The organism is Collinsella aerofaciens (genome assembly GCF_015670745.1).
Taxonomy (GTDB): domain Bacteria; phylum Actinomycetota; class Coriobacteriia; order Coriobacteriales; family Coriobacteriaceae; genus Collinsella; species Collinsella aerofaciens_T.
Map to the genome: position 1 here is coordinate 57,672 of NZ_JADPCH010000004.1, position 57,671 is coordinate 115,342.

The 57,671-nt window shown below is 60.4% G+C and carries 42 protein-coding genes, 1 tRNA gene and 1 other RNA gene (2 of these 44 cut by a window edge); 12 read left to right on the forward strand and 32 right to left on the reverse strand.

Annotated features, from left to right (window positions below):
* Together I4W07_RS02540 and I4W07_RS02545 are read right to left on the reverse strand one after the other, a co-directional pair.
* Positions 1-477, reverse strand: the 5' portion of a protein-coding gene (locus tag I4W07_RS02540) for a transaldolase (protein ID WP_196025514.1). It extends 228 nt beyond the left edge of the window; 477 of the gene's 705 nt are visible here — the first part of the coding sequence; it begins with the start codon at positions 475-477; the stop codon falls past the left edge of the window.
* Between the two features lie 193 nt (positions 478-670).
* Positions 671-1,498: an HAD-IIB family hydrolase gene (locus I4W07_RS02545; RefSeq protein WP_196025515.1), complete on the reverse strand. Its 828-nt coding sequence runs from the start codon at positions 1,496-1,498 to the stop codon at positions 671-673.
* A 75-nt stretch (positions 1,499-1,573) separates the two neighbouring features.
* On the opposite strand from I4W07_RS02545, the gene rlmKL reads away from it, so the two are divergent.
* Positions 1,574-4,141: a bifunctional 23S rRNA (guanine(2069)-N(7))-methyltransferase RlmK/23S rRNA (guanine(2445)-N(2))-methyltransferase RlmL gene (gene rlmKL, locus I4W07_RS02550; RefSeq protein WP_196025516.1), complete on the forward strand. Its 2,568-nt coding sequence runs from the start codon at positions 1,574-1,576 to the stop codon at positions 4,139-4,141.
* Positions 4,142-4,235: 94 nt separating this feature from the next.
* On the opposite strand, the gene I4W07_RS02555 is transcribed toward rlmKL, so the two are convergent.
* The 5 genes from I4W07_RS02555 to I4W07_RS02575 form a co-directional block, all read right to left on the reverse strand.
* Positions 4,236-4,949, reverse strand: coding sequence for a response regulator (locus tag I4W07_RS02555; protein ID WP_117648427.1), 714 nt, complete (start codon positions 4,947-4,949; stop codon positions 4,236-4,238).
* 4 nt (positions 4,950-4,953) lie between these two features.
* Positions 4,954-6,579 carry an ATP-binding protein gene (locus tag I4W07_RS02560; protein ID WP_196025517.1) on the reverse strand — a complete coding sequence of 542 codons (1,626 nt, stop codon included), beginning with the start codon at positions 6,577-6,579 and terminating at the stop codon, positions 4,954-4,956.
* A gap of 111 nt (positions 6,580-6,690) precedes the next feature.
* Positions 6,691-6,915, reverse strand: a complete 225-nt coding sequence (locus tag I4W07_RS02565) for a hypothetical protein (RefSeq protein ID WP_196025518.1) — start codon at positions 6,913-6,915, stop codon at positions 6,691-6,693.
* 31 nt (positions 6,916-6,946) lie between these two features.
* Positions 6,947-8,974 (reverse strand): KUP/HAK/KT family potassium transporter, encoded by a 2,028-nt coding sequence (locus tag I4W07_RS02570; RefSeq protein ID WP_117840327.1) that lies wholly within the window; start codon positions 8,972-8,974, stop codon positions 6,947-6,949.
* A 159-nt stretch (positions 8,975-9,133) separates the two neighbouring features.
* Positions 9,134-9,982 carry a nitroreductase family protein gene (locus I4W07_RS02575; protein ID WP_196025519.1) on the reverse strand — a complete coding sequence of 283 codons (849 nt, stop codon included), beginning with the start codon at positions 9,980-9,982 and terminating at the stop codon, positions 9,134-9,136.
* Positions 9,983-10,195: 213 nt separating this feature from the next.
* Between I4W07_RS02575 and I4W07_RS02580 the strand changes: the two genes are divergently transcribed.
* Positions 10,196-12,496 carry an LTA synthase family protein gene (locus I4W07_RS02580; RefSeq protein ID WP_196025520.1) on the forward strand — a complete coding sequence of 767 codons (2,301 nt, stop codon included), beginning with the start codon at positions 10,196-10,198 and terminating at the stop codon, positions 12,494-12,496.
* A gap of 685 nt (positions 12,497-13,181) precedes the next feature.
* Here the strand turns inward: I4W07_RS02580 and I4W07_RS02585 are convergent.
* The 4 genes from I4W07_RS02585 to I4W07_RS02600 form a co-directional block, all read right to left on the reverse strand.
* Positions 13,182-17,270 carry a fibronectin type III domain-containing protein gene (locus I4W07_RS02585; protein ID WP_196025521.1) on the reverse strand — a complete coding sequence of 1,363 codons (4,089 nt, stop codon included), beginning with the start codon at positions 17,268-17,270 and terminating at the stop codon, positions 13,182-13,184.
* An 801-nt stretch (positions 17,271-18,071) separates the two neighbouring features.
* Entirely contained in the window at positions 18,072-18,623 is a 552-nt protein-coding gene (gene bilS, locus I4W07_RS02590; protein WP_196025522.1) for a flavodoxin family protein BilS, read from the reverse strand.
* Positions 18,624-18,946: 323 nt separating this feature from the next.
* Entirely contained in the window at positions 18,947-20,806 is a 1,860-nt protein-coding gene (locus tag I4W07_RS02595) for an ABC transporter ATP-binding protein (protein WP_196025523.1), read from the reverse strand.
* Positions 20,807-22,660, reverse strand: coding sequence for an ABC transporter ATP-binding protein (locus I4W07_RS02600; RefSeq protein WP_196025524.1), 1,854 nt, complete (start codon positions 22,658-22,660; stop codon positions 20,807-20,809).
* 215 nt (positions 22,661-22,875) lie between these two features.
* Here I4W07_RS02600 and I4W07_RS02605 point away from each other — a divergent pair, with 215 nt between their 5' ends.
* A complete protein-coding gene (locus I4W07_RS02605) occupies positions 22,876-23,943 on the forward strand; it encodes an LPXTG cell wall anchor domain-containing protein (protein ID WP_196025525.1) in 1,068 nt (355 codons plus the stop codon).
* Positions 23,944-24,294: 351 nt separating this feature from the next.
* Here I4W07_RS02605 and ffs read toward each other — a convergent pair.
* Both ffs and tadA read right to left on the reverse strand, forming a co-directional pair.
* An RNA gene (gene ffs, locus I4W07_RS02610) (signal recognition particle sRNA small type) lies at positions 24,295-24,390 on the reverse strand.
* 364 nt (positions 24,391-24,754) lie between these two features.
* A complete protein-coding gene (gene tadA / locus I4W07_RS02615; RefSeq protein ID WP_196025526.1) occupies positions 24,755-26,536 on the reverse strand; it encodes a tRNA adenosine(34) deaminase TadA in 1,782 nt (593 codons plus the stop codon).
* A gap of 51 nt (positions 26,537-26,587) precedes the next feature.
* Between tadA and I4W07_RS02620 the strand changes: the two genes are divergently transcribed.
* Positions 26,588-26,677 (forward strand) — tRNA-Ser (locus I4W07_RS02620).
* A 2-nt stretch (positions 26,678-26,679) separates the two neighbouring features.
* Here the strand turns inward: I4W07_RS02620 and I4W07_RS02625 are convergent.
* Entirely contained in the window at positions 26,680-27,264 is a 585-nt protein-coding gene (locus I4W07_RS02625) for a TetR/AcrR family transcriptional regulator (RefSeq protein WP_196025527.1), read from the reverse strand.
* 211 nt (positions 27,265-27,475) lie between these two features.
* Here I4W07_RS02625 and I4W07_RS02630 point away from each other — a divergent pair, with 211 nt between their 5' ends.
* Positions 27,476-28,027, forward strand: a complete 552-nt coding sequence (locus I4W07_RS02630) for a LemA family protein (protein ID WP_196025528.1) — start codon at positions 27,476-27,478, stop codon at positions 28,025-28,027.
* A 559-nt stretch (positions 28,028-28,586) separates the two neighbouring features.
* On the opposite strand, the gene I4W07_RS02635 is transcribed toward I4W07_RS02630, so the two are convergent.
* Entirely contained in the window at positions 28,587-29,639 is a 1,053-nt protein-coding gene (locus I4W07_RS02635; protein ID WP_089573513.1) for a branched-chain amino acid aminotransferase, read from the reverse strand.
* A 297-nt stretch (positions 29,640-29,936) separates the two neighbouring features.
* Complete coding sequence (locus I4W07_RS02640; protein WP_138113555.1) at positions 29,937-30,575, reverse strand: DedA family protein; 639 nt, start codon at positions 30,573-30,575, stop codon at positions 29,937-29,939.
* 223 nt (positions 30,576-30,798) lie between these two features.
* Here I4W07_RS02640 and cysE point away from each other — a divergent pair, with 223 nt between their 5' ends.
* Positions 30,799-31,503: a serine O-acetyltransferase gene (gene cysE, locus I4W07_RS02645; protein WP_195361461.1), complete on the forward strand. Its 705-nt coding sequence runs from the start codon at positions 30,799-30,801 to the stop codon at positions 31,501-31,503.
* Between the two features lie 112 nt (positions 31,504-31,615).
* On the opposite strand, the gene I4W07_RS02650 is transcribed toward cysE, so the two are convergent.
* The 4 genes from I4W07_RS02650 to I4W07_RS02665 all read right to left on the reverse strand — a co-directional run bounded on the left by I4W07_RS02650 (position 31,616) and on the right by I4W07_RS02665 (position 36,319).
* The gene (locus I4W07_RS02650; RefSeq protein ID WP_196025529.1) at positions 31,616-33,622 is read right to left on the reverse strand and encodes an ABC transporter ATP-binding protein; all 2,007 of its coding nucleotides are present in this window, start codon (positions 33,620-33,622) and stop codon (positions 31,616-31,618) included.
* 1 nt (position 33,623) lies between these two features.
* Complete coding sequence (locus tag I4W07_RS02655; RefSeq protein ID WP_196025530.1) at positions 33,624-35,360, reverse strand: ABC transporter ATP-binding protein; 1,737 nt, start codon at positions 35,358-35,360, stop codon at positions 33,624-33,626.
* Positions 35,348-35,848: a MarR family winged helix-turn-helix transcriptional regulator gene (locus tag I4W07_RS02660; protein WP_196025531.1), complete on the reverse strand. Its 501-nt coding sequence runs from the start codon at positions 35,846-35,848 to the stop codon at positions 35,348-35,350. The genes I4W07_RS02655 and I4W07_RS02660 overlap by 13 nt, the downstream gene beginning before the upstream one ends.
* A 180-nt stretch (positions 35,849-36,028) precedes the next feature.
* Complete coding sequence (locus tag I4W07_RS02665; RefSeq protein ID WP_006235631.1) at positions 36,029-36,319, reverse strand: hypothetical protein; 291 nt, start codon at positions 36,317-36,319, stop codon at positions 36,029-36,031.
* A gap of 295 nt (positions 36,320-36,614) precedes the next feature.
* On the opposite strand from I4W07_RS02665, the gene I4W07_RS02670 reads away from it, so the two are divergent.
* On the forward strand, positions 36,615-37,136 hold the full coding sequence (locus tag I4W07_RS02670; RefSeq protein ID WP_195503963.1) for a nitroreductase family protein: 522 nt from the start codon (positions 36,615-36,617) through the stop codon (positions 37,134-37,136).
* A 55-nt stretch (positions 37,137-37,191) separates the two neighbouring features.
* Here the strand turns inward: I4W07_RS02670 and I4W07_RS02675 are convergent, their stop codons facing one another.
* The 3 genes from I4W07_RS02675 to I4W07_RS02685 form a co-directional block, all read right to left on the reverse strand.
* Positions 37,192-37,698 (reverse strand): hypothetical protein, encoded by a 507-nt coding sequence (locus I4W07_RS02675; RefSeq protein WP_196025532.1) that lies wholly within the window; start codon positions 37,696-37,698, stop codon positions 37,192-37,194.
* A 153-nt stretch (positions 37,699-37,851) separates the two neighbouring features.
* Positions 37,852-39,069 (reverse strand): helix-turn-helix domain-containing protein, encoded by a 1,218-nt coding sequence (locus I4W07_RS02680; RefSeq protein WP_196025533.1) that lies wholly within the window; start codon positions 39,067-39,069, stop codon positions 37,852-37,854.
* A 269-nt stretch (positions 39,070-39,338) separates the two neighbouring features.
* Positions 39,339-40,373 (reverse strand): YeiH family protein, encoded by a 1,035-nt coding sequence (locus tag I4W07_RS02685; protein ID WP_196025534.1) that lies wholly within the window; start codon positions 40,371-40,373, stop codon positions 39,339-39,341.
* 193 nt (positions 40,374-40,566) lie between these two features.
* On the opposite strand from I4W07_RS02685, the gene I4W07_RS02690 reads away from it, so the two are divergent.
* Positions 40,567-41,268: a GntR family transcriptional regulator gene (locus I4W07_RS02690; protein WP_050766156.1), complete on the forward strand. Its 702-nt coding sequence runs from the start codon at positions 40,567-40,569 to the stop codon at positions 41,266-41,268.
* A gap of 111 nt (positions 41,269-41,379) precedes the next feature.
* On the opposite strand, the gene glmS is transcribed toward I4W07_RS02690, so the two are convergent.
* Positions 41,380-43,227, reverse strand: a complete 1,848-nt coding sequence (gene glmS, locus I4W07_RS02695) for a glutamine--fructose-6-phosphate transaminase (isomerizing) (protein ID WP_196025535.1) — start codon at positions 43,225-43,227, stop codon at positions 41,380-41,382.
* Between the two features lie 313 nt (positions 43,228-43,540).
* Between glmS and I4W07_RS02700 the strand changes: the two genes are divergently transcribed.
* Positions 43,541-44,650: a LacI family DNA-binding transcriptional regulator gene (locus I4W07_RS02700; protein ID WP_230317436.1), complete on the forward strand. Its 1,110-nt coding sequence runs from the start codon at positions 43,541-43,543 to the stop codon at positions 44,648-44,650.
* A 113-nt stretch (positions 44,651-44,763) separates the two neighbouring features.
* On the opposite strand, the gene I4W07_RS02705 is transcribed toward I4W07_RS02700, so the two are convergent.
* Entirely contained in the window at positions 44,764-45,414 is a 651-nt protein-coding gene (locus tag I4W07_RS02705) for an HAD family hydrolase (RefSeq protein WP_196025537.1), read from the reverse strand.
* A gap of 166 nt (positions 45,415-45,580) precedes the next feature.
* On the opposite strand from I4W07_RS02705, the gene larE reads away from it, so the two are divergent.
* Both larE and I4W07_RS02715 read left to right on the forward strand, forming a co-directional pair.
* Positions 45,581-46,459, forward strand: a complete 879-nt coding sequence (gene larE, locus I4W07_RS02710; protein WP_196025538.1) for an ATP-dependent sacrificial sulfur transferase LarE — start codon at positions 45,581-45,583, stop codon at positions 46,457-46,459.
* A 799-nt stretch (positions 46,460-47,258) separates the two neighbouring features.
* Positions 47,259-48,242 (forward strand): DNA/RNA non-specific endonuclease, encoded by a 984-nt coding sequence (locus tag I4W07_RS02715; protein ID WP_196025539.1) that lies wholly within the window; start codon positions 47,259-47,261, stop codon positions 48,240-48,242.
* 129 nt (positions 48,243-48,371) lie between these two features.
* Here I4W07_RS02715 and I4W07_RS02720 read toward each other — a convergent pair whose 3' ends face one another.
* The 4 genes from I4W07_RS02720 to I4W07_RS02735 all read right to left on the reverse strand — a co-directional run bounded on the left by I4W07_RS02720 (position 48,372) and on the right by I4W07_RS02735 (position 53,168).
* Positions 48,372-50,447 (reverse strand): elongation factor G, encoded by a 2,076-nt coding sequence (locus I4W07_RS02720; protein WP_196025540.1) that lies wholly within the window; start codon positions 50,445-50,447, stop codon positions 48,372-48,374.
* 310 nt (positions 50,448-50,757) lie between these two features.
* Complete coding sequence (locus I4W07_RS02725) at positions 50,758-51,522, reverse strand: amino acid ABC transporter ATP-binding protein (RefSeq protein WP_230317437.1); 765 nt, start codon at positions 51,520-51,522, stop codon at positions 50,758-50,760.
* Positions 51,515-52,153 carry an amino acid ABC transporter permease gene (locus I4W07_RS02730; protein ID WP_196025548.1) on the reverse strand — a complete coding sequence of 213 codons (639 nt, stop codon included), beginning with the start codon at positions 52,151-52,153 and terminating at the stop codon, positions 51,515-51,517. The genes I4W07_RS02725 and I4W07_RS02730 overlap by 8 nt, the downstream gene beginning before the upstream one ends.
* A gap of 154 nt (positions 52,154-52,307) precedes the next feature.
* Positions 52,308-53,168, reverse strand: coding sequence for a transporter substrate-binding domain-containing protein (locus I4W07_RS02735; RefSeq protein ID WP_196025541.1), 861 nt, complete (start codon positions 53,166-53,168; stop codon positions 52,308-52,310).
* A gap of 572 nt (positions 53,169-53,740) precedes the next feature.
* Here I4W07_RS02735 and rlmD point away from each other — a divergent pair.
* On the forward strand, positions 53,741-54,955 hold the full coding sequence (gene rlmD / locus I4W07_RS02740) for a 23S rRNA (uracil(1939)-C(5))-methyltransferase RlmD (protein ID WP_328291084.1): 1,215 nt from the start codon (positions 53,741-53,743) through the stop codon (positions 54,953-54,955).
* 78 nt (positions 54,956-55,033) lie between these two features.
* Here rlmD and I4W07_RS02745 read toward each other — a convergent pair whose 3' ends face one another.
* The 3 genes from I4W07_RS02745 to ftsH all read right to left on the reverse strand — a co-directional run.
* The gene (locus I4W07_RS02745; RefSeq protein ID WP_195920144.1) at positions 55,034-55,855 is read right to left on the reverse strand and encodes a phosphatase; all 822 of its coding nucleotides are present in this window, start codon (positions 55,853-55,855) and stop codon (positions 55,034-55,036) included.
* A gap of 165 nt (positions 55,856-56,020) precedes the next feature.
* Positions 56,021-57,205: a pyridoxal phosphate-dependent aminotransferase gene (locus I4W07_RS02750; protein WP_196025543.1), complete on the reverse strand. Its 1,185-nt coding sequence runs from the start codon at positions 57,203-57,205 to the stop codon at positions 56,021-56,023.
* A 189-nt stretch (positions 57,206-57,394) separates the two neighbouring features.
* Positions 57,395-57,671 carry the end of an ATP-dependent zinc metalloprotease FtsH gene (gene ftsH / locus I4W07_RS02755; protein ID WP_230317438.1) on the reverse strand. 1,799 nt of this gene lie beyond the right edge of the window, so 277 of the gene's 2,076 nt are visible here — the last part of the coding sequence; its start codon lies off the right edge, out of view — the gene reads right to left on this strand; it ends in the stop codon at positions 57,395-57,397.

Sequence of the window (57,671 nt, forward strand, 5' to 3'; positions counted from 1 at the left end):
CGACTCCGTCATAAACGGAATGGGGTCGACGCCGGTATCGGCGATGCGGCCGGCAAAGAGCGAGATGATGGACGGCGTCTCGGCGTCGACGGCCTCGACCATCTCATCAACCTGCGTAGGCGTAAAGATGGTGGTGACGTTGACCTTGATGCCGTCGGCCGAAAGCTTGCGCACCAGCTCGGCGGTGGACTCGCCCTTGGTGGTCACGCACGGAATCTTGACGTAGACGTTCTCGGCCCAGGTAGCGATCTCGCGCGCCTCGACCTCCATGGTCTCGACGTCGTCGGCAAAGACCTCAAACGAGACGGACACATCGGTGATGTGGGCCAGGACCTCCTTGGCAAACGCGCGGTAATCCGTCACGCCGCCCTTCTTCATAAGGGACGGGTTGGTCGTGAAACCCTGAACGTTGCCGTTCTCGTACATGTCGAGCATGCCCTCGAGGTTTGCACCGTCAGCGAACACCTTGATTGCCATCTGCCTGATTCCTTTCGCTTGCACATGGGCGTTAAACTGCTAAACACTTTACCTACGTTTATCAAGGCGTGAGCTGCGGTTTTTTATCTTCTCGGCGAACGGTATAAACACCTCAGTGTTTGGATTGATAAATCGATTGAGCATGCAAAAGCAAAGAGTCGCAGTTTGAGCAAACGTCAGAACGTGGGATTCATTAGATGAGGCCGAAATGCTGCATCGCTGTGACGGTGCCGTCGCGTGCGACATCATCAGTCACGTAGTCGGCGAGCGCCTTGACCTCGGGCATAGCGTTGCCCATGGCCACGGCCGTCTCGACAGCGGCGAGCATACCCAGATCGTTGCCGGAATCGCCAAAGCCAAAGGTGCGCGCGTTGCCGGTGCGACCCAGGTATTCCAGCGCTCGCGCCACGCCCACGCCCTTGTCAATGCCCTTGGGGCTCAGCTCGCGATTCTGGCCACCGGTGTTGCACAGCTCAAACTCGCGATCGATAAAGCCGTCATCGTTGGCCACGCGAGCCAAACTGGGCACACTGAGGCATACCTTGCCCACGCGCAGACTGCCGTCGACGCGCATTTCCTCGGTGCTGTGCACCACAGAAGTGCCGATCAGAGACGACTGCTCAACACCCGCGGGTTCCAGGGCAAAAGTAGCCACGTTGGTCTCGAAAAAGGCCTCAATCCCTGCCGCGGCCATACGGCGCGCAAGCTCCTCAATAACGTCCTCGTCAAAGCAGTCCTCATGCACCACGCGGCCCTCGACCTCGAGCGTCGCTCCCGCCATGGCAACGACACCCGCCGGGTTCAGCGCGCGCAGGCCATCGGCAATCAGCCACAAGGGACGACCCGTGCAGATAAATGCATGGTGTCCCGCGTCGCGCAGACGATGAAACGCCTCGACGACCGCCTGCGAGGGGTGAACCGCCGAAAAGTCCTTGTCGGTCATGTTGTCGGGATCGAACGACGTCAGCGTGCCGTCCACGTCAAAAAAGAGCACGGCGGAATCGGGGCACGCATCAATCATATGGGTTCCTTTCGGGGGCGAGAGTAAACGAAGTATCCATCATATAATGGAGCGACGCAACCAGAGAGGTCACCCATGGAATTTTACGCAAGCTGCCCCGAGGGCTTTGAGTCCGCACTCGCCGATGAGCTTAAACGCCTCGGGCTTTCGCATGTTCGCCGGCTGAAGGGCCGCGCTACATTTGAGGGCGAGCTCGAAGAAGGCTACCGCGCCTGTCTGTGGTCGCGCCTGGCGAGCCGTGTGTTCGTGGTACTCGGGCGCTTTGAGGCGCAGGATGCCGATGAACTGTACGATAGCGTTTACGACATCGCCTGGGAGACCATCATCCGCCCCGGCGCCACCATCGCCATCACCGCCCGCGGCGTGACCGAGCAGCTGCGCAACACACGCTTCTCGGCCCTGCGCGCCAAAGACGCGCTGTGCGACCGTCTGGCCGAGACCACGGGCCGTCGCGCCGACGTCGATGCTGCCGACCCCGATGTTCACCTGTTGCTTTCGCTGCGTCAGCGCCGCGCGAGCATCAGCCTGGACCTTTCGGGCGACCCGCTGTTCAAGCGTCTGCCGCCCGCTGCGACTCGTGCCGGCGAGGGCGCACACGTGTTGCGCCCCGACTACGCCGCCCTGGTGCTGGCGCAGGTCGGCTGGACCGCACTATGCGAGCGCGAGCTGACGGCCGACGATTACGAAAACGAAGCCCTTCCCACGCTGATCGATGCCTCGTGCGCCGGCGGCGGTCTGCTGCTGGAGGCCGTGAACATTCTGACCGACCGCGCCCCGGGCGCCGCACGCGAGCGCTGGGGCTTTGAGGGCTGGCAGCTGCACGACGCTGTCCTGTGGGAGCAGCTGCTTGCCGAGGCGCGCGAGCGCGAGGCGGCAGCGCGCGAGCGCCAGGCGCGCATCGTGGCCGTAGACATCGACCCCGCCGCCCGCAAGACTGCCGAGCGCATGGTCAAGTGCGCCGGCTACAAGCGTTTTGTCGACTTTTGTGCCGCCAAGCCCGCCACCGTGCTGGACCATGCGGGCGCCGTCGCCGGTGCCGCCCTGGTCGCGGACACGACCGAGACCCCGCTTTCGCTCATGCACGATGCCATGACGCTCATCGGCGAGCTGCGCCGCGCCCCCGAGCTCGCTTCGGCGCCGGTCGCCGCTCTCACCCGCGACGGCTTGCTGGCCCGCGCGCTCCACGCCGAGCCCGAGCGCTCGATCGCCGTCATGCCCAATAACGAGGAGGCGGCTCTTGAGGTTTGGCCCTCACTCGACCACGCCGCTGCAGCGTTTGAGGCTGCGACCAGCGCGGATACCGAGGCCGAGATTGCGGATGCCAACGAAGCCAACGACGAAGGCGCCGCCCCCGCCATGCCCGAACCTGCCGCCACGCTCGACCTGGGCGGCGGCAAGCCGCTGCCCGTGCTCATCCCCGGGTCCGAGCAGTTCGCCAACCGCCTGCGCAAGAACGCGCGCCTGCGCCGCAAGTGGGCCAAGCGCGAGGGCGTAAGCTGCTACCGCGTCTACGATGCCGACCTGCCCGACTACTCCGCCGCCATCGACCTGTACGAGGGTTGCCCGCAGACGCCGGGCCGCTGGCTCGTCATCGCCGAATACGCCGCGCCCAAGACCATCGACCCCGCGCTAGCCCAGGCCCGCATGCTCGACATTCTGGCCATCGCGCCGCGCATCCTTGATGTTCCGGCCGAGCATGTGCACGCCAAGGCCCGCATGCGTTCGCGCGGCGGCTCGCAGTACGGTAAGCAGGGCGCCGGCAAGGGCGGCTCGGGCGAGCGCGCCAATATCGCACGCCGTCGTCTGCCACTCATCGAAGAGGGCGGCCTTACCTTTGCCGTCAACTTTGACGACTATCTGGATGTGGGCATCTTCCTGGATCACCGCGTCACCCGCAACCTAGTGCGCGAGCACGCCAAGCAGGCGCGCCGCTTCCTCAACCTGTTTGCCTACACTGCCACTGCCACCTGCTACGCGGCCGATGGCGGCGTCGAGGAGACCGTGACGGTCGACCTTTCCAACACCTACCTGGACTGGGCCGAGCGCAATATGCGCCAGAACGGCTTTGTTGGTCCGCAGCATCATTTTGTGCGCGACGACGTGCTCGCCTGGATTCGCGACCAGCGCCAGACGCGCAACCGCTGGGACCTGATCTTTGTCGACCCGCCCACGTTTTCGAACTCGTCCAAGATGGGCCGCCGCACCTGGGATGTCCAGCGCGACCATGTTGAGCTTTTGGCCGGCGTATCGCGCCTGCTCGCACAGGGCGGCCACGCCATCTTTAGCTGCAACCTGCGCGGCTTCCGCCCCGAGACGCGCAAGCTCGCGCGCGCGGGTGTCGTGCTGGAGGACATTACGGCACAGACCATCCCCGAGGACTTCGCGCGCAACCAGAAGGTGCACCACTGCTATATCGTGCGCCGCCTGCCCATCGAGGACGCCATGGCCGAGGTCGGCTTTAGCGCCGAGGAGATTGCCGAGCGAACCGAGGAGCTGCGCAACCCCGAGGCGCGCAAGCCTCGTGCAGCAGCGCCCGCGCCCACGCAGGCCGGCAACGGCAAATCAAACTTTGCCGGCAAACCCTCCCCTGCCGGCAAGTCCAAAAAGAAGAAGTTCTACGCCAGCAAGCCCAAGGGCAAATAACAAAGTTGCGGTGGAATACGGACTGTTTTACCTGGAATTAGGCAAATATAGACCGTATTTCACCGCAACTCATAGTGGGATGGCGGACGCCGTCCTACCCTTGGGTGACCAGGCGGTAACCGATGCCCACGTGTGTTTGGATATAGCGCGGGTGCGCGGGGTCGGACTCGATCTTCTTGCGCAGCGTGCCCATAAAGACGCGCAGGCTCGCCAGGTCGCTCTTAGTTGCCGTACCCCAAATCTCGTGCAGGATAAACTGGTGCGTTAGTACCTTGTCGGCGTTATGTGCCAGCAGGCACAAGAGCTTGTACTCAATCGGCGTCAGATGCAGCTCCTCGCCATCCATCGTGGCAATGCCGGCATCAAAGTCGATATGCAGCTCACCGGTATCGAACGAGCCCTCGGAGGCAACACCACCCGTTTGCGCATACGAAAGGCGCCTGAGCGTCGTGCGAATGCGTGCAAGCAGTTCCTCGACCGAAAACGGCTTGGTCAGGTAGTCATCGGCGCCGGCATCGAGCGCGCGAATCTTGTCCGCGTCCTCGCTGCGCGCCGAGACCACGATGATCGGCATGCCCGACCATGCGCGCACCGACTCCACCACCTTGACGCCGTCCATATCGGGCAGGCCCAGATCGAGCAGCACGATGCTCGGTGCCTGCGATGAGGCGGCGGCGATGGCGGCATGGGCGGTCTCCACGGCCATATGACGCAAGCCGTGCGCCTCGAGCGCGGCAACAATAAGGTTGCGGACGGCGGGATCGTCCTCAACGACCAAGATGAGCGGTTTTACGGCAGAGTTCGGCACAGCGCTACTCCTTATCAAACGAAACGTCGGCGACGGGAAGCTCAATCGTAAAGACCGAGCCGTGCGGGTCCGCCGCGGCAACCTCTATGCTACCGCCATGCGCCAGCGCAATGGAGCGGCAGAGCGAAAGACCCAGGCCCACGCTGCGATGGCTGTCGGCAAGACCGTGGTTGGCGGTGTAGAACGACTCAAAGATTCGCTCGCGGTCCTCGGGCGCAATGCCCGGGCCGTCATCGGCCACCGAGCACGCCACGCGTCCATCGTCGACGCTAATCGAAATCATGATATGCGAGCCTGCGGGCGTATAGGTGATGGCGTTGTTCACCAGATTGACCACCAGCTGCACCATCAGGCGCGCATCGACGTTGACGAGCGCCGGCTCATCGCACGCCACCACCTTAAGGTCGTGCTCGCGCACGGCAGGGTTCACGTGGCGCAGCGCCTCCTCCACGATATCGTCCATGAGCTCGAGCGTGGTCGACAGGCGCATACCGCCGCCCTCGAGCTTGGTGATGGCGAGCAGGTTCTCGACGGTGGCGTTGAGCCATTGCGCATCCGAGCGAATGGACAAGAGCAGGCCGCGGCGCGTTTGGGCGTCGAGCACGGCGGTGCCGGTCGAGCCCTGGTCGAGCAGCACATCGGCATTACCCGAAATACTGGTGAGCGGCGTGCGCAGGTCGTGCGAGATGGAGCGCAGCAGGTTGGCGCGCAGCTGCTCATTTTTGGCAAGCACCGCCGCCTCCTCGCGGGCCTCCATGGCGCGGGCGCGATCGAGCGCCAGCTCGCCTTCGCTCACGATAGCATCGGCAAGTGTCCGCTCCTCGTGCGTCAGCACGTCGGGCTCGGCAACGATAGCCAGCACGCCCACCACCGAGGCGGGGTCGCCCGAGCGCGCGAAGCCGTCGCCTGTGCGAACCGTCAGGTAGATGCCATAAAACGCCGAGCCGCCAAACGTGGCGTCGAGCGGCGTTCCCACATAGGCGGATGCCGAGAGCCGCGGCGGCATCTGCGGCGCCAGTTCGTGCACCGGTGCGGCATCGCCCACGGCCGTGTATGTCGCACGCGGCAGCAGGTCATCGCCCTCGGCGTCGGCGCTGTACCACACGACCGGACAGCCCGAAAGACGCGCCAGCTGCGTTGCCATGGCGTGAACGATCTGCTGCTCGTCGGCGCACCGCTGTAGCATGCGGTTGGTCTCGAGCACCATATGCGTGCGACGGTCGCTGGCGGCAGCCTGTGCCAAGGCACGGCGCAGGGCCAACGCAATCGAGCTCGATACAAGCGAGACCACGAACATGATGAAGAACATGCCGGGATAGCCGCGGTCGATAAGCGACAGCGAGTAGCGCGGGTCGACAAACAAGAAGTTGTAGAGCGCCACGGCGGCAGCCGAGCTCAGCAAGCAATACAGGCGACTCCAGGTAAAGAATGCGCACAGCTGAACGGCGAACACATAGACGATCATGATGCTCGGCGCGAGACCCGGATGGTCGAGCAGCGCGCCCACAATCGTCGCCGCGACCAGCAGCCCCACCGATACGCAGGCGTCATACAGAGGAGTGCGGCGCGTCAGCGTTGTGCGCCGCCACCAAAAGCTATCGGCAATATCGCCGTCCGTACGGACGTCCATCAGCGCCCCGCCCCTCTCTCAAAAACAAAAACCACCACAAAGGGACAGGCACCTTTGTGGTGGTTTCCCTTGTGGTGGTTCCAAGTGTATAGCCTTTGCAACCGGCGGTCGCTAGACAAACAACACGTGCGCGAGCAGCGCGCAAACGCACGCCGCGACAAGCAGCGTAACCACGATCGAGATCACGCGGTCGGCCATGTCCATGTTGGCGCGATTCGTAAAGAACCGATCTTCGGCGGCGTCGACGCGCGCCTCACGCACCATTTCGACCACCGCCTCACGGCCATCGAGCGCCTTTGTATCCATGTTTACCTCCCCGGCCTCAATCTTGTCCATCGAAAACCAACTCCATGCAGCCTGTCGGTGACTACGGCCGCTCGTTGGGGGCCAGGCGCTGCATCTTGTTCACGGCCTTGAACTTGGTGAACAGCGGCACGTACTCAAAGCTCACGTTGGAGTTCTCCAGGCCGTACCAACGCGCAGGCGTGCCGGCGGCGCGGCGGATGATGTACTTGAGCGTGATGGCCGTACGTTCGCTCGGCTCCACATCGCTTTCGGGCGCCAGAAGCTTACGAATCAGGACGAACTTGAACGTACCGATGTTGCCCGGATCCTTGTAGACCGAGTAGTCATGCGTCTGCGCCGGCAGCTCGCCGGTGGCGGCCAGGTCCTGAACGACCTGACGCAGGTAGGCATTGACGCGCTGGTTGATCTTGTAGCCCAGGTACAGGTGCACGCGGAACACGTAGTCGGTGCCGAACGTCTCGACCGAATAGGCAAAGGTGTGCGGTTCGTCCATGGTCTCGACATTCACAAACCACCAGGCGCGGGCGCGCTTGGGATGCTTGTCCAAGATCGAGTAGACGATATCACGGTCGATGTAATCGGTATGGGTGTCCTTGGTCAGGTACACGATGTTGTCGCTCAGGCGCTCGTAGCGATCGTCATCGCGCAGGCGCTTGAGCTGCGGCAGGTAGCTGCGCAGCGGCAGCAGCGTAAACTGGCGCTGCTCAACAGCCGTACCGTTGTACCAGCACACCATGATGCCCATGATGAGTGCAGCCATGAGGATGGTGAAGTAGCCGCCGTGGAAGAACTTGGTGAGCGAGCTCACGAAGAAGAAGCCTTCGAGCAAAAGGAAGAAGGCCGCGAAGATCCACGGAGCAACCTTGAGCTTGCGCTCCTCGTGCAGGTAGAAGAAGAGCAGCAGCGTGGTGCACATCATAGTCAGCGTAATGGCAAGGCCGTACGCGGCTTCCATATGCGCCGAGTTCTGGAACAGCAGCACCACGATGACGCAGCCGACAAGCATGACGTTGTTGACCATGGGGATGTAGAGCTGGCCCTTGGTCTCGGCAGGGTAGAAGACCTGCATGTGCGGCATGAGGTCCAGACGGCTGGCCTCGGACACCAACGAAAATGCGCCGGTGATGAGCGCCTGCGAGGCAATGATGGCCGCGACGGTGGAAAGGCCGACGGCAAACGGGCGCAGGCCCGGGGCGAGCATCTGGTAGAACGGGTTGAGGTCGGCAATGCCCATGAGCTCGGGGTTGGCAGCGTTGTTCATAAGCCAAGCGCCCTGGCCCATATAGGAAAGCAGCAGGCAGCACTTAACGAACGGCCAGGTAGCGTAGATGTTGCCGCGGCCGACGTGGCCCATGTCGGAGTAGAGCGCCTCGGCACCGGTGGTGGCGAGGAAGCAGCTGCCCAGAATCATGATGCCCGCGTGGTTGTTGGGGCTCAGCAAAAAGGCGATGCCGCGCACCGGGTTGAGGCACAGCAGCACGGCGGGGTGCTGGAAGACGAAGAACAGACCCGTGCCGCCCAGGAACAGGAACCACAGCGTCATGATGGGGCCAAAGGCGTGACCGATCTTGGCCGTACCAATGCGCTGTACCAAGAAGAGCACGATGATGATGGCGAGCGTAATGGCGACGACGCGACCCTGGTCATCGCCCAGCACGGCATGGACCGCCGGGATGGTGCGCAGGCCCTCGATGGCCGTGGTAACGGTAACGGCAGGTGTCAGGATGCCGTCGGCGAGCAGCGCGGCGCCACCCAGCATGGCGGGGATGATGAGCCACTTGCCGCAGCGCTTGACCAGGCTGTACAGGGCAAAGATGCCGCCCTCACCATGGTTATCGGCGCGCAGCGAGATGAGCACATACTTGATGGTGGTCAGCAGCGTGACCGTCCACACGACAAGGGAGAGCGCGCCGAGCACGAACTCCTCCGTGACGCTTCCGATGCCGCCGTTGCCGGCAACGAGCGCCTTGGTTACATACATAGGGCTGGTGCCGATATCGCCGTACACCACGCCCAGCGTGACGAGCATCGCCGAGATGCTCACAGGAATCGCAGCGTGCGAAGCTGCCTCCTTGGCCTTTTGTTCCATAAGCCGGTTTCCTCCCAACTTTAATGTTCGAAGGAATTATAGGTAATCGGCCCATGTTTGAATGGCACTGTTTTCCCAGCTAGATAAACATTTATACAGCCTTTAAGCCACCTCGGCGATATGGAATGTGACAAAGGGACTTTCCCTTTGTCACATTCGTCATTTTCCAAGCCAATTTTTGAACCACCACTCCATGGAGCGGCTCATCTCGGCCATAAAGGGACTCGTGTGCTTACGGGTATAGATGTCCACGACGCGCTCCCCCACCTCGCGGGCATGCGGACGGAACATCGCGTCCATCTCGGCCACCTGCGCGTCCATGGTCGCGGCATCGGCGCGGCAGTAGCGCTCCTCGTGCACCAGGTTCACCACGGGATGCGCAATGGCCGGACGCTCCTTACGGGGCGTGCCGATGATGAGCATCGACAGCGGCATGGTATAGGGCGGCAAGTCCAGCAGCTCGGCAACTTCCTCGGCATTCTCGACGATATCGCCGATGTAGCAGCTCCCCAGCCCCAGGGCCTCGGCGGCAACCACGGCGTTTTGCGCAGCGATCACGGCGTCCTGGGCCGCGATGGCAAAGTCGCCCAAACCCGGCGCGCGGCGGGGCGCCTTGCCCGTACGCTCGACAAACTCGGGCTCAAAGCAGCCCACGTGCTCAAACAGATCGATCCACTTGGCATAATCGACCACAAATATTAGTGCCCAGGGCGCCTTGGCGATCATGGGCTGGTGATCGCACAGGTCGGCGAGGCGGTCCAGCGTAGCCTGCTCGCGAATGCTTACGATGGAATACATCATCATGGCGCCCGCCGACGGCGCGCGACTCGCCGCATGCAGAATCGCCGTCCGCTGCTCGTCGGTCACCGCCACGGGGCGGTCGTCGCCATCACGCGCGAAGGCACGCGTGGAGGAACGGTGCTCCAACGTGTCCAGCACCGCATTGCCCGTCGTCTCGACCGGATAGCCACACGTATCCACAGCCTTGGTGCAAACCTGCTCGTTCATCGCCTCATCCTCGCCAATTCTTTAAGAAGCCTTTACGTTTCCGTGTAATTCCCGTCCATTATCGCGCAGGTCGCCACTACATTGCGCCACACCGCCACACGTGCGCGTTAATATGGCTGGTTGTTGTGCGCAACCCGCAAATGCAGCGCATATTTAGGTAACAATCGGGTAAACCCCCGCTTTCGTACGTTTTAGTTTGTGAGGAGTCTCAGCATGTTCGCTGCCGCCATCTCGCTCGTCGGTCTTGCGGCGACCGTCTACCTTGTCTTGCGCGAGGCCAAGGCCATTCGCGCTCAGTCGGGCACCGTTGCCAAAAGCGCTCTTGGGTGGAGCGTCGCCTTCGGTCTTTTCCAGGTCTTTTTGACCATTTGGGGCGCCATTGGCCTCGTCGCCCAAAACGAGCCGCTCGCCTTTGTGATGCTCATCCTGACCAACGCCATCCTCACCGGCTGCGCTTGGACCAGCATCGCCCGCGGACGCATCGCCCCGCGCGTCTTTGCGTTCGCCGGGCCCGACGCCCCCGCCCCCACCGGCAAGCTCGCCCGCCTGCGCGGAGCCTTTGTGGGCAAACCGCTTGTCGCCGCCGTCTTGTGCCTGTTGCTCGCCGGCGTCTTTGCGCTGCTAGGCATGGAGGTATCGTCCAACCACGACTTTACCTGGGTCTACCCCCTGTGCATCCTGCTCGAGTGGGCCATCATCACCACGCTCATGGTCGGCCTGTTCTTCCTGTTCCAGCGCCACGGCGCAGCTCCCGCGGTCCTGGCCTTTGCCCTCTTTGTCCTGGGCATTGCCGAGTTCTTCGTCATCACGTTTAAATCCATGCCCATCCAGCCGGGCGACCTTTCGGCCATCTCCACCGCCGCCGCGGTCGCCGGCACCGGCTACACCTTCTCGATCTCACTGTTCTGCGTGCTGTCCATGGGCTTTACCGCCATCGCCATGCTGCTATGCGAGTACGCCGGCCTGGTGGCACCGCACCGTCAGAAGGGCGCCGCCAACGCCAAGCGCATGCTGCTCACCAACCTGCTCGTCGCCGTGCTGTGCCTGGGCGGTGTGACCGCACACGTCACGCTCATCGACTACTACAACACCCTCGGCATCACCGTCTACACCTGGCGCCCGCTCGAGAGCTACTGGCGCGAGGGCTACCTGCCCGCTTTCATTAGCGCAGCGCAGTCCATCAAGCCGCCCAAACCCGCCGACTACTCCGTCGACGATGCCAAGGCCACGCTCAAAAAGTACGCCAAGGCCTACGACAAGTCCGACGCGGCCAAGAGCGACGAGCGCGCCGCCGCAAAGGAGCAGTTCGACAGCGAGAAGCCCACGGTCATCGCCATCATGAACGAGACCTTCTCGGATCTTTCGATCTACCAGAACATGCGCGCCGGCTACGAAGGCCCGCAGTACTTTAAGAACCTGTCCAACTGCCTCAGCCGCGGCAAGCTCTACGTGAGCGCCTACGGCGGCGGCACCGCCAATACCGAGTTTGAGTTTATGACCGGCAACTCCATGGCCAACCTGGGCTCGGGCGTGTACCCCTACACCATCTACAACATGGAGACGACCGGGAACCTGGCAGAGCAGTTCAAATCGCTCGGCTATTCCACCACGGCTATGCACCCCAACCACGCGACCAACTGGAACCGCGAGAACGTCTACAAGGACTTTGGCTTTGACCAGTTCCTGTCCATCAACGATTTCCAGGGCGCCGATACCCTGCGCGGCATGGTGACCGACCAGGCTACCTACGACAAGATTCTTGAGCTGCTCGACCAGAACGCCGATCCGCAGTTTATCTTCGACGTGACCATGCAGAACCACTCGGGCTACGATACGGGCCTGCTGCCGGTCGACAAGCAGATGCACCTGAACATCGACACGACCGACCTGGACGCCAAGACCGTCGAGGACGGCACGCTCTCCGATGTCGACGAGTACGTCTCGTGCATCGAGCAGTCCGACCAGGCGCTTCGCTACTTCCTCAACGCCCTGAGCAAGCTCGACCGCAAGGTGGTCGTGGTGTTCTGGGGCGACCACCAGCCGTTCTTCCCGTCCAAGTTCAATGACAAGTGGTTTACCGGCGAGGATGACGCTACGCATCAAGAGCGTCTGTGGCAGACCGATTACATCATCTGGGCCAACTACGACGTTGCCGGCTGCGACCAGACGAGTGAGGTCGACGACCTGTCCACCAACTACCTGTCCACCCAGCTTATGCAGCTGATCGGCGCCCCGCTGACCGACTACCAGAAGGCGCACATGACGCTGCGCGAGTCGCTGCCCGCCATCAACTCCGTGGGCTACGAGGACGCCAGCCTGCGCTGGGCACTCTCCTCCAACGTCACCGGTGACGACGCCGCTGCCGCAGCCGTAACCAAGGCGCGCGAGGATTACGCCAAGATGCAGTACTACGAGATGTTCCGCGACGGCAAGAACGTGTACACCGAGCACTTCCAGACCGAGGCCAACGAGACCGACCCCAACCTGGCACCGGGCACGACCAAGATCAAGTAGCGACTAGCTGCGAGTTCATAACTGAAACGTCTGTCCGGGCGGAGGTATGTAAGGTTCCCTGCTCGGACAGTCCTGCGCAAGACGGGGGCCACATTAAGTGGCCCCCTTTGCGTGCGGAACTCGCGATGAACCTTATATGCCTCCGCCCGGACAGACGCCTTGTTGTTGAAGCGCGGCCTGTCATGGGGTGGTAACCGCAACATATATAAGTTGAAGGCCACGTCATGTGGCCTTCTTTGTATCCGGAAAGTGTGTCCCGGAATCCGTGTCTGGAATGGGATGCGGTTTCCACTTGTGGCCCCGTTGGGAAACCGCATCCCACTATTCAGCTGGATTCCGGGATGTATTTTCCGGTTGAGGCTCGTTGGGAAAGTGCGTCCCACTTTGGGGGCTGATTCTGGGACGTGGTTTCCGGTTGGCTCTCATTGGGAAAGTTCATCCCATTTCTCGGCCTAATTATGGGACGCAGTTTCCCGTTGAGGACCCTTTGGGAAAGTGCGTCCCGGTCTGGGCGCTCAAACTGGGATGGATTTTCCGGATGAGGGCTTGACGGAAAATGTGTCCCGTTCCGGGCGCTAATTGTGGGATGCAGTTTCCGCTTGCGGAGTCTCCACTCAACAGAAAACCCGGGTGGCCTGTTTTTTGGCTACCCGGGTTTTGGGTTGTCGATATGTTCGACTGGCTACTAGTGGGTCTTGCGGCGCTTGATCAGCATGATGAGGGCTATCACTACGAGCGTTGCCCCCGCTGCTGCTGCGGTGGCGACTAGGGCGAATGTTTGGTCGCCGGTGTTTGAGAGGTTCTTCGCTGTGGTCGTAGTCTTGACCTTGGTGTCGGTCTTAGCTCCGTTGTCGGACTTGGGCTTGTCCGGGTTCGTCGGGGTCTCAGGAGTCTCGGGGTCCTTTGAGCCTTCGGAATCGGTTGGGCCGGCGGTGTTTACCAGCGTATGGTCCAGGAACTTCTTGGCGCACGCACTTGCCTGTGAGAACAGGCGGCGCGTGCGGATCGGGGTGGCGTTCACCGTTGTGGGCGCCGTCTCCTCGGCCTCGATATTCACGAGCGTCGTGCCGGTGTCGAGACCCACGTCGTTGTATCCCACGTGGCAGTAATACTGCGCACCGTCATCGTCTGCGGTCAGGTCAATCTCGAGCTTTGAGGCCGTTCCAGCCGCGAGGTTGCCATCGGCACCCACGAGCTTAAACTCCGTCTCGCCGCGGCCCTTGCGGTACCACATATAGGTCGGTGCCAGCCCTGTTTCGCTATCGTCGGCACCGAGTTGCTTCACATGGCCAATCGCCGAGAGCGTCAGGTGGCTTCCCGCCGCGCGCTCAACCGAAGAGTCGTATCCAAGATCCGACCCCTCCGCAGCATCCGCCGCAGGTCCGCTCACGGTCATCGTCATGCCATCGGGCATGGTCTTGACCGTGATGATTGCCGAGCGAATACCTGTTTCGGTCGTGGATCCATTCTTAACGGCGGCGATGGCGAATCGATACTCCGTATTGGGCTGCAGCCCATCCCACTTGAGCGAGGTCTGCGTGTTGTCGGCAATCTTCCAGCTATTGACGACCGCATCCGCCGCATTGCTCTGCAGCATGCCCACGCCGTAGCTAAAGCCACTCTTGTTTGCGAGTACATCGTCCCAGCTAAACGTAACGCTGGTCGAATCGACGGCGTTTGCCGTAAAGCCCGTCACGGCCGGCGCGTCGGGCATCTCGACGTCCTTAACGTCATAGCCCACGATCCAGAACTGGTCGGTGTCCTTGGTGCCGAGCTTGTCGCCCGAGTCTGCCTCGAACTTGTCGACATCCACCGCGTTGACGCCCAGACGCCACACAAAACCGTACTTGCCCTGCGCGGCCTCGGGCAGGTTGTCAACGGTGCCGCCGTATTCGGTCGATTCACTCGAGGAGTTACCCGTAGTAAAGCCGGCGTTGGCACCAAAGCACAGGCCGCCAAACAACTCGTGCTTTGCGAGCTTCGCGCCCATGACAACGCTGCCGTTCAGCGTCAAGCCGAGCTCGAGCTCCTGCTCCTTGCCCTCCTCGACTTCGATGGTCTGCTCAATGCTCGCCCCCGACTGCGCGGCGGCGCCGTTAAACCCATCGTGCGTGTAGGCGCGCGTTACGCCAGGCTTGCCCAGGCCAAAGGAATCCCCAACGGGAGTCTCGCCGTTGAGCGTCGTTTGATAGGTTCCGGGTTCTCCCGACCGGTTGGTCAAAAAGTAGCTGAGCGGCGTCATATTGTGCTGTTTGGCAATGCGGTCATAGGCCTCGACATTAACGACCGAGGTCTGCGCGCCGAGCGACACGGGCGCCGCCATCACGCCCTTGCCACCAGTTTCCTCATTTTCGATCTCATACTCGTAATAGACCATCGGAATCGTGTAGAGCACGGCCTTGTCACCCTCGCCGGCATGCGACTCATAGCTTACGCTTGCGCTGACCGTGCGCTCGCTCCGGTAGTCATAGCATCCCTCGGCGGCAAAATCGACTGAAGCATTCATCGCGACCAGGGGCGGACCGGTCTGCACCTCGACGGCAACGCCCAACTCGGCGCCAATGGTATAGCCCTGGGATGTCCCCGTGCCCTTTTCCTCTCCGTATGACGTGCCGCCCAACACCAGATAGCCGTATGCCCGCTCCAGATCCTCAACATAGGGCGCATCCTGCAGCACGGCAAGCACGCGCGGGTTGGTATAGACCTTGTAGCGGTCCTTGTACGTGATCTTAACGCTGTCGTTGTCGACATCGGGCAGCGCGAGCGAGATAAATGTGCCGTAGGTAGTGCCGCGACGGTTGCTCTCGCTAATCACCTGCTCCTCGCCACGGCGCACCTTTCCGTTCTCGTCGAGCGAAAAATGCGAGGCGGTCATCCAATAGTAGTCATCGTTCTTGCGCAGGTCCTCGTCGCGGTGCTTGCCCACCACGGCGATAAAGCTCTCGTTATAGCGGTCCGAACCCGAGACGCTGCCCGCCTTGACGTCGCTGATCCACACCTGCTCTATACCCTTGTGGTCATGCTTGTTGCTGCTGTTGTATTGCTGACCGCTCATGCTCATGGTTCCGACCATGGACCCCAAGCCCTGAGCCCCGCTCTGTGCCGTGTTGCAGGCAAAGTCGCGGAACACATCGCCGCCCACGAGCACCTCGTCAACCGCCAGCTGCTCGGACAGGCCGTCAAGGTTGGCAGTGGCAAGGGCAATAGGCGCCAAGGTGCACGGATAGCGCTTATCCTGAGCGCTATCCTTCCATACGCTGTTGGGCACATGCATCAGCCCATAGGAGGCGAGGAGCCCGTCTCTGTATTCCTTACAATCGGAAAGCTTGAACTCGCCAGACTCCGAGTCAAAATACGCGTAGCGGTACAGCGCGCCGTACAGCCCCTTGCTGCCGTCAGAAGCGCCGTAATCAAAAGCGCTGCGTTGCCAGTCATAGCCCGCAAGAATAAGGCCCGTGACGGTTTCACCCGTCTTCTTTCCTTCTTCATCGTAGGCGGCAAACGTGCCGAACGTCGCATTCGCAGCGACCATGGTCTTGCCGTTCGCGGAGAGGGAGATTGCGCCCGCGTCGCCCAGAGCATCGACATGGACGAGCGCACCCTTGGATGCATCCCACGAAAACAGCTCGCAATGCGTCGACTTATCAATATTCTTCTTGCCGTAGGGTGCCGAGACCACGATGGCGAGGTCATCGCAAAAATCGCGATCGAGGTCGCCGGCCGCTAGCGAAACGACAGGAGCTGACTGAAGCTGCGTCCAGGAGTCGTTCCCGCCCTTGTTGTGCGTGGTGTAGTCCGCGGCGTTACCGGCATCGATCTTGACGACGCTTTGCTTCCAGTTGCCGCCCTCCAAGTCATACATGTCGACTACAGCCTTGCGCACGCCGTTCTCGTCGACATAGCAGCCCGCGTAGACAAAAAGCTCGTCGACGCCGTCGCCATAGACATCGCCCGCCTCGACATCAAAGACGGCGTCGTGCTCTTGCAGGTAACCGGCATCCAGGTACTTAAAACGGCCTTCGTACATCATATTAGTGTTGACCGTCACCGGCAGGTGTGTGTCGAGAGTGCGCGTACGCCCGTTGCTAAACGAGCAGAGGACCAGCTCAACCTTTCCGGCGTATGACTTGCCGTCAATCGTCGTGGAGGAACTGTCGCCGTAGGCACGGAGCTCGGCAACGCGGCTCTTTTTGCCCGTGCTGGCGTCGCTGCAGAACTCAACACTCGTGGCGTGAATGCCCGAGAAACCGTTGTTGTCGTTGGCGAGTACTGTTGAGGACTCATTGTTGCTTAGGTACGACCAGGTGCCGCCACCGTAGTCGCTATGCTTGTAGAGATCGCTGTTCGTATCGAAGTTGTTGACGTTTTGCCAGAACTTTGCGGCGCCCCACACACTTCCATAGCCATCGGTGAGTTTGCTGCTGCCGCCAATGTCACCGCGCTCGACGTTCTCGAGCTTGTCGCGCAGAGTGTAGCGATTGCCATGGCTACCGTTAGCTGCCATATAGACCTCGCTGCGCGTGGCAAACGTCGTGGGGGTATCAGTGGAATAGGGGCCAACGGTATCGGCCGGAATGTCCTCGCTCGTGCCCAGACCCAGGGCTTGATAATCCTGCTCGGTCATATCGGTGATTGCGGGCGCGTCTGCCGCCTGGGCAACCTGGGGCGTGGCCGTGAAGCAGGCGACGCTCGTGGCGATCAACGCAGCAAGCGCCGCCGTCCCAACAAGCGGGATTTTCGACAGCCTACGGATACGGGGGTGTGGAACGTACATGAGGGACCTCGCTTTATTCGAGTGGAGTGGACTCATTTTTGCAAATGATACATCCGATGCCCGATATCACGTGTCTCATTTTCGCCAACGGCGTGTCTCATTTTTGAGAATCCGAGATGCCGCGGAAATCTTATCCCAGCTCAAAGGCCATTTCTGGGATGTATTTTCCGTCGAGTGCCTCATCGGGAAACTGCATCCCATTTCAAGCGTCGATTCTGGGACGCATTTTCCCCTTAGACCCTCAACCGGAAACCGCATCCCACTTTGAGCGCAAATTCCGGGATGCATTTTCCGCTTGAGCCTCATTGGGAAACGGCGTCCCACTTTGAGGGCTGATTGTGGGATGCATTTTCCGGTTTTGCTCTCATTGGGAAAATGCATCCCGTTTCTTGACCGAATAATGGGACGCAATTTCCCGTTGGAGCGCCTTTGGGAAAGTGTGTCCCACTTCGACCGCCCAGAGTGGGATGCACTTTCCGCAAAGCACCTCAACGGGAAACTACGTCCCATTCCAAAGGCAAATTCCGGGACGCATTTTTCGAAAGCCTGCCCATCCGGAAAGCCCGTCCCACTTTGGACGCATCCGGGCACGGAACCATCGACCTATCAGGCCTCCCATCAATAAAGAGGCGTCCTCCCGGACGGCGGGGCACGAAGTTCATCGCGAGTTCCGCACGCAAAGAAGGCCACTTAATGTGGCCTTCGTCTTGCGCAGGACTGTAGAGCAGGGAACTTCGTGCCCCGACGCCCGGGAGGACGTTTCATTTAGAAAGATGGACCGACCGCCGTCAGCGATGGGAGCTACTCCCCCAGCACGGCCTTCTTGGCGGCTGCAGCCATGTTATCCAGATCCTCCTTGGTGGGGTGATCCTTTGCGGCAACCCAGTTGTCGAGTAGCATCTTAAATCGGGCGTTTTCGGGATCTTGCTCGAGCATGGCCTCGTAGCGCTGCTTGACCGCGGGGCCCATCTTGCCCTGGCACATCGCCCAGCCTACAAGCTCGGCATCATTGGCCAAATTGGAGGTCACGCGATCGATAATCTGCCTAAAATACTCCTCACTGGCCCCAAAGCCGCAGGTGCCAAACAGGAACACGCGCTTGCCGTGCAAGGCGGAGAGCAACGCCGCGACCGAGGGCGTGCACGCGCCCTTGTCGCACCAAAAACCAACGAGCACCGTGTCGGCCACGCGGGCGCCCTGCGCCTCGAGCGCAACCTGATCTGCATCCGCATCGTCGCTCAACGCCGCAGCGTGGACAAACTCAACGCCCGCAGCCTGCAGAGCGCGCTTGATCGCACCCGAAACCATCCTGGTATTACCGCTCTTGCTGTTAACCACCAAAGAGCACGTCATAGTCACGTTGCCTCGTTTCCCCCAAAACTAAAGCCACTATTGCAATTTATTAGATGAATATCTTAGTACTAACGTAACAGATGTAAACCACCGTCTGTCGATTGGCGACGCAGACGACATCTTTGGACAGATTTCGAACAGTATGTACTTCGGATTGAAACCGCCGCAGAACGTTTCACGAATGGCCGAAAAACTGTTTCACAAAACGCCGTCAAATTGTGTCACGGAGTATCGTCAAAATGTTTCACGCGCTGGTAGAACGCTATATAACAAGATCGCTCTATGGGACAAACAAACCTGATTAATTTGCCCCACGGGCTTGCTCACTGGGCAAACTGGCTGCGATAGAGTTCGGCGTAGAAGCCGCCTGCCGCTAGCAGCTCGTCGTGCGTGCCGCGCTCGATAATCTGCCCGTCGCGCATCACCAGAATGCAGTCGGCGTTGCGGACGGTGCTCAGGCGGTGCGCCACGACAAAGCTTGTGCGACCGGCCATGAGCTCGTCGAATGCCGCCTGCACTTGCAGCTCGGTGCGCGTGTCGATACTCGAGGTCGCCTCGTCCAGCAGCAAGATAGCCGGGTCGGTGAGCATGACGCGCGCAATGCACAGCAGCTGCTTTTGGCCCTGGCTAAACGTGCCGCCGTCCTCACCGATTACCGTATCGTAGCCGCCTGGTAGCTGCACGATAAACTTGTGCGCGTGCGCGCGCTTGGCGGCTTCGATGACCTGCTCGCGCGTGGCGTCGGGACAGCCGTAGGCGATATTTTCCGCCACCGTGCCCTCGAACAGCCACGTATCCTGCAACACCATGCCAAAGGCACGGCGCAGGCTCGCGCGCGTGTAATCACGCGAAGACCGGCCATCGACCATGATGCGTCCGGCATCGATATCGTAAAACCGCAGCAGCAAATTGATGAGCGTTGTCTTGCCACAGCCCGTAGGACCGACCAGGGCAAAACGCATGCCGGGCTTAGCCTCGATGCAGATGTCCTGCAGCAGCTTGCGGTCGGGAACGTAGCTAAAGTCCACGTGTTCAAAGGTCACCTCGCCCTGCGGGGCGGCAAGCTCAACGGCATCTGGCGCATCGGGCTCCTGCTCGCGTGCATCGAGCAGCGCGAACATGCGGCGCGCCGAGGCGTACGCGGTCTGGATCTGCGTAATGACGTTGGTGACCTCGTTGAACGGCTTGGTGTACTGGTTAGCATAGGACAGGAAAATCTGCACGCCGCCCACCGTAAGCGCCGCGGGCACGCCCGTGATCACGCCCACGCAGCCGATCACAGCGACCACGGCATAGATGATGTTGTTAATAAAGCGCGTACCGGGGTTGGAGAGCGAACCCATAAACTGCGCGCGCTCACCCGCGGTGTAAAGCTCGGCATTGAGGGCAGCGAAGCGCGCTTGGGCGTTCGGGCCGTAGGCAAAGGCGTCCACGAGCTTTTGCTCACCCACATACTCCTCGATATGACCGCCGAGTTGGCCCTGGATGCGCTGTTGAGCAGTGAAGCTCTTATTGGAAAGCTTGGCGATAGCACCGGCCGCAAAGATGGAAAGCGGCGTGACGAGCACCACAACGAGCGTCATGGTCAGGTTGATGGAGAGCATAAACGCGAGCGTGCCCACAATGGTAATAACACCGGTGAAGAGCTGCGTGAATCCCTGCAGCAGACCGTCGCCCACCTGGTCGACGTCGTTGACCACACGGCTCATGAGGTCGCCGTGGGCATGGCCGTCGATAAAGCTGAGCGGCATACGGCCGAGCTTGTCGCTCGCCTCCACGCGCATGTCGCGCACCGTCTCGTAGGACAGACGGTTAACGCAGTAGCCCTGCAGCCACTGGAAGGCCGCAGCACCCACGACGACAATCGCGAGCTTGGTGACAAGCGGCAGCAGCGCATCGAAGTCCACCTGTCCGGCGGCGACGATAAGGTCGATGCCCTCGCCAATGAGGATGGGCGTATAGAGTTGCAAGATCACCGAGATTGCGGCGCTCACAAACGATGCCGTAAACGAGACGCGGTGCGGGCGAACATAGCCCAGCAGGCGGCGGGTCACCGCACCCACGGGATAGCGCTCGGGGTCGCCAGGCTGGCGCGGGCCGTCGCCCAGGTCGTTGAGGCTATCGTTACCGGACACGTTGGCCGTCATCGTGGCGACCGAACCGGAGGAAGTGTACGGATTCATTTAGCAGCCCTCCTTTGCGCAGACGGATGCGGGGGCGGTCGGGGCACCTGGGGCGAGCGCGGGCGCTGTGCTCCCCCGCTGGCCCTCAAGCTCCTCGCGGCGCAGCTGCGACTGGCAAATCTCGCGATAGAGCTGACAGGTCGCATAGAGCTCGTCATGTGTGCCCAGGCCGGCAACCGAGCCGTGGTCGAGCACGCAGATCACGTCGGCATCGCGCACGGTCGAGACGCGCTGGCTCACAATCACCGTGGTCAGCGGCAGCCCGCCCTTGGCGGCACCGCGCATGCTGCGCTCGCGAATGGCATGGCGAAGCGCCGCGTCGGTCTTAAAGTCGAGCGCCGACGCGGAGTCATCCATGATCAATATCTGAGGCGAACCAACCAAGGCACGCGCGATAGTCAGGCGCTGGCGTTGGCCACCGCTGAAGTTCTTACCGCCCGCCTCGACCGGGGCATCGAGCCCCTGCGGCTTGTTGCGCATGAATTCGCTGGCCTGCGCCATATCGAGCGCCGCCCAGAGCTCATCGTCGGTCGCTGACTCGTCACGCCAGGTCAGGTTGCTGCGGATGGTGCCGCTCACCAGCGACGCGCGCTGCGGGACGGTCGCGACCACATGGCGCAGCTGGTCGAGCGGCCAGGCGCGCACGTCGGCGCCCATCACGCTCACGCTGCCAGCGCTCGCATCGTACAGGCGCGGGATAAGCGAAACGAGCGTGGACTTGCCGCTGCCCGTGCCGCCGATAATGCCGAGCGTCTTGCCCAGCGGCAGCTCCAGCGTCACATCGCTCACGGCATTTGCCGCGCCCACGCCAAACGAAAAGCTCGCATGGTCAAAGCTCAACGCAGGAACGGGAGCGACATTGCCCGGCTCGGGCAGTGCGACCGGCTGGTTGCCCCCGTCGGTGATGCTCGGCACGCAATTGAGCACCTCGTTGATACGCGACGCGCTGGCGCTCGACTTGGTAAAGACCACGACCAGGTTGGCGACATACACGATGGAGGTGAGGGTCTGCGTCATGTAGTTGACGAACGCCATGACCTGACCCTGCGTGAGCTCGCCCACGTTGACCTGGATGCCGCCGACCCACAGGATGGCGCACACGCCCAGGTTCATCACAAGAAACGTGACGGGGTTGAGAATCGACGAGAGCTTGCCCACCGCGATGGCGGTATGTGCCTGGTCATCGGCCGCCTGGGCAAAGCGCTCACGCTCGTGATCTTCACGCACAAACGCACGGACCACGCGAGCGCCCGAAAGGCCTTCGCGGCAGATAAGCGCGATGCGGTCGAGCTTTGCCTGCAGCTGCTTGTAGTACGGAATACAGCGCGCCATGACAACCCAGAACACCAGGCCAATGGCGGGCGTGCAGATCAAAAAGATGATGCCGAGCTTAAGGTCGATGGCAAGGGCCGCGACCATGGAGCCCGCCGCCAGGAAGGGCCAGCGGATGAGCATGCGCACGCCCAGCGCCACGGCGAGCTGCACCTGGTTGACGTCGTTGGTAATGCGCGTGATGAGCGACGGCGTGCCAAAACGGTCGAGTTCGGCATAGCTCAGCTTGTTGATGTGCTGGTAGAGCGCGCCGCGAATGTCGGTGCCCATGCCCTGCGAGGTGAGCGCCGCCATCTTTTGGCAGACGAGCGTAAACGAGATGCCGATCACAGCCATGGCGCCAAGTACCATACCGTAGTGGACGACGGCGTTCACGTCGTGTGCGCCGATACCCTTATCAATCATCTGGGCAATCACCAGCGGCGTCAGCAGGTCAAAGATCACTTCGATCAGCTTGCACGCAGGACCAATCACCATATAGCGGCGAAACTTACCGCCAAAACGCCTGAGCAGCTCAATCATGTATAGGCGCTCCCTATCATCATCCACATTCAATTCGAACCATGATAGTACCGCCACCCCAAAAGAAGCGTAAACAACTCGTCATTTCTAATGGGATTCGGTTTCCAAAGAAGCGGAAAGGCACGCGCACGCCCAGCCAGTGTCGGGTCGACCGCTTGGTATACTTACATTAGTGCTACCAAGTTAGTCGCCGACCCTTGAAATGAGGTGCCGAGATGAACGACATTCTCGCAAGAAGAGCAAGACGAGCAACTGTGGGCATCGCCCTTTCCGCGGCACTTGTCGCGGGAATCGCCCCCGCAACGGCGATCGCGGCAGAAACCAGTTCCCCCACCGGTGCGGCCGTTTCGCAGACGAGCGCCACCAACGGCAATTCGGGCGCCCCGCAGACAGAAGACGCGGCCGCCGCAAAAGAAAAAGCGTATGCAGCCATGCAGGAAGCGCTCAAAAACCTCGAGGCCGCAAAAAACGCCGCAAGTCCCGAGAAAATTGCGAGATTCAATGATGACATTACCCGTTTTCAAGAGTACCGCGAAAAGATGGCGGCGCAAGCCGCCGAAGGGAGGGAACTCCTTCCCACCATGCAAGCGGACGTCGATGCTGCCCAAGCCAAATACGACGGGGCCATCAACCGGGTAAGCGAGCTCCAGGCAGAATTAGAGAAGAAACATGAGATGCTTAAGACACTCGAAGCACTCGGCTACGAGGAGTTTGTCGAAACTACTAAACAGCAAATAAAGCAGTTGCACAGTGAGATCATATCGGCAAAAACGCACGTAAACTATTGCGAAACGGAGCTCCGCGAGTTCCAGTACCGCCTCAGAAGAGAGGAAAGACGAGTTAATGACTGTGAACGTGCTGTAGAGAAATATAAAGCCGATATCGACCGGTTCATAGCCTGGCGAGATGCGCTCCTCGACAATTTGAAAAAAGCGCAAACGGCCTATGACGACGCCTGCAAGGCATACGAAGAGGCAAAGGCCGCGGCAGACAAGGCCACCTCGCCCGAGATAACGAAACCGACCGAGACGACGCCCCCCTCCGGCTCAACGCAACCCGCCGAGGCGACACCGCCCGTTGCCTCACCTGCAACCGGCAAAGACGCCCTACCAAGCTCCACCAAGCAGGCGAACTCGAGCAGCGGCAAGCAAGCAAATACGACCGCCGGCAAGCTCGCGAACACGGGCGACACAGCACCGAGCGCAATAGCACTCGCAGGAATCGCCGCCATGGGACTCGGAATAACCGCCACAGCCACACGCCGCATCAGGAACTCAAAATAGCCGACAGAGCATTCTGCCTTCACCAATCCACAAGCCCAGAGACAAAAAGAGGCTCGTTTCCCCAACCTAGGGAAACGAGCCTCTTTAACTGCAAAAATTCAAGCAACAGCACCGCCGCCTCTTGAACCACATAGCCTTCAATGCCCAGACAACACCAGCAAGTCGCATTCCGCAAGGGATAGATTTAATTAGATAAACGCGCCTTTACGGGTGATTTTTGGACGACGGGGCCCGGCCGGCGGCGAGGTGTTTGGTAGTCGAGCGATCCCGCAGGCGAAGCCGAGGACCAGCGAGACACCAAATACCTCGCCGCCGGCCGGGCCATGTCGCGGCACCAAAAAAGCGCCCGTGCGCTCGATGGATTCGGATGCCCGACAGAGGCTCCTTATGGCTGCTTCCTTCCGGACCTGACCAGATTCGGAACATGTCGTCATCCGAACCCATCGAACGCGCTAGGCGCTCGGTATATCTTACCTGCTCCCGCCCACCAGAGCAAGGTAGCTAATTTGGGACGGGGCTTTTTTGACCACTTTTTGACTGGAGGGGCATCAGGGTGGCGAAAGTAGTCAAGTAAGCCCCATCCTAAATAGACTGATCTGGTGCCGTGCCACGAAAAGGGCCTATCTACTACGTTTTGGTCACAGAGGTCAACCATAGCGTGCTTTTTCGAAAATCGGCAAGCTTTCTACCTGCGGTTTTGTTTTTGCAAATTCCGGGATGGTCGAGGATGGCCGGTTAAACGTAGTAGATGGCCACGTTTCGTGGCAGACGGTCCGATGCAAAGCTCAGGGCATCCAACTTCGGATTGGTTTTAGAGGCGAGCGAGGTCATAGGCTTGGGCAGCTGCCTCGCCGGCGCAGATGAGGTTGGTTGTGGCTTCTTGCACACCGAGCGCCTGGTCGAGGGGCATGGGCTTGCGGCAGATCGGAAGCACCAAGTCGATGCCCTGCCCATACACCGCATCGAGGTTGTCAGCGCGACCGCCCACGACAGCAATCACCGGCTTGCCATATCGCTTCACACGACGGGCCACGCCCACCGGTGCCTTGCCGGCGGCGGATTGCTCGTCCATATTGCCCTCACCTGTAATGACCAGGTCGACATCGCGTACGCGCTCGTCAAACCCAATCAGATCGAGCACCGTCTCCACGCCCGAGCGTAGCTCCGCGCCGAGCGCCAGCAACGCCGCGCCCAAGCCACCGGCAGCGCCCGCGCCGGGCACGCCAAGCACCGAGCCAAATGTCCGTGCGTTCTCGGGTGTGCGCAACAACCCCTGGGCTCGCGCCTCGAAAATTGCCGCATCGAGCAGGCGACCGTAGCCGACCATCCAGCCGTCGTATCTGCGCAGCACCTCGACATCATCCGCCGGCAGGCCCTTCTGCCCGCCAAACACCGCCAGTGCGCCTCGACGCCCCACGAGCGGATTCTCGACATCGGAAAGCACAACGATACGAGCATCATCCAAAGCCTGCAGAGCTGGCGCCAAATCAACGCTCGCCACCTGCTCAAGGCCGGCAAGACCGGGGGCGACATCGCATCCCTGATCATCGACCACACGCGCGCCCAGGGTATGCAGCATGCCGGCGCCACCGTCGTTGGTGGCACTGCCGCCCAGACCAATATAGATAGTCTTTGCCCCGGCGCGAACCGCACGGAGCATCAGCTCGCCCACGCCATAGGTCGAAGCCGCAAGCGCCGCCGATTCCGTGCAGGGTGAATACCCAATACCCGCCGCCTCGGCCATCTCAATTACAGCCGAGTCGCGCTCGTCGTCCACCAGCATCCGGGCAGACACGCGGTCGCCCAAGGGACCTGCCACCTCGCAGGTCACAATCTCACCGCCGCACGCGGCAACGGCACCGAGCGTCCCCTCGCCGCCATCCGCCAGCGGCAATGTGCACACCTCGGCATCGGGCCAAACGCGGCGCACGCCTTCGGCAACCGCCGCCTCCGCCTGCGCACTCGAAACGCTGCCCTTAAAGGAGTCGATCGCCAGCAGCACACGGCGGGGCCGCCGCTGCACGGGGCCAAAGTCGGCCGCCTCAACGGCAATATCTTCGGCACACGCGAGTGCCTCGGCATGAGCGGCGTGCGCCTCAAGATCGGCCCCACAACCGCAGCCAGCACCATCGGTGCCACGCAGCCCACTAAAATAGTCGCTCAACACCTCACGACACTCATCCGCCAGCACGCCGGCATCTACGTTAAACCGATGGTTCAGGCGCGAATCGGCATTGAGGTCACACAGCGAGCCCAGCGCGCCCGCCTTGGCATCGGCCGCGCCATACACGCAACGCCCCACACGCGCGTTAACCATAAGCCCCGCGCACATACAGCAGGGTTCGAGCGTTACGTAGACCGTGCAATCGGAAAGACGCCAGCGTCCAAGCGCCTGAGCGGCGGCACACAGGGCCGAAAACTCGGCATGAGCCGAAGGGTCTTGGTCGAGCTCGCGGCGATTATGCGCCCTCGCGACAACCTCGCCCGAGCGCACTACTACGGCTCCGATGGGCACCTCGCCCACCGCAGCGGCGTCGCGCGCCTCCGCCAGCGCCTCGCGCATGAACTTCTCGTCGATTTCGGTGATCGTCATCGTTCGCCTTCCCTGTTGCAAATTCAAAACGATGCTATCATTACGACTCACGGAGAGATGGCAGAGCGGTTGAATGCGGCGGTCTTGAAAACCGTTGAGCGCGAGAGCGTTCCGGGGGTTCGAATCCCCCTCTCTCCGCCACCTTAGTGATTCACCGGCGTCATGGTCCGCTCAAACAGTGCATCGACCACGTCGGCCATCTCGGGTCGACGCTCAAGATCGTGGCCCGATTCCCACCAATTTGTGAACAACCGAATAATGCCACCGGCGATAAACTCAGACGTCGTCTCGAGTGACACGGGGGCCAGGGCATCCTCGGCAAGCACGTTCATCACACGCTCGCGGATGGAGCGGGCAATGCGGTCGCAAATAACGTTGGTCAACATACCCGACATGCTGCTTGCCAAAATGTTATCCATGAGCCGCTCGTGCGTCAGAATCAAATCCATGGCATCGTCCAAAATCGCGTGTCGAAGCGCGCGTACGTCCTCGGCAGACACCGCGCCGGCCTCATCGGGCTGTTTTTGCGGCAAGCCCGACATGAGCTCATCGATATAAAAGGCAAAGTAATCGTTCTTGTCGCGAAAGTGCTTGTAGAACGTCGTGCGGCGAATCATGGCGCGGTCGCACAGCATGGCAACCGTCAGGTCCTCAAAACGATGCTCCTCGAGAAGCTCGGTAAAGGCATCGAACAGGGCGCGGTAGGTTTTCTTAATGCGAAGGTCCACTGGTATCGCCATCCTCAGGGCAAAGACAACACTCGTCAATCTGTCGCATATCTTACACCTGTACCTCGCGCGCTTTGTCCCGGTGCCAACCCCGCCGAAAACACAACGCTTACCGGAAAGTTCGGCACGGCAAAACGTTGCGGGTATACTAGTAGCGTTATACCAACGGCAGCTGGCGCATGCCGCCGCGGCCATTCGAAACGGAGACATCATGATTACCGTCATCATCGGCATCGTTGTTGTCATTGTGATTGTCTGCGCCATCGCCGGCATCTACAACAACATGGTCACCAAGCGTAACCGCATCGACAACGCCTGGCAGAACATCGATACGCAGCTGCAGCGCCGCAACGACCTGATCCCCAACCTGGTCGAGACCGTCAAGGGCTACGCCAAGCACGAGCAGGAGACGCTCTCCGCCGTGATCAGCGCGCGTAACACCGCCGTCAAGGCCACCACGCCCGAGGCAAAGATGGAAGCCGACAACGTGCTGACTGGTGCGCTGCGCCAGCTCTTCGCCGTAGCCGAGGCCTATCCCGATCTTAAGGCAAACACCAACTTTACGCAGCTGCAGGCATCGCTCGAGGATACCGAGAACAAGATTAGCTATGCACGCCAGGGCTACAACGATTGCGTGCTCAGCTACAACAACGCCATTCAGACGTTCCCGGCTGTCATCTTTGCCGGCATCTTCCAGTTTAAGGAGCGCCAGGGCTTCGAGGCCGCCGAAGCAGCCCGCCAGGCCCCGACCGTCAAGTTCTAGTAGTTTGACAGCGCATCCTTAATCGGCCAAATGCATAAACCGCCCCGTCGAATGCATACTTCGACGGGGCGGTTTCCTTTTTCGCAAAGGTCCCCCTCTAAGCGTCGTGCATTTTTAGGAGTATTCAACATAACCAAGAGCTTCGGGCGCCACGGCAAATGCCAAAGACCGCGAATATCCCTGCAAACCAAACGCTGTCAGCCCATAACCCCGCCCATCATTCGTAGAAAACATCGAGAAATCCCGATTTTTTGCCCGAGGCCGGTATGCAGGGGCCTTCGATTGCAGAATACTCGCAAAAATGCACGTCGCCACCGCCCCCACATGGCGCGAAGCAAAGCAAAAGCGCGGCCTAAAAGGCCGCGCACCATCTTTATTCAGATTAATCATTGCCCGTTGTGACATCGCCGAACCCGCAGGGCAGAGAACAAGTTCCCTCCCGGCGCACTCCGCAGGACGCAAGAAGCCCTCGCCGCACGAAGTGCGCAGCGAGGGCTTCTTGCATGTCCGAGGACGCGCCGGGAGGGAACTTGTTCTCTGCCCGGATAGGTAAGACAAATTACGCGACGGTGTAAACCCAGTCGTGCTTGTCCTCGACAGCACCGGACTGGATACCAGTCAGGGTCTCGCGAAGCTTCTTCATCACGGGACCGATCTCGGTGTAGCCAGCCGGGAAGGTCACGGTCTCGTCGGCGCCGTAAACCTTGTTGTCGATCTCGCCAACCGGGGAGATGACGGCAGCGGTGCCGCACAGGCCGCACTCGACAAAGGTACCGGCCTTGACCTCGGCCCACTCGACGGGACGCTGGTCGACGGTCATGCCCAGGTCCTGAGCAACCTGAACGAGCGAACGACGGGTGATAGAGGGCAGGATGGAGTCGGTGTGCGACTGAGGAACGACGAGGGTGCCGTCCTCCTTCACGAACAGGACGTTGGCGCCACCGGTCTCCTCGACATAGGTGCGGGACTCGGAGTCGAGATACAGGTTCTCGGCATAGCCCTCGCGATGGGCCTCCATCGTGGGCTTAAGGGACATGGCGTAGTTGAGGCCGGCCTTGATGTTGCCGGTGCCGTGCGGTGCGGCACGGTCATACTCGGAAACGCGCAGCTTGACGGGCTTGAGGCCACCCTTAAAGTACGGACCGACCGGGGTCACGAGAATGCGGAACGTGTACTCAGGAGCGGGAGCCACGCCGATCACGTCACCGGAGCCGATCATAAACGGACGCACGTACAGGGTCGCGCCGGAGCCGAAGGGCGGAACCCAGGCGGCGTTGGCAGAAACGACCTGCTTGACGGCCTCAACGAACTTGTCCTTGGGGAACGGGGGCATCTCGAGGCGCTGGGCAGAGTTATACATACGCTCAGCGTTCATGTCGGGACGGAAGCAGACGATGCTGCCGTCCTCGGCGGTGTAGGCCTTCAGGCCCTCAAAGACCTCCTGGCAGTAATGGAAGATACCGCCGCACTCGGAGACATGCAGGGTGTGGTCGGTGGTCAGGCCGCCCTCGTCCCACTCGCCATCCTTCCAATGAGCCTCGTAGCTGTAATCGGTCTTCATGTAGCCAAAGCCGAGGCTACCCCAATCGATATCCTTCTTCTCGACAGTCATATGTCGCTCCTTACATACACAGTTGCATACTCGCGAACCCGCACGCAAGGACCGAGGCCGACCGCGTCGCAACGTCGCACGCCCGGAGCGTAGAGCCGGACGGGACACGCGAGCAGCATCAAAGCCGATGGCACGTCGATTCGCATGCACGAGATTGTACTCCCCGCACGCGTCTGATAAAACGCTTTTCTTTAACTAAGTAAAGTATTTTCATTTGACCGAAGCAAAAAGGCCCGCCACCGTAAGCGGTGACGGGCCTCAACTGTACGGTCTGCGCGCTGGCTCGAGCTAGGCGTTCTATTTACCCAGCTTGGCCTTAACCAGACCGACCACGGTCGGGATGATCGACACGGCAACGATGCCGATAATCAGCAGCTCAAAGTGCTCCTGCACAAAGGGAATGCCGCCAAAGAAGTAGCCCAGCAGCGTAAAGACCGTCGACCAGGTAATGCCGCCCAGCACGTTAAAGACGACAAAGTTGCGCCAGTGCATGCCGCCCATGCCAGCGATAAAGGGCACAAAGGTGCGGATAAACGGAAAGAAGCGACCCAGGAAGATGGCCAGGTGACCCCACTTGTCCAAGAAGTCCTCGGACTTTTTAATGCGCTCGGGCGTCATGGCCTTGACCTTGCCCGAAGCGATGATCTTGCGGCCAAAGAAGTGACCGATCATAAAGTTGCACTGATCACCCAGGATGGCCGCGGCCCATGCGGTGGCCAGAAGCGCCACGATGTTAAAGCCGCCGTTGTGGGCGAAGAAACCCGAGGCGAACAGCAGCGAATCGCCGGGAAGGAACGGGAAGAACACCACGCCTGTCTCAATGAAAATGATCAGGAACACGCAGCCGTAGGCCATAAGCGGGCCGGCGGCGATCCAGCTGGCGATCGCGGTGCGCGGGTCTTTGAGCAGCTCGGCGATAAAATTGATGAAACCCATGAAGTAAAACCTCTCAGTTGTGGGCGCGGATACGTCCAAGTTGACCAGTATACGGTTGCGGCGTCCCCTCGTGCGCAACCCCACAAAAGCATGACTCCATTACCAGCAAGTTTGCATAACTGACACTTGTAGCGCAAAGCCGCCAAGATTGTCCTTTTTAATCCCTAGCGAATCGCTATACTTTATTGAATCGCATTGCCATGGCGCTAAGGGAGGGCGGCCGGTGAGCTTTATCAATACCATTCGCGAGGACATCAAGACCGTCCAAGCGCAAGACCCCGCCGCGCAAAGTGCCCTGGTCATCTTCCTTTCCTATCCTGGTCTGCACGCCAAGTGGAACCACGTGCCCGAGCACTGGCTCTGGGAGCACGGTCATCGCTCGCTCGCCCGTGTGCTATCTCAAATCACCCGCCACATCACCGGCGTCGAGATTCACCCTGCCGCACAGATTGGCAAGCACTTCTTTATCGACCACGCCATGGGCGTCGTCATCGGCGAGACCACCATTGTGGGCGACAACTGCGTGCTCTACCAGGGCGTTACGCTCGGCGGCACCGGCAACGAAACCGGCAAGCGCCACCCCACCCTGGGTAACAACGTCACCGTGGGCACGGGCGCCAAGGTGCTCGGCAACATCCGCATCGGCAACAACGTCAAGATCGGCGGCAACTCGGTCGTCGTCAAGGACGTGCCCGACAACTGCACCGTCGTGGGCGTGCCGGGACGCATCATCAAGCGCAACGGCTGCCGCGTGTTCGAGGAGAGCTTCGACGCCAAGCAGCATCGCGAGTACATGCCCGATGACGCCGCCGAGCAGAGTGCCCTCAACCGCCAAGGCATCACCGAGAACGCCCGCCGCGTCAAAGAACTCGAGCGAGAGGTGGCCGAGCTCAAGGCCCTCGTCGCCAAGCTCGTGGACGAGCGCTAGGAACGCAAGCGGCACAAAACGACATCGGCATCAACGCAAGAAGGCGCGCCAGAGAATTCATCCCCGGCGCGCCTTATTTGTGATGTGGCAAAGAGACTGTCCCTTTGTCACATTATGCGAACTGGCTCAGATAGAGGTCGGCGTAGGCACCCTCGGCAGCCAGCAGCTCCTTATGCGTGCCCTGCTCGATAATGTTGCCGTGATCCATGACCAAGATCAGGTCGGCATCCACAATCGTCGACAGGCGGTGCGCGATCACAAAACTCGTACGCCCGCGCATGAGCGCGTCCATGGCACGACCGATGGCAAGCTCGGTACGCGTATCCACGCTTGAGGTCGCCTCGTCCAGAATGAGAATCGCCGGGTTGTTGAGCAGCACGCGTGCGATGGTCAGCAGCTGACGCTGGCCCTGGCTGATGCTCTCGGCATCGTTGGCCACGCGCGTGTCGTAGCCCTGCGGCATGGTGCGCACAAAGAAGTCGACCTGCGCGGCACGAGCGGCGGCCACGATCTCGTCGCGCGTCGCCTCGGGACAGCCGTAGGCGATGTTTTCGGCAATCGTGCCATCGAACAGCCAGGCGTCTTGCAGCACCATGCCAAACTGCTGACGTAGCTCGCCGCGATCCATGCGGCTCGTATCCACGCCGTCGAGCGTAATACGCCCGCCGTCAATCTCGTAGAAGCGCATGAGCAGGTTGATGAGCGTCGTCTTGCCTGCGCCCGTGGTTCCCACCACGGCAATCTTCTGGCCCGGCTCGGCGGTAAACGACACGTCGCGCATAAGCAGCTTGTCGGGCGAATAACCAAAGCGCACGTGCTCAAAGGAGACGCGGCCCTCCACGCGACCCGGCAGCTTGGCGGCCTTGTCCGGCAGCGGATCGGCCTCCATCTCGGGCTCATCGAGCAGGTCGAACACGCGCTCCGCACTCGCCAACGCGCTCTGCAGCGAGTTGAAGGTAAACGACAGCTGCGTCATGGGTTCGGACGCCTCGTAGATAAACTGGAAGAACGCCTGGAACACGCCGACGGTCATGTGACCGGCAACCAGCATGCTGCAGCCCACCAGCGCAATAACGATCTGCGCCAAACGGCCGATAAAGCGCACCGCGGGGCCGACAGCATTGATCATAAAGTCGGCCTTGGTGCTCACACGAGCCAATTCCTTCGAAGCCTCGTGCACCTCAGCGGAGCTCTGACGTTCGCGGTTAAACGCGCGGATCACCAGACGGCCCGAATAGCCTTCCTCGACCGCACTCGTAATCTTGGACACCCACTCCTGGCGCTCGCCCGTCACATCGTGTGTGCGGCGCGAGACGACCTTCGTCACCAGCAGCGACAGTGCCGTAAAGAACAGAAAGACGAGCGTAAGCTGCACGCTGAACACGAACATCACGCTCACAGCACCAACAACCGTGCCGATCGACACGAGCAGCTGCAGCAATCCGCGCTGCATGCTCTCGGACATCTTGTCCAGGTCGTTGGTCGCGCGGCTGACGACCTCGCCGGGACGATGCGCGTCAAAATAGGCGAGCGGCAGACGGTTGAGCTTTTGCGCGATGCGGTTGCGCAGGCGCAGGTTGAGGCGTTCGGCCACGCTCGACATCAAAAAGCTCTGGAGCGCGTAGAACGAAGCGGCGGCCGTCCAAATCATAAAGTAGATGAAGATGGTCCTGCCGCAGTTCTCCCAGGTGATGTTGAAGGTGGTATCGTTGGCAAACGCCACCTGAATGTGGCCCCACAGCTCATCGATCACACGGGCGCTATATGCCGGCGCAGCGGTGTTAAAGATGGCATAGAACACAATACTCGCGAACACGATATAGAAGCGCCAATGGTCGCCGGCAGCCTCGCTCCACAGGCGGCGCACCGTCGCCCAGGTGTCGCGGGGTTTCTCGTCCTCGTCCTCGTCGTCCACATCGCGCATGCGCTCTGCCTCAGCGCGGGCGCGCTCGTCCTCGGCGCGCTCGTTTTCCTCGTAGAGCGCTTGGCGGCGAGCCTCGCGCTCGGCTGCAGCCTTGGCGGCGTCATCCAGCTCGGGTGCCACGGCAGCCGTTTCCTCGACCAGCCCCGCGGCAACGGCGCCATCACCGCCGCTCTGCTTCTTGAGCTCCTCGGCCATGCTACTCACCTCCCTTCATTTGCGATTCCGCGATGGCGCGGTACACCTCGCAGGTTTCCATAAGCTCCTCGTGCGTGCCCAAGCCCACAACCTCGCCGTCCTTGAGCACGACAATCTGGTCGGCGTGCAAAATCGTCGAGATGCGCTGCGCGATGATGAGCACCGCTGCGTCACGTGTCTCATCTTGTAACGCATGGCGCAGGGCGGCATCAGTCTTAAAGTCCAGGGCCGAAAAACTATCGTCGAAGATATATAGATCGGCGCGCTTCATGAGTGCGCGAGCAATGGCCAGGCGCTGGCGCTGGCCGCCCGAGAAGTTCGTGCCGCCCTGGGCCACCGGCGTATCGAGCCCCTGGGGCTGGTCGAGCACAAAGGTGCTCTGGGCAACCTCCAGCGCATGGAGCATGTCAGCCTCAGTCGCGCCTTCGTTGCCAAAGCGCAGGTTGCTTGCAACGGTGCCCGAGAACAGCCACGCCTTCTGCGGCACGTAAGCGATATGCCCGCGAATCTCACCTTGCGAAAGGTCGTGCAGATCGATGCCGTTCAGGCGAATGGCGCCCTTCGTTGCATCGTGGAAGCGAAGCAGGAGCTTGGCCACCGTTGACTTGCCCGAGCCCGTTGAGCCCACGATCGCGGTCGTCTGTCCGCGGCGGCAGGCAAAACTCAGGTTGCACAGAGTGTCCTCGTCGGCATCGTCAAAACGGAACGACATATGGTCGAACACGGCAACCGCATCGGTACCGTCAACAGGCTCCGCCGCGCACGTATCTAGCGTGCGCTTGCCGTCCACGATGCTCGGCTCGATTTCGAGCACCTGTTGCGCACGGTTGAGACACGCCGCAGCGCGCGGGAGCGTCAGAATCACCATCTGCGCCATCATCACAAAGAAAAGGATCAGGATCGCGTATTCCAACACGGCCGAGATGCTGCCGATTTGCATGGCGTGGACGCCCACGCGGTTGCCGCCCACCCACAGCACCGCCACCTCGGCGATATTCATCAAAAAGAAGCTGGAACTGTCGAGACCCACAAACAGGTGGTTGACCTTGATGGCGTTGGCCGCGTAATCGCTAAACACCTCGTCCAGGCGCTGCTCCTCGTGGCGCTCCTTGTTAAATGCGCGGATGACGCGCACGCCCACGATGTTCTCGCGCAGCACCACGTTCATGCGGTCGATAAAGCTCTGCAGGCGCATAAAGATCGGCGCGGCGTTAGCCACCGTAAAGACCGCCGCCACCAGCACGATCGCAACGACCACGCCCAGCAGCGTGCCCATGGCGGGATCGATGAACCAAGCAAAAATGATGCCTGCCACGGCCAAGAACGGCACCGGCAACACCAGCTGAATCGTCTGAAGGACAGCTTGCTGAATCACGTTGATGTCGTTGAGCGAGCGTGTGATCATCGAACCCATGCCAAAGCGCTCAAAGTCGCTGGCGGACAGCTCGAGCGACTTGTCGTACACGGCATTGCGGATATCGCAGGCCACGTTGGCGGCCAGGCGCGCTGAAAGATAGCAGCCCAGCACCGTGCCGCCGCTGGCCATGCCGGTCGCGATAAGCATGTACAGGCCGTTGCGTAATATATAGTCGACATCGCCCGTGGCAATACCGGTGTTGACCATGTTCGCCAGCATCGTGGGAACCAACAGCGTACCGACGTTATCTATCAGCACCGCAAACAGCGTCACCGCAATCAGACCGCGGTACGGCCTCATAAATCTCATTAAGAGTCGCATGCGTCCCCCTCGCCCTTATCGTCAGCCTCGTTCTCGGCGGCCACTTGCCGTTTAAATGCCTCGCACTCTTCGTTCAGAACATGGGAGAACTTACCGACCAAGCGCATGATCTCGCGCTGCTCCCACGGCTCGAGCGCCTCGAATGCCTGTTGCTCGGCTTTTTGCGCCGGCAACGCGTAGCGCTTGGCAAACCGCACGCCTTCTTCGGTCAGTCGCACAACCTTGTTCTTACGACTGCCCTCGGCAAACTCCAACGTCGCAAGCCCTCGCGCCCTAAGCGTCTTGATCGCCGAATTGATGGTCTGTTTGCTGTAGAACCATTCGCTTGTCAGACGACTTACGGCAATACTGCCGCCCACCGTGCTGGTATCGACGAGCATCCAGTAAGCGCAGTCCGAAAGACCGCAGCCGCGCGCGAACTCCGAATAGATACGGTCAAGCCCGTTGAGCATCCGGTCGAAATCGACCAGGCTAACTGCACTATTCATCTCTCCCACCATTCGATAGTCCGAGTTTTGACCAATTTATATCTCTACATTAGTCCGAGTTTTGACTATCGTCAACAGGCTCTCCGCGAATGCGTGCATTTTTATGGCCTATCGGCAGAAAAAGACCGCCGGCGCGGGGGCGGCGCCAGCGGTCACGTGAAAATCGGGTTTTATTGCCTGTTAGGCGGCGACGGCCTCATAGACCGTAGCGCCCGAGAAGCTGTCATGCAGGCTCTTGCCGGCAATCCACGGCAGCTCGACGACCTCGCAGACCGTGTTGACCAGCTCGGAGCAGTCAGTAAAGTGGCCCTTGTCGTTGAGGGCCTCGCAATCCTGAACACGCCAATAGCCATCGGTGTGCGTGATGTAGTACTCGTGATCGTTGATCGACACGAAAGCGCGCGTCTTGGAACGCAGCAGCTTCAGAAATCCTTCGAAGTCGGTCTCGACGACATCTCCAGCCTGGAACATGATAGTTACCTCCTGGCCCGGCGCCACCACGGCGCGTTGATAAACGTTGGTACTCCTTTAGTAAAACCTTTATCAGAGGTTATGCGTTCGTCATTTAGGCAAGTGGTAAAAAACCGCAGGGTAGACGGGATAAAACGTTTAACCATCCCATTTGTTTGTCACATTCTGAAGGTACTTTTATGCAAACCTACTTTCCCAATTGGAATCTATCCTTTTGGCCGGGCAATTGACCGTCTATCGTTTGAGCCCGACGGGTATGAACGGGGCATCTGCAACGCCACCGCAAGGAGACACCATGGAGACTATCGAAGCACTCATTCACCGCCGCAGCTGCCGCAACTACAGCGATCGTCCCGTCGAGGCCGAAAAGCTTGCACGTATTATCGAAGCCGGCCAATATGCACCGAGCGGCATGGGCCGCCAGCCGGTGACGTTTGTCGCCGTCACCGACCCCGCGACCGTCGAGCGTCTCTCGCAGCTCAACGCGCAAGTCATGGGCAGCAACAGCGACCCCTTCTATGGCGCCAAGACCGTTGTGGTGGTGCTGGTTGACCGCAGCGTGCCCACACATCTGGAAGACGGCTCGCTCGCCATGGGCAACTTGCTCAACGCCGCTTATGCGCTGGGTGTCGATTCGTGCTGGATTCACCGCGCGCATGAGGTCTTTGACTCGCCCGAGGGCCTGGAGCTGCTGGCCAGCTGGGGCCTGCCCGCCGACGGCAGTCTGCGCGGTGTCGGTAACTGCATTCTTGGCTACGCCGAGGACACGCTACCCGAGGCAAAGCCGCGCCGCGACAACGTGGTGTACGTTAGGTAGCGCAGGAGTGTCCCAAACTGCCGGCAGAAAAGGAACGTCCCCTTCTGCCGGCAAGCTATGTTGATATTTGAGTTGTCGTCGCTTCGCTTGTCTGGGCCGTTTCGGCGTCGTCGCCTTGCTTGTCTTCGTCCTTTTGCGCATCGGCGATGGTGGAGGCCGCCGCGACGATGCCGCGCTGGGGCGCGACGCCCGTCTGGGTCTGTGCGCCCTCGACAACTTCTGTGCCTGCATGCGCGAGCTCGGGCGATTTAAACACTGCGTCCAAGTTGGCGCCACCGCCGGCATATCCGAGCGCCGCGAGCGCGATGACGATCACTGCAACGACGACCGCGATCGGAACATAACGGTGCCAACCAGCCGGATTGAGTCCGCTGCGGCGAGCCGCCCCGCGGCTGATGTAACCGAGCGTTCCGTCGTGCTTGAGCTTTGAGCCCACCACGCGTTTGCGGCCCCACAGCGAGGACTCTGCCTGCATTGCCAAGCGGGCGCTTGCCGAAGGATAGCCGTATTTAGTGCGCTTGAACGAGCCATCAAACCCCGAGGCGTGTTTACCCCACGTCACCGATGTTGTGCGTCGGTTAACCGGCGCGGCACTCCGCCTTCTGCGGCTCGGTTTTGAAGTCTCAGCCATATGCCCTCGCACGCCGTAACCAAATCGAAACAATAACGCTTTGGACTGTAGCACACGCGTCGCGCGCGGTCACGGGCGCCTCGCTCAACGGTCATCGTCCTTCAGCAAGCGCCACAGCGTTGTACGGCTTATACCCAGCACCTCTGCCGCACGAGTCCGATTGCCGTGGAGATGATCTACAACCAGATGCGCGATATCTCGCTCGGTATCGGCCAGCGGTCGCAGGATATACAGGTCGCTTTCGAGTGTCGGGGCGCCAAAGGTTGCGGTCTTAATCACGTCCTCTTGGGCGAGTACTTCCTCCGCCACAGCGCGGTCCACCGTGCCCGCCCCCACCAATATATACAGTCGTTCCGAGACCTCGCGGAGCTGCAGATAGTTGCGCGGCCAGCGGTAAGCATCGAGCGTCTTCGTCGCCGTGGCAGACAGCGTGGGCGCTGCCGTCCCAAATGCATCAGCGAGATATTCCAAATAGCGCGCGACCTTCGTCGACGCGGCTCCCTGCTCGGCGATTGCCGGCGCCACGCTCACCGCACAGGCGAAGCGCTCAGTCACAAAAGCAGCCTGATCACTTTCGCTGCCGCCCGGCATATCATTCGCCGTCAGCACCACATGGCAGCGCGTCGCCAACGCAGTGTCGGCCATCGTGGAGACCAGCTCGCGAAGGCGCTGAGGGCCAACCGCGTTCCAGCCCTCAATGCAAAGGGTCAGCCCTGTTTGGAACAACGGCGATTCGGCGCTTTTGAGCACATGGCGCCAACCGCGATCGGTGAGTTCATCGAGCGCGACGGAAACAAAGGGCTGATCGGCAAAAGGACCGTCCAGATAGAGGCGCTTGGCGATCTCAACCTGACCCGCTCCCAGCTCACCCTCGAGCATAAGGGGCACACCGCGCGCGTAGCTCTCGGCAACCGGTGCAGCTACCGAGGCCGCCCCTTCAACGATGCCGTACGCGCTCGATTCGTAGCGGGCCTCAACCTCGTCGGCGTTGAGCCACTCGATGCCCGCATGCGCCGCGGCGCCGCGCACCTCGCGGACCACGACGACCCAAAGCCCCCCGCCCTCTTTGTCGGTGGGGCGAACGGTCAGGCTCAGGCGCGTACCCGCACGCCCCATAACCAGACGCGCGCCGTCTCCTATACGGTCGAGACGCTCGGCAATAAAAGCCGCCACATCCCGCTCGAGCGCCGCGTCATTCATGGTCGAGATCGCGACGTCCCCACGCGCATCGATTGCCAATGCCGAGGCCCCGGCAGCAGCTAGGGCATCGGTCAAGATGTTCAACTTGGCATCGCTATCCATGATTTGCCCCCCCTGTCCGCAGCGACGTGCAACCGCCGACGGTCGCACGACCGAGTGTTTCAAAATTGAACGATATTGCTCACCAAACACTATAGGGCAGAAAGCGCCGTCCTGCGAGTATAGGTGTTGCCCCGCATCGCCATCCTGGCGGGGCGATAAGAGCTCTTCGGGACTTATAAACCTGCGGACAAGCCATACCCGCAAGAGCTCCTATCGCTCCACCGTGAGAATGCGCTCACCAGCACGCAGCACGCAAACAAGCTACTTCTCTACCAGATTCCCAGTACGTGTTGCATTCCCAAACTCATGCACGCAATGCCAATCCAGCAGCAAAAGCCCAGCGCGATGGGCTTGCCGCCCTTTTTGACCAGCTCGACGATATCGGTATTAAAACCAATAGCCGCCATGGCCATCACGATAAAGAACTTCGACAGCTCCTTGATGGGCGCCGTAAAAGACGCGGGAAGCTGAAACACCGTGGTGATTACGCTCGCCAGCACAAAGAACAGCACAAACATGGGAAACGCGCGCTTAAGCGAGAACGTGCTTTTGGCGTCGCCGCCGGCCTTGCGCGCCAGATGCATCTGCCAGCATGCGAGGACCAACGTGATGGGGATAATGGCCAGCGTTCTGGTGAGCTTGACCACCGTGGCGCTCTCGAGCACATTGGCGCCGGGATGCATGCTGTCCCAGGCGCTCGCCGCAGCCGTTACCGACGAGGTGTCGTTGATGGCGGTGCCGGCAAACAGGCCAAAGCCCTCGTTGGTCAGCCCGAGCATGCCGCCGAGCGTCGGAAACACGAGCGCCGCGATAACGTTAAACAGGAAGATGACCGAAATAGCTTGGGCAATCTCGCGATCGTCGGCATCGATGACGGGTGCGGTCGCAGCGATGGCCGAACCGCCGCAAATCGACGAACCCACACCCACAAGCGTCGCGATCTTACCCGGCACGTTCATAACGTGGCAGAGCACAAAGGCGATGACAAGCGAGGTCGAGATTGTCGCCACGATAATCGGCAGCGACTGGGCGCCCTTGGACAGAATCTGGGAGAGGTTCATGCCAAAACCAAGCAGGATAACCGCGTACTGCAAGACTTTTTTGGACGTATAGGTAACGCCGGCGGCGAGCGGTTCGCGACGATTCTTGGGAAAGACGAGCGCCAGGACCATGCCAAAAAGGATGGCAAATACCGGCCCGCCGACCACCTCAACCTGTTTGCCGAGCAACGTCGCGGGGATAGCGATGATCAGGCAGAACAAGACGCCTTTCCAGCGCTCGCGTACGATATTTGCCAGTTGCATATGGGATTCCTTCTTTCTATTTCACGTTTGCGACGGCTTATGATACGGCAACATCGAGCGCAGCCTTGCGCAAACACAGACTAAGATGCCGCAATAGTTCTCAGGCAACAGCCGAATTACCCACCGCGGAGAGCTGATTCGCGGCATAATTAACAACTGACATATGAGTTTGATAGAACAGTTGCGAGGCGCTATGGAAGAATCGATGCACGTCGGCGAGCAGGAAACGAGCCTACAGGACCAGTCCTACCACACCATTCGACGCAAAATCGTCTACCTGGACTACAAGCCGGGCGAAAAGCTGGGCGTCAAGCAACTTTGCGACGACCTGGATATGGGGCGCACCCCTGTGCGCGAGGCTTTGGTTCGCTTGGCGCAGGAAGGCCTGGTGCGCACCGTGCCCCAAAGCGGCACCTACGTCTCACCCATCAACCTCACCCTTGCCGAGAGCGCCTGTTACATCCGCGAACATCTGGAAAAGCAGGTGATTGTGGAGTGCTGTGCGCGCGCCACGTCGGCCGGCATCGAGCAGCTCGACCGCGCCATCGTGCTGCAGGAAAAGGCCATGGCCGAAGAGGATCGCATCGGCTTCTTTTTGAGCGACAACCTCATGCATCACATGATTTTTAGCATCGCATGTCGCAGCACCGTGTGGTCGTGGCTCGAAGAGACCAATGCCGACCTGGAGCGCTTCCGCTGGCTGCGCGCTGCCACGCAGGTTCTCGACAATCAGGACATCGTGAACGAGCACAAGCAAATTCGCCGCGCTATCGCCGGTCGCGACCCCATCGAAGCGAGCTTTTTGGTCAGCAAGCACCTGCACATGATGTTCCGCAACCAAACCGAGGTTCTGGACCAGTTCCCCGAGTACTTCGAGACCAGCAAGCTCCGCTAACCTGCCAAAAAGGGACAGGTTCATTTTGGCAGATTTTATCTGGGCAAATGCAACAAGGCCCGGCTCCGCTGCAACGGAGCCGGGCCTTAGTTGTTAGGATGACGGAACCAACTACTCTACCGTGACGCTCTTGGCGAGGTTTCGGGGCTGGTCGACGTCGCAGCCGCGCAGGATGGCGACCTCGCGTGCGAGCAGCTGCAGAGGAACGCTCGCCGTGATGGGGCTGAACACGTCGCGGACTGCTGGCACGCGGATAATGCAGTCGGCGATCTTGTTGATCTCCTCGTCGCCCTCGGTGGCAACGACGATGACCTTGGCACCGCGCGCCTTGCACTCCATAAGGTTCGACACGGTCTTGTCGTAGGTGGCACTCTTGGTGGCCACAGCGATGACAGGGAAGCCCGGGTCGATCAGGGCAATGGGGCCGTGCTTCATCTCGCCGGCGGCGTAGGCCTCGGCGTGCAGGTAGCTGACCTCCTTGAGCTTGAGCGCACCCTCGTAGGAAATAGCGGCACCCATGCCGCGGCCCACGAACAGCGCCGACTGCGCATCCTTGCACAGCAGGGCAGCCTCATGCACGGCATCGGTCTGCGTGTCCAAAATCCACTGGATCTGCTCGGCAGTATCGGAAAGCTCGCGGAACAGCATGCGTGCCTGTTTGGTGGTCAGGCGGTGCTTGACCTGCGCCAGCAGCAGGGCCAGCAGCGTCAGGCTCACAACCTGGCCGATGAAGCTCTTGGTCGAGGCGACCGCGATCTCCTTGTTGGCCTTGGTGTAGATGACGCCGTCGCTCTCACGCGCCACGGGGCTGCCCACCACGTTGGTGATGCCGAAGACCTTGGCACCCTTGATGCGCGCGTCGCGAATGGCGGCAAGGGTATCGGCCGTCTCGCCCGACTGGGACACGGCAACGACAAGCGTCGTCGGCGTAATGATGGGGTTGCGATAACGGAACTCGCTGGCCGCCTCCACCTCGGTGGGGATGCGAGCCCAGCCCTCAATGAGATTCTTGGCAATGAGGCCAGCGTGATAGCTGGTGCCGCAAGCGATCACGTAGACGCGGTCGATGTCGTTGAGCTCCTCGAGCGAAAGGCCCAGCTCGTCGATGTCGAGCTCGCCAGCCGGCGTCATACGACCAACCAGCGTGTCGCGCACGACGCGCGACTGCTCGTGGATTTCCTTGAGCATAAAGTCGGGATAACCGCCCTTTTCTGCCATGTCCAGGTCCCAGTCGATGTGGGTGACCTTGGGCTCGATAACGTTGCCGGCCTCGTCGGTGTACTCGACGCCTGCGGGCGTGAGCTTGGCAAACTGACCGTCCTCGAGCACCACGACATCGCGGGTGGCGTCGATGAGCGCGATGACATCGGAAGCAACATAGGAGCCGGTCTCGCCCGCGCCGACCACGATCGGGGAATCCTTGCGGGCCACGGCGATCACGCCGGGCTCGTCAGCGCACACGGCGGCCAGACCATAGGCACCGACCACGTGGGTGCACGCCTCGCGCACGGAGGCCATCAGGTCGTGCGTCTCGGCATAAGCCTCTTCGATCAGATGCGCGAAGACCTCGGTATCGGTCTCGCTCTTAAAGTGGTGGCCGCGACCCTCCAGCTCTTCGCGCAGCTCGGCGAAGTTCTCGATGATGCCGTTGTGGACGATGGCGATACGACCGTCGCAGCTGGTGTGGGGGTGAGCGTTAACGACCGAAGGCTTGCCGTGGGTGGCCCAACGGGTGTGGCCGATACCGCAGGTAGCGTCGCTGTCGATGTTGGAAAGCTCGCTCTCCAGGCCCGCGACCTTGCCCACGCGGCGGATGACGTCGAGGTGCGCCGCGGCGCCCTCGCCCACCTCGAGCGCGACGCCCGAGGAATCATAGCCGCGATACTCCATACGCTTGAGGCCCGTGACCAGGATGTTCTTTGCAATATCAGAGCCGGTGTAGCCGACGATTCCGCACATAGGATAAATCCCTTCGTTCGCGTGACTGCAAGACGTCCACGCACAGGGGGCGCTGAGACGTATAACGTTCGAGTATTGTACTCACGCAAACGCAAGCTGATATACCAGAAGTGGTACCTCAACTTAGATACCACCCGATGCACACACGTCCAGCCGGTCCAAACCACCACAAAGGCGCCTGTCCCCCTTCGTGGTGGTCGCGTTGGCAACAGCGTTTCCCCAGATAAAACCTGCCAAAATAAACCTATCCCTTTTTGGTTGGTTTGGGATGCTACAATCTGGCTTGTACTTGAAACGCATCAAAGGGGCCGCTATGGCAAAGGTAAAAATCAGCGACGTCGCGCGCGAGGCCGGAGTTTCGCTGGGCACGGTTTCCAACGCGCTCAACCACCCCGAAAAGCTGCGCCCCGAAACCCTCAAGCTCATCAACGAGACCATCAATCGCCTTGGCTACCTGCCCAACCAAAGCGCTCGTCAGCTCGCGGGCGGCGCCACCAAGTCCTTTGGCCTGGTGCTCCCCCGTCTCGATCACGGCTTTTCGCTCCAAATCGCCAGCGGCGCCCACAACGAGGCCCGCAAGCACGGCTACGACCTGCTCATCGCCAACGCCGATAACGACGATATTCTCGAGGACCATTACCTGCGCTACTTTATGGGCACCCAAATGTCCGGCGTCATGGTTCAGCCCATGGCATCCCCCGACTGGCACCCCGCCATGGCTAAGATGCCCGTGCCGATCGTCCACCTGGACATCCATTGCTCCGAGCCCGGCTACTACGTAGCGGCCGACAACGAGGCCCAGGGTCGCATCATTGCCGAACTCGCCATCGCCCGCGGCGCGCACCATATTGTCGTCGTCGGCCGAGCAGCATTTATGCAGCTCACCCTACGTGTGCTTGGCATTCACAAGGCCCTCGCTCTGCACCCCGATATCAAGATCGAAGTCATCGACGCCGGCGAATGGAATACCGCTGCCGACGGCTACGGCATCGGTGCCCAAATCGCCGAGCGCCCCGCGAACGAACGCCCCGATTTTGTCGTCGGCCTGACCGACGTGTTGGCCTCGGGCGTTATCTCGGCGCTGGTCGACAAGGGCATCTCTGTCCCCGGGCAAGTACGCGTGGCCGGATGCGACGGCAACCCGCTCGCTTGGAGCGGATCGGTCCCGCTCACTACGGTAGCGCCCCCGGGCTACGAGATTGGCCGCAAGGGTGTCCAACTGCTGATGGAGCAAATCGAGAACAAGGCCCCGGCAAAGATCAAGCATATCCGTGTCGGCTCCGTAGCGCGTACCGTCACCGCAGTCGCCGCCGAGGATATCAACCGCCAAGAACTGGTACGTCCGTTCCTACTGGAACGCGCCAGCACCCAGGCAAGCAGCCAGACCGACGCCACGGCCATCAACCTCGGTGCGTATCTATAGCACGCCCGCGAGTATGCTAAGTCGCCGCTTAAGCAAAAGGGGCCCGACTATTGCCGGACCCCTTTTGCTTGAGCGCAAACGTGGGCAATTGCTCGTTTCAACGCCGCAATTGTCTAGCGCACGGCCTTGACCGCCGCCGCCAGGTCGAACAACGTATCGAGCACGGCCTCGCAGCCATCCACCACGTCCTGCGGCAGCGGCACGATATCGGGGACGGCAAAGACACGGCAGCCGGCCGTAATGCCCGAGACGCAACCGTTGCGCGAATCCTCGACTACGGCACATTCCTCGGGAGCAAAGCCCGCGCGGTCGCAGGCAAGCAGATACATCTCGGGGTCGGGCTTGCCGTGCACGACGTCCTCGCCACACGTTACCGTTTCAAACTTGTCAAAGAGGCCGACCATCTTAAGGTTGCGCTCGGCCGTAACGAGGCGCGACGACGTCGCTAGACCCACGTGATAGCCCGCAGCCAGCAGCTCGTCTAGGCACTCGGCGGCGCCGGCCTTAAGCTCCAGCTCGGTCTTGACCATCTCGTCGCGAATCTCCTTGTGGCGGACATAGACCGCCTCGGTGGTTTCATGGCTGCCGTAATGCTCATCAAGGATGTCCATAACATCGGGCAGCGTGCGGCCGATAAACTGATGGATCAGCGCTTCATCAATCGCGAGCCCCAGCTCAGCGGCGCCTGCCTTCCAGGCCTTAATCCCCAAACGCTCGGTATCGACCAGCGTTCCATCCATGTCAAAAATAACAGCCTTGATCATATCGGTCCCCTCACCGGATTGTGTTACTACCACTCTACCGCACTTACAAACTTGTATATAACGTATATAGCATATTGCACTTTCGTTACATAGATAGAAGACTTATAGCAAGTAACGCATTAGGATTATAGTTTTCGACCGAGTACTCAATGGTAAGGAACGTTTCATGATTTTAGACACCACGGCACCCGCAGAGGAGCTTCAAGACAAGCTATCGGCGCTCGAACAGCTGCTTTTGGCATACGGGCGCGTGGCTATCGGGTTTTCCGGTGGCGTCGACAGCAGCTTTTTGGCCGCCGTATGCGCCCGCATCATGCCTACCAATACCCTCCTTGTCCATCTCACCACACCGCTCATCGGCACGCCCGAACAGGCTTCGTTTGAGCGGTCCGTTGATGGACAAGCCAACGAAGGGGCACATTTTAAGCTCCCCGTGCTCAATCTTTCGGTGGATCAGCTGCAGCTCCCCCAAGTAGCCTGCAACGATGCTAATCGCTGCTACCACTGCAAGCACGCCGGCTTTACCGCCATCGTCAACCACGCCAAGTCGCTCGGCTTTCCCACCGTCATCGATGGCAGCAACGCGAGCGACCGCGGCGATTACCGTCCCGGCATGCGCGCCGCCGAAGAGCTCGGCGTACGCTCCCCTCTCATGGAGGTCGGCTTTACCAAGGACGAAGAGCGCGAGCTGCTGCGCGCATGGGGCTATCCCGTTTGGAACCTGCCGGCGGGAGCATGTCTTGCCACGCGCGTCCCCACGGGCGAGGAGCTCACGCGCGAGAAGGTCGATTTAATCCGCGCCTGCGAGGATTACCTGCACGATCTTGATCTGGTACAGGTACGCGCGCGCTTGATCGGCGGCTGCATGCATATCGAGGCCGCACCCGCAGATGTCGCCAAGATTGCCGCGCTCGGCGGCACCGCCGTCGATGCCGAGGGCAAGACCCCGCTGCCCGCCGCCATCGAGTCCGCGCTGCGCGAGCTGGGCTGCGACCATATCTCCCCCGAGGTCACCCCCTACATTCACGGCAACATGAACCTTTAGGTTACGCCGTTTTACAAACGGCGTAACTGCTCGGCGCTGCGCAGGCCCCGGGCACGGCAATCTGACGTTCAACTTCACGGGCGCGACCAAAAGGTCAGCGCCCGCTTGTTTCACGTCACCTTACCGCACCCGGAGCCTGCTCGCTCGCATATGCTCAACCTGGACTGCGTTAACTGACCTACCAAAAAGGGACAGGTTTATTTTGGCAGGTTTTATCTGGGGAAATATCGCGAGACAATCGCCCCTCCAGCACCCATCTGGCCTCAAGAGACACTAGAGAGGCGACCCGGCTGCATCTACTTCTTCCGATATCGGCGGTTACGACTCGTCGATGAGCCCATTACTTCGATGAGTCCTTTATCCGCCATTTTGGCAGATGGTAGCTGACGGACGAATTTTGGCATTCCGTCTCTCTAAAACAATAGATTTATCTCTCTAACTTTAGAGAGATAAGCACCTTATTTTAGAGAGACATTTAGAGAGATGTATCGAATTCACTGTTAGATAGCCCAATGTTATCTCTTTAACTGGCTTTCTCTTTAAGGTGCACACTTCCTAACCGTGCCCTAAGTTGCGGTGAAATAACTCACGATTAACCTGCCAATAAGGGACAGATTTGTTTTGGTAGGTTTTATCTGGGGAAACGCCGAATAGCCCCACATTCACAACCGCCGCAGCTCCATATGAGGCAAATGAACCAGTAGCGTTTGTTCCAAATCTTAAGTATTTGTTCGACAGAACGACCCCTGCCGGCTCCTGCTAGACTGGTAGATTCCCAACCGTCCATCCAGGAGCCTCAATGTCGCGCAAGCCCGCCTACAAGCAAGCACTTTCCATCGGCACCGCCGTGGTGCTGGGGTTTGCGCTGTTTACGGGATCGCTCGACGGAGCGCCCAAGTTGCTGTCGCCGCAAGGCGATGAGCAGGCGGCGGCTCTGGCCGAAAAACAAAACGAGAGTCCCAGCCGCACCGACGACGAGGCAGACCTGGTCGCTCGGCTCGAATCGGGAACGGCGAGCGCGGCGGACCCTCAAAACAGCCAGGACTCTGGCGATGGCTCCGATTCCGCCGCGACCGACACCGATGACGACGTTTCCGCGGGCAGTGCCGCCACCCCCATCGACGAGGTCGAAAACCCCGACCTCAACCGCGCCCGCGGTGTTTATCTCAGCAGCATTCCCGACTACGCCGGCAACCCCTACGTTGCCCTTCGCGCCGACAGCACGCACCCGCTCGGCACACCATCATTCACGCTCGATGAATACGAGCGCGCTACAGAAGAGAGCTGCTTTAAGAAGTTCTCCAAGCTCGACAGCCTGGGCCGCACCCGCAAAGCACTCGCCTGCGTGGGCCCCGAATCACTCGGTCAAGGCGAGCGCGGCGATATCTCGCGCATCCATCCTGCCGGTTGGCACCAGCAGCGCTACGACTTTATTCCGGGCCAGAGCCTCTACAACCGCTGCCACCTTATCGCCTGGTCGCTCTGCGGCGAAAACGCCAACCGCAAAAATCTCCTCACCGGCACGCGTTATCTCAACGAAACGGGCATGCTACCGTTTGAAGAACAGATCCTCGACTACATCCGCGAAACGGGCAACCACGTGCTCTACCGCGTCACGCCCATGTATAACGAAGAGGAGCTTGTCTGCCGCGGCGTGCGCCTTGAGGCGCAATCGGTCGAGGACCACGGCAAGACCCTCTGCTTCCACGTGTACTGCTACAACCTGCAGCCGCACGTGCAGATCGACTACGCCACCGGCCGCAACCAGGCATCCGGAGACTAGCGCCGACCGCACCGCCCGTAACCCAAAAAATGATCCGTTTTCCTCCGTCCCCAAGGGATCAAATAAGGCCGTCCCGGTTACCCAGGGCGGCCTTTTTGTCAGCACCTACATTGCAGGCAAAACTACATGTTACTTGGCGCGGCCCTCCTCATAGCGCTCGACCAGCTTGGCCTGAACGTCATAAGGCACCTGCTCATAGCCTGCGGGCTTCATGGTAAAGTCGCCCGTGCCGCGTGTGATAGAGCGCAGACGCGTCGAGTAATCCGTCAGCTCGGCGAGAGGCGCCTGGGCAATGACTACGGTGTCTCCGCGCTCATCGGTCTCCATGCCTGTCACGCGACCGCGCGATGCCGAGATGTCGCCCATCACGGCGCCGGCGTAGCTCTCGGGGATAGTCACCGTAATTTCCTCGATGGGCTCCAGCACCACCGGGTCGGCGTCGGCGCATGCCTTGCGCAGGCCGATGCGAGCCGCCGCGCGGAACGCCATCTCGTTGGAGTCGACGCTGTGATACGAGCCGTCGTACACAGCCACGCGAATGCCCGTAAGCGGGTAGCCGGCAATGATGCCGTCCTTCATGGTCTCCTGAACGCCCTTGTCCACGGCAGGAATGAGCGAGCGCGGGATGCGGCCACCCACGACCTCGTCAATAAACTCATAGCCGTCGCTCGTACCGTCGGGCCCAATGAGCGGCTCCACGCGCAGCCAGCAGTCGCCGTACTGACCGGCGCCACCGGTCTGCTTCTTGTGGCGACCCTGGGCGCTTGCCGTGCGGCGAATGGTCTCACGATACGGAATACGGATCGGCACGCTCTTGGCAGCGACCTTGGTGCGGTCCTCCAGACGGTTGAGCAGCACCGAAACCTGCGCCTCACCAACGGCGGAGATAATGGTCTGACCAGTCTCCTCGTCGCGGTCGATGCTCATGGTCGGATCGGCCTTGCAGGCCTTCTCGATAAACGTGTAGAGCTTCTCTTCGTCGCCACGGTTCTCGGCCTCGATGGCAATGCGGTACTGCGAGTTGGGGAACTTAAACGCCGCCGCCTCGACCTTACCGGTAATGGAGAGTGTGTCACCCGTCTCGGCAGCCAGCTTGGGCGCCACGATGATATCGCCGGCATAAGCGTGGCCAACCTCGGTCATATCGCGGCCGCACATCACATACAGGTGAGCCAGACGGTCGCCCTTGCGGGTACGCGCGTTGATCAGCTCAAGACCCGGCTCAAGCGTACCCGTCAGCACCTTGATAAAGCTGATGCGACCCTGCTGCGGATCGGCCAGGGTCTTAAACACAAACGCCACCGGACGGTCATCGTCGCTCGAGATTTTGAGCGAATCACCGTCGATGAGCGGCATCTCGCCGTAGTCCGTCGGCGCCGGGAAGTATGTGGCAATGTCGTCCATCAGCGAGTTGACGCCCTGCTCCTTAATGCAATCGCCCGCAAAGACCGGCACAAAGATGCGCTCGGCGATCGCCTTCGACAGCAGGCCTTCAAGCTCCTCCTGCGTCAGCGTCTCCTCGCCTTCCAAGTACTTCATCATCAGTTCGTCGTCAGCCTCGGCCACCAGCTCGCACAGATGGTCATGGGCTTCCTCGGCCTGGGCACGATACTCCTCGGGAATCTCCGACTCAACGGCTTCGGTGCCGTTGCAATGGCGCGCCTTCATGCGCACCAGGTCGATGATGCCGTCAAAGTCCTCGCCCTCGCCCCAGGGAAGGGTCACGGCGCCCAGGCGCGTGCCAAAGCGCTCCTGCAGCAGGTCCATCGTGGTCGCAAAGCTAGCCTCGGAGCGCGACAGGCGGTTTACGAACACCGCACGCGCCAGGCGCAGGTCCTCGGCGGCATACCAGAGCTTAACCGTCGTAGGCTGCGGGCCGGCCTCGGCGTCGACCACAAACAGAGCCGTCTCGCAGACGCTCATCGCGGCAAAGGCGTCGCCGATAAAATCGGGGTAACACGGGGCATCGAGCACATTGATGCGCGCGCCCTTCCAGTCGATCGGCGCGATGGTCGTCGAGATGGAAAATGCACGCTTGACCTCTTCGGGGTCATAGTCGAGCGTGGGCTTGGTGCCGTCGTGGCCGCCCAGGCGGGCGGTCTTGCCGGAAAGGTGGAGCATGGCCTCGGCGAGTGAAGTCTTGCCCACCCCGCCTTGGCCTACGAGCACCACGTTCCTTACGTTACCGGTCTTGGGAGCACCCATGATGACCTCCTTGCAGGGCCGCGCGCAATGCGCGACGCCAACGGGGAGAGTTCGCGGTCGGTGCCATCCCGGGAGCAGCATGGTCGGCAGCCGAGCCGACTCACCCTCCAAATGTCCTATGCCACCACCCTACCCTCACGGGCGACCGTCCATGCACACCTTTCGGCGCACGTATGAATACAGGCGGCGAGAGGAAGAGACAAGCTTGTGAGGCGATTGTTGAACCCCGTCGATGCAAACAAAAAGCCGCCACAGACCGTAAGACCTGCGGCGGCTTCGCCTCAATTAATAGTTGAGTAAATACCTGAGCCTATCCCTCGATACGGCTCAAGAACTCACGGGTGCGCTGCTCACGCGGATGGTCGATGACCTGCTCGGCAGGACCCTCCTCGACAATGCGACCGCCATCCATAAAGACCACGCGGTCGGCAACATCGCGCGCAAACTGCATCGCGTGGGTCACAATCACCATCGTCATATTCTGCGCGGCAAGGTCTTTAATGACACGCAGCACCTCGGCCGTCAGCTCGGGATCGAGTGCCGAGGTCGGCTCGTCAAAGAACAGGATCTCCGGATCGAGCGCCAAGGCGCGGGCAATACTCACGCGCTGCTGCTGACCGCCCGAAAGCTCACACGGCACCTTGTTCTCGTTGCCCGTCAGCCCCATTTGCGCAATCAGCTCGTGAGCGCGGGCTTCCGCCTGCTCGCGCGGACGCTTAAGCACGCGAATCGGCGCATCGATGATGTTTTTCATCACGGTATAGTGCGGGAACAGGTTGTAATTTTGGAACACCAGGCCGAATCGCGAGCGCGCCCGCTTGGGCACATCGCCCTTCGCATAGACCGCGCCCGAACCCGCATCCGTCGCAACGGCAAGGTCGCCAAACGAAAGCGAGCCGCCGTCGAGTGTCTCGAGCAGCGTGGCACACCGCAGCAGCGTGGACTTACCGCCACCCGAAGGTCCGATAATCGCCACGACCTCGCCACGCTTTACCTTGAGCGAGATATCCTTGAGCACCTCATTGCCGCCAAACGCCTTACGCGCGTTTTCGATTTTCATCACTGGGTTAGTCATGATAATAGTCCAGCTTCTTTTCGGCGGCGCCCAGCAGCATCTCGACCACAAAGTTAAAGACCCAGTAAATCAGCGCCGCGATCGCAAACGGCACCATGCTCACCTGCGAGGCGACCAGCGCCTTGGCCGTCGAGAACATCTCACCCACGCCAATGGCAAACGCCAGCGACGTGTCCTTGACCAGCGTGATGATCTCGTTGCCCATCGCCGGCAGAATACGCTTGGCGACCTGCGGCATCACGATATACAGAAACGTCTGCACGCGCGAGTAGCCCAGTACCTCGGCAGCCTCATATTGACCGCGCGGAATCGACTGCAGGCCCGAGCGATAGATCTCGGCAAAGTAGCCGGCATAGTTGATGATGAACGCCACGACACACGCCGTCCATTTGGAATCGGGCGTGAGCGAGATGCCGAACACGTAGTACGGGGCAAAGTAGATGGCAAACATCTGCAGCATGAGCGGCGTACCGCGCATGACCGAAATGTAGATGCGCGCAATCCAGCGAAGCGGCACGATTTTGCTCATGCGCATAAACGCCACGGGGATTCCCAGCGGAATCGACCCGAGCAGCGTCAGTACAAACAGCTGCAAACTGACCAAGAATCCCTGGCCAAGCATCTGCATCATGACCTGAATAGACAACCTACCTTCTCCTTCGCAGCAACAGAACGGCTGATCTTATTCTCAAATAGGCACAGTGCCCAAGATTGCGAGCGACAAGCCCGACGAAGCGTACTTTGGTACGCGAGGAGGGTTGGAGCCGCAAGGTTGGGTGCTGTGGCTATTTGAGAACCCAGTTGTCGAAGGACAGGCCGTAGCTCGCGTACTTGTCGCAGAGATCCTTAACCGTACCGTCATCGTAGAGTGCCTTGAGCGACTCGGTCACGGCATCGGCGGACTTGGTGTCGCCCTTCTTAAAGCCAACAGCGTAGTGCTCGCTGGACAGCGGCTTGTCGAGCTGCGTATAGGCATCGGGCTTGGCGGCAAGCTGATACTGGGCAATCGAAAGGTCGCAAGCCACGGCATCGACCGCGCCGCTCTCGAGCTGCATAAAGGCCGTGTTGTACTCGCCGATCGTGTCGAGCGTGGCAAACGTCGCCGCCAGATCCTTCTGGTCACCCTCGAGCACATCCTGCGCAGCGGAATCGGTCTGGGTAATCACGGTCTTGCCGGCAAGATCGTCCCAGCTCTTGATGCCCGCATCCTTCTTTACTACCAGCACCTGCTCGTTGAGCATGTACGGCTCGGAGAACGTATAGTCATCCTCACGGCCCTCCATGGTAAAGCCGTTCCAGATGCAGTTGATGGCGCCCGAGTTGAGCAGCGTATCCTTGGCGTCCCAGTCGATGGCCTCGTATTTGACCTCCCAGCCCTGCTTATCGGCAACAGCCTTGGCCAGATCGAGATCAAAGCCGGTGTACTCGCCATCGTCGCCCACAAAGCCGTACGGAGGATAGGACTTATCAAAGCCCACCACGAGCTTCTTGGACTCCGCAGCGCCCTTCACATCCTTGGCCGCGGCAGAGCCAGCAGCGGAGCCCTTGCCGGCACCACCGCCGCAACCGACAAGACCAAGGCCAAGCACCGTGGCAAACGAGCCGGCTAGACCAACAAACTGACGACGAGACATATCGGTATTCATGGTATTCCCCCTTGGTGGCACTTTAGTTAGGTAAAGTGAGTCATGTAACGTTCAGAATCATACACTTTAGCGTGATAGAGCACAAGGCGAGTTTGCCCGCCGCGTGAGGGGTGTGGGGGTTAAGTTTCCTGCTCTACAGTCCTGCTCACGACGGAGGCCACATTAAGTGGCCTCCTGTTCGTGCGGAACTCGCGATAAACTTAACCCCCACACCCCTCACGCGGCGGGCAACCGTCGTTGGGCTTATCACTGACACGAATAAACCGCTTGTATATCGTCTGCTGGCTTGGCACGGTACAATACTTGCAGCTTTAATTCATGAATAAGTGGAGTTATTGATGGCAGAATCTCGTGCGGAGCGTAGGGCTCGTCGTGCTTTGGTGGAGGCGGTTGAGGGGTCGAAGGAGGAGAAATCTTCTACGAAATCCAAGTCTTCTAAAGCTGCAAAAAGCAAATCGACCAAGAGCAGGGCTAAGACCAAGCGTTCTGACTCTCGTCGAGGCGGAGACAAAGCGTCTCAGACTCGCTCCAAGCGTCCGCATAAAGATCCGGTTTCGCCTGCGCGTAAGGCTGTGGATCCCAAGTCTCCCTGTTCCATCATGAGAGCTTGTGGCGGATGCACGGCGCTCAATCGTCCTTATAAAAAGCAGTTGGCAGCTAAGCAGGCTGCTATGGAGGAGCTTTTTGCTTCGCTTTGTGAGCGTGAGGGTATTAGCGTCGACCCCATTCGCGGTATGGGCATCACCCTGGGCGACCCGGGTAAATATCCTGCGCCGCGCGGGTTTCGCCATAAGGCCGCCACTCCCTTTGCTCCCGGTAAGGAGGGCGCCGTCCGTTGCGGTTTCTTTGAGCGCGGCACACACAAGATCGTTGCCGTACCCGAATGCCCCGTCGAGGCACCGGGCGCCCGTCAGATTCTCAACGGCATCGCACGCGAAGCTGAGCGGCTGCATATTCCCGCCTTTAATGAGGACAAGCATCTTGGTTTGCTTCGCTATGCCGTCGTCCGCTGCGGTTGGCGTACCGACCAGGTCATGGTCACGCTCGTGACCGCTCAGCGCGACTTGCCGCATGCGCAGGAGTTCTTTGAGGCTGTCGCCGCACTCGATCCGCGCATCGTCACCGTCGCCCAAAACATCAACGGACGCCCCGGCAACGCCATCCTCGGCGAGGAAACCCGCATCGTGTATGGCGCCGAATGCATGCGCGACCAGCTGCTCGGCTGCGAATTCGACATCTCCCCCACCGCGTTTTATCAGACCAACCCGCAACAGACCGAGCTGCTCTATCAGCTCGCTATCGACGGCATGGATTTGCACCAGGGCGATGTGCTCATGGATGCCTACTGTGGCAGCGGTACCATCGGTCTTTGCGCAGTTAAAGATGCCCAGAAAAAGGGCATCGGCATTATGCTGCTCGGCGTGGAGCGCAACCCGGCGGGCATTGCCGACGCACGTCGCAATGCCGAGCTCAACGGCCTCACCCGCAGCGCCTGGTTTATGGCCGACGACGCCACCGATTGCATCCTGGATGCCGCCGATAACAACGAGCGGGTCGATGTCCTTTCCATCGATCCGCCGCGCGCCGGCTCTACCCCCGAGTTCCTCGAAGCTGCCTGCGCGCTTAAGCCGCGCCGCATCACCTATATCAGCTGCAACCCCGTAACTCAAGAGCGCGACCTGCATCAGCTCCTCGACGGAGGCTATTGCCTGCTCAAGATCACGCCCGTCGACATGTTCCCTCACACCGACCACACCGAAACCGTAGCGGTCCTCGAACGCCGCTAACCGACCTCAGTAGATTTTTGGGACAAGAAAGGGGGCGACCCGCCTGGGCCGCCCCCTTCGCTTGGTTTATAAACTCCGCTACATCCCATTGCGCAGATCGCACACGCCGGCTGCCGCCATCTCGCGCAGCAGCGTCTCGCGGTCGCGCGTCACGATCAAATCTAGCGGGAAGTGAATCTCGTCGAGCATCTTGCGCGCGTGATCGAGCTTGCCAATGGCCATGCCAATGTGGGCATCGGTTGACACGCCAATGCCCACGCCCAGCTCGGCGCAGCGCTCGGCGATCTTGCGGCATACGGCCCAATGCTCAGTGTCGACACCGTGTTCAAGACTATGGTTGTTGATCTCGATAATCTTGTGCTTGGCCTTAGCTGCCAACAGCACCTCGTCGATATCGAACGGCACGCCCGAACGCCCCGTGTGACCCAGCATGAACACCTTGGGGTACTCCAGGGCATTGATATACATCTCGGTCGTCTGGGCCAGCGTCGCGCCTTCAGCAATCTGCGGATTATGCACGCTCGCAACCAAATAATCCAAATTTCGCGTAACCAAATCGAACAGCGAATGCTGACGGCTGTACGAATCACCGGCAATATCGAGCGTGACAGGAGTGTCCTCGCCAAACAGGCTTCCGTCCAGCGAAACGATATCGGCCTCGGCACCACGCAGCACCAGCACGCCGCTCCAAATGCGCGGCCAGATATCCTGGTTGATAAAGAATTGGTAACTGCGCAGGTCATTGGGGCAAGCCGTAACCATAGAGCTCAGATGGTCGGCAGATCCGAGCACCTGCAGGCCACGCTCTGCCGCCCAGTACACATTCTCCTCAATAGTCGAATATGCATGCGCAGAGAATATCGTATGGGTATGAATGTCACAAGAAAGCAGGTAGGGCATCAGGTCTCCTTATCTGGCACGGCCGTTGCTTATATTCATTGTACGCATAGCCTTCGATAGTCGTAAAACCACTCCATCCCAAAGACACAACGTCCATGACAACGGGGTCTGGCTTAACACCAAACCCCGTTTCACGTAAAACATTGTAGGCAGAGCGCTTTACTTTTAACGATACTCGTCCGCCAACTGTTTCCAAGCGGGTAGCGAATTGATAATCGTTTCGTAACTCACGCAATAGCCCAGGCGGAACCAACCCGGCATACCAAAGCTGTCCGAGGGAACCGCAAGCAACTCATACTTCTTTGCACGCTCGCAAAACGCATTCGCATCGGGTTCCAGCGCCTTCACCCACAGGTAGAATGCACCATCCGGCTCAACATAGGTGTAGCCGTACTCCGCTAGTGCGTCGGTAAGCGCGGTGCGGTTGCGCGCATAGGCCTCGACATCGCTCGGCTCATCGATGCAATCGATGATTACGCGCTGGAAGAGTGCCGGTGCGCATACAAAACCTAGCGTACGGGCAGCACCCGCAACAGCCGGCATCAGACGGGCAGCCTGCGGATTGGTGTTGGGAACCAAGATCCACCCCACGCGCTCGCCCGGCAGCGACAGCGACTTGGAATACGAGTAGCACACGATGGTGTGCTCGTAGATCGAGGGCACCCAAGGCACCTCGGCACCGTACACAATCTCGCGGTACGGCTCATCCGAGATGAGCATAATCGGATTCTCGGGATCGCGCTGAGCGTTGGCCTCGCGCAGAACATTGGCCAGTCGCGTCAGCGTGTCGCATGTATATACGGCACCGGTCGGATTGTTGGGAGAGTCAATGATGACGGCCGCCGTCTTATCGCTGATCGCCTTGAGCACGTTGTCCACACTCAGCTGGAACGTATCTTCATCGGCGAGCGCCTCAACACACGTACAGCCGGCCTTCTCAATCCAAACGCGATACTCCGGAAAGTACGGGGCGATAACAATAACCTCGTCGCCCGGGTTCGTAACGGCGTTGAGCGTGCAGGTGAGCGAAGCCGCGGCACCCACCGTCATAAATACGTCTTTGCCCTCATAGCTCGTGCCAAAGCGGCGGTTGAGCGATTCGGCCACAGCGGCACGACATTGCGGCAGGCCCGGTGCGGGCGTGTAGCCGTGCAGCTGGTCGCTCGGCAGCTCCAGGGCCTTCTTAATCGACTCAGCCACAGCAGCGGGCGCCGGAACGCTCGGATTGCCCAGCGAAAAATCGAATACGTTTTCCGCACCGATCTGCGCCTTGCGCTCAAGGCCATAGCTAAAAATCTCACGGATGATGGAGCTTTCCGCGCCGCGAGCATACATAGTTTCGTTGATCATCTGTTCCCCTTTCGCATAGGCGCTATTGTACGCTTTAGCCGAGCAAAGTGCCGCAGCAATGTTAATTGGGGACAGACTTAAATGCGTGAAAACGCTCATTTAAGTCTGTCCCCAATCAACAGACGGCCCCATATCGCTCAAAAGAAAAAGCCTCCGCAGGTTTCCCCGCGGAGGCTTTCGCCACAAAGACTATTTGTCGGCGTCGGTGTCGGCATCGACGACGGCATGGTCATCGTCAGCATCATCGGATGCGGCTTCGGCATCCTCCTGCATGGCCGCCTGCGCAAAGGCCGCGGCATCAGCCGCCAGCTCCTCCTCGCTCATTCGAGACACGCGCTTCTTGGTCGGCATGCCGGCCGCCTTGGCATTGCGCTCCTCCTTGGCCGCCAGGATATCGCCCTCGCGCTCAAGGTAGGCATTCCACTCGTTGTCGAGCAGGGCGTTCACGGCGTCGCCCTCGACGGTC

Coding starts and splice junctions, on each gene's coding strand:
- I4W07_RS02545 (WP_196025515.1), bottom strand. CDS start 1,498: ATGATTGATGCGTGCCCCGATTCCGCCGTGCTCTTTTTTGACGTGGAC.
- rlmKL (WP_196025516.1), top strand. CDS start 1,574: ATGGAATTTTACGCAAGCTGCCCCGAGGGCTTTGAGTCCGCACTCGCC.
- I4W07_RS02560 (WP_196025517.1), bottom strand. CDS start 6,579: ATGGACGTCCGTACGGACGGCGATATTGCCGATAGCTTTTGGTGGCGG.
- I4W07_RS02565 (WP_196025518.1), bottom strand. CDS start 6,915: ATGGACAAGATTGAGGCCGGGGAGGTAAACATGGATACAAAGGCGCTC.
- I4W07_RS02570 (WP_117840327.1), bottom strand. CDS start 8,974: ATGGAACAAAAGGCCAAGGAGGCAGCTTCGCACGCTGCGATTCCTGTG.
- I4W07_RS02575 (WP_196025519.1), bottom strand. CDS start 9,982: ATGAACGAGCAGGTTTGCACCAAGGCTGTGGATACGTGTGGCTATCCG.
- I4W07_RS02580 (WP_196025520.1), top strand. CDS start 10,196: ATGTTCGCTGCCGCCATCTCGCTCGTCGGTCTTGCGGCGACCGTCTAC.
- I4W07_RS02585 (WP_196025521.1), bottom strand. CDS start 17,270: ATGTACGTTCCACACCCCCGTATCCGTAGGCTGTCGAAAATCCCGCTT.
- bilS (WP_196025522.1), bottom strand. CDS start 18,623: ATGACGTGCTCTTTGGTGGTTAACAGCAAGAGCGGTAATACCAGGATG.
- I4W07_RS02595 (WP_196025523.1), bottom strand. CDS start 20,806: ATGAATCCGTACACTTCCTCCGGTTCGGTCGCCACGATGACGGCCAAC.
- I4W07_RS02600 (WP_196025524.1), bottom strand. CDS start 22,660: ATGATTGAGCTGCTCAGGCGTTTTGGCGGTAAGTTTCGCCGCTATATG.
- I4W07_RS02605 (WP_196025525.1), top strand. CDS start 22,876: ATGAACGACATTCTCGCAAGAAGAGCAAGACGAGCAACTGTGGGCATC.
- tadA (WP_196025526.1), bottom strand. CDS start 26,536: ATGACGATCACCGAAATCGACGAGAAGTTCATGCGCGAGGCGCTGGCG.
- I4W07_RS02630 (WP_196025528.1), top strand. CDS start 27,476: ATGATTACCGTCATCATCGGCATCGTTGTTGTCATTGTGATTGTCTGC.
- I4W07_RS02635 (WP_089573513.1), bottom strand. CDS start 29,639: ATGACTGTCGAGAAGAAGGATATCGATTGGGGTAGCCTCGGCTTTGGC.
- I4W07_RS02640 (WP_138113555.1), bottom strand. CDS start 30,575: ATGGGTTTCATCAATTTTATCGCCGAGCTGCTCAAAGACCCGCGCACC.
- I4W07_RS02650 (WP_196025529.1), bottom strand. CDS start 33,622: ATGGCCGAGGAGCTCAAGAAGCAGAGCGGCGGTGATGGCGCCGTTGCC.
- I4W07_RS02655 (WP_196025530.1), bottom strand. CDS start 35,360: ATGCGACTCTTAATGAGATTTATGAGGCCGTACCGCGGTCTGATTGCG.
- I4W07_RS02660 (WP_196025531.1), bottom strand. CDS start 35,848: ATGAATAGTGCAGTTAGCCTGGTCGATTTCGACCGGATGCTCAACGGG.
- I4W07_RS02665 (WP_006235631.1), bottom strand. CDS start 36,319: ATGTTCCAGGCTGGAGATGTCGTCGAGACCGACTTCGAAGGATTTCTG.
- I4W07_RS02670 (WP_195503963.1), top strand. CDS start 36,615: ATGGAGACTATCGAAGCACTCATTCACCGCCGCAGCTGCCGCAACTAC.
- I4W07_RS02680 (WP_196025533.1), bottom strand. CDS start 39,069: ATGGATAGCGATGCCAAGTTGAACATCTTGACCGATGCCCTAGCTGCT.
- I4W07_RS02685 (WP_196025534.1), bottom strand. CDS start 40,373: ATGCAACTGGCAAATATCGTACGCGAGCGCTGGAAAGGCGTCTTGTTC.
- I4W07_RS02690 (WP_050766156.1), top strand. CDS start 40,567: ATGGAAGAATCGATGCACGTCGGCGAGCAGGAAACGAGCCTACAGGAC.
- glmS (WP_196025535.1), bottom strand. CDS start 43,227: ATGTGCGGAATCGTCGGCTACACCGGCTCTGATATTGCAAAGAACATC.
- I4W07_RS02700 (WP_230317436.1), top strand. CDS start 43,541: ATGGCAAAGGTAAAAATCAGCGACGTCGCGCGCGAGGCCGGAGTTTCG.
- I4W07_RS02705 (WP_196025537.1), bottom strand. CDS start 45,414: ATGATCAAGGCTGTTATTTTTGACATGGATGGAACGCTGGTCGATACC.
- larE (WP_196025538.1), top strand. CDS start 45,581: ATGATTTTAGACACCACGGCACCCGCAGAGGAGCTTCAAGACAAGCTA.
- I4W07_RS02715 (WP_196025539.1), top strand. CDS start 47,259: ATGTCGCGCAAGCCCGCCTACAAGCAAGCACTTTCCATCGGCACCGCC.
- I4W07_RS02720 (WP_196025540.1), bottom strand. CDS start 50,447: ATGGGTGCTCCCAAGACCGGTAACGTAAGGAACGTGGTGCTCGTAGGC.
- I4W07_RS02725 (WP_230317437.1), bottom strand. CDS start 51,522: ATGACTAACCCAGTGATGAAAATCGAAAACGCGCGTAAGGCGTTTGGC.
- I4W07_RS02730 (WP_196025548.1), bottom strand. CDS start 52,153: ATGATGCAGATGCTTGGCCAGGGATTCTTGGTCAGTTTGCAGCTGTTT.
- I4W07_RS02735 (WP_196025541.1), bottom strand. CDS start 53,168: ATGAATACCGATATGTCTCGTCGTCAGTTTGTTGGTCTAGCCGGCTCG.
- I4W07_RS02745 (WP_195920144.1), bottom strand. CDS start 55,855: ATGCCCTACCTGCTTTCTTGTGACATTCATACCCATACGATATTCTCT.
- I4W07_RS02750 (WP_196025543.1), bottom strand. CDS start 57,205: ATGATCAACGAAACTATGTATGCTCGCGGCGCGGAAAGCTCCATCATC.